This window comes from Streptomyces sp. NPDC005438, from assembly GCF_040606315.1.
Lineage (GTDB): Bacteria > Actinomycetota > Actinomycetes > Streptomycetales > Streptomycetaceae > Streptomyces.
In genome coordinates, this window is sequence record NZ_JBEXEP010000002.1 from 57,672 (window position 1) to 115,342 (window position 57,671).

Below are 57,671 nucleotides of genomic sequence, written 5' to 3' on the forward strand. Positions count from 1 at the left end.
GGGACGGGGCACGCGGAGACGAACAGGTGCCGGGCGACGATCCCGTGCCGCTGTTCGAGCCGACGCGCCACCTCGTAGGCGACCAGTCCCCCCATGCTGTGGCCGAACAACGCCAGCGGCAGGGGTTCGAGTTCCAGCAACACGTCGGTCAACAGGTCCGCCATCGCGTCCATCGACTCGACGGGGTCGTCGGCGAGGCGGTCCTGGCGTCCGGGGTACTGGACCGACAACTGCTCCACGGAGTCCGGCAGGTGCCGCGACCACCCCTGGTACGAGCCCGCCGTACCCCCGGCGTGCGGCAGGCAGACCAGGCGTACGTGGGGGAGCGGCCCGTCGGCCCGGCCGACGGGCGGACGCAGCCAGCGCGCGGCGGCGTTCCTCACGGATGGCCCCCGGGGATGGCCGCCGCCTCGCGCTCGACGCAGAACTCGTTGCCCGCGGGGTCGGCGAGCACGATCCAGCCGCCGCCGTCGGGACGGATGTGGTCACCGAGGTGCCGCGCCCCCAGGTCGAGCGCCCGCTCGACCTCCTCCGCCCGGGTACGTCCCTCGGCCGGGCCGAGGTCGAGGTGCAGTCGGTTCTTGATCGCCTTGGCCTCGGGCACCTGGACGAACAGCAGCACCGGACCGCCGTCCGGGTCGATGACCGAGGCGTGAGGGTCACCCGGCTTGTCGTCGTCGGCCAGCGGCCGGCCGAGCAGCCGGCTCCAGAACAGGGCCGTGTCGTACGGGTCCTCGACACAGTCGAAGGTGATGGTGCGAATGGTCGGGTTCATGTGTCGTCCTTCTGGTGTCAAGGCGTCGAGGCGTCGGTGTCGAGGCGTCGAGTCGTTGAGGTGCCGGGTCGTCCAGGGTGGCAACGGGCGTCAGGAGCGTGCCGGGTGACGCGGGCGCACCGCGGTCGCGTGTCCGGCGTACCCGGCGCACCAGGCCGGTGCGTGGGGACGGGAGAGCGGCACAGCTGCCTACGACACACCTGCCAGCGCCGGATCGGGCCTCGCCGCGGCCCTGCGACGGGGGCGTGCGACGACGGTGTTCCGCCCGATCAGGTTAGCGATCTCGGCGCGCGACGACACCTTCAACTTGGTGAATATCCGGCCGAGATGGGTCTCCACGGTCTTGTGGCTGACGCCCAGCAGCCGGGCGATCTGCTGGTTGGTGCGACCCCGGCTCACCAGTGTCGAGATCTCGAACTCCCGCTGGCTCAGCATGATCGCGTGTTCCCCGCCCCCGGTACGTACGGCATCCACCGCCTCCCGGGCCGCGGTGACCTCGGCGGCCAGCCGCGCGCCGTCCGTGGCGGCGGCCAGATCGAGGTGCCGGACCGCCCGGTCCCGCTCACCGAGGTGCGCCAGCGCACGGGCCGCGGCGATCCTCGCCCGCGCCTCGTCCAGCACCTGGCCGCAGGAGGCGGCGTCGACGAGTGCCCGCTCGGCCACGGCCACGGCCGTGGCCGGGTCCTCGCAGAGCAGCGCGGTCGGCAGTGCCGAGGCGACGCGCAGGCTGGCCGGTGCCGTGTCGTCGGCACTCCGTCGCGCCCACGCGGCGACCCGTCGGGCGGCGTCGGTGTGCCCGAGGGCGAGTTCCACGGCGCACACCGTGCCGGCCAGGGCGATCCGCTCCGGCAGTGGCAGGGGAGCCGTGTCCGGGGACAGCAGCCGTGCGACGGCGAGTGCCTCGTGCGCTCCCCGCGCGTCCCCGAGGGCCGACCGGGCGGCGGCCAGGGCGATGTGGGCCCGGGGCCACCAGGGGCTCTCCGCCGGGGCGACGAGGCAGGCGGCGTGGGCGACGGCGGCGGAGGTCGCCGGCTCGTGGATCTGGAGGGCCACGTCCGCGCGCAGGCACAGCGCCATGGCGCGCAGGTCCGTGCCGCGCGAGAGGTCGGCCCGGCGCACCGCCTCCTCCGCCTGCTCGGCCGCCTCGGTGAGCCGCCCCTGACGCAGGTACACCCGCCCCAGTTCGGCGGCGAGTTCGGCGGCGGCGGGCCACTGGTCGCCGCGCCGGGCGATGTCCAGACCCCGGGTCAGGTGCCGTACGGCGGGACCGTGGTGGTCCAGCAGGCTCTCCAGCCGTCCGAGACAGGCCAGGGCGGGGAGGTGGGCGGCGAGCCGCTCGTCCGGCTGTCGGTCGGCGAGGCGTGCCGAGGCGAGGGCCTCACGGAGGGCGTCCTCCGTGGCGCCGTCCGCCAACCGCCGCAGTCCGCGCAGGGCCCGCGCGTGCGCCCGTAGGCCGTCGTCGGTGCCGCCGGTGCCGGCGGTGGCGGCGCGTACGGCCTCGTCGGCCCAGGTACGGGAGGCCTCTCCCGCCTCCCTGCTGGCCGTGGCGGCCAGCAGGACCCACAACGAGGCCGCCGCCCCGGCCGGTGGCGCTGACTCGCCCACGGCGTCCAGGGCGTCCAGGGCGCCGAGCGCGAGGTCGCGGGCGAGGGTGACGTGTCCGTCGCGGGAGGCGAGCAGGGCCCGCTGTTCGGCGGCGACGGCGGCCGTCCCCGGGTCGCGGTCGCCCGTCGTCGCCAGACGGTCGTGGGCGTCGAGAGCCTCCACGGCCCGGGCCGGCCGCCCCGCGAGGACGGCCGCGCGTGCGGCTGCCACCAACAGGTCCAGGCGCCGGTGGTGCCGCGTGGGGGACGGGGGAAGCAGGTCGGCGGCCGTCCGCAGCCAGTGCGCCGCCCGTGCCGGGGAGTTGAGGTGCGTGGTCTCGGCGGCGGCCGTGAGCACCGTGGCGCTCGCCTCGTCCTCGCCGAGGGCCCCGTACGCGAGGTGCGGGGCGTACCGCTCCGGGGGGTGGCCGGCGGCCCGCAGGGCTTCGGCGGCGTGTCGGTGCGCCACCATCCGCCAGCCGATGGGCAGGTGGGCGTACACGACCTGACGTACCACCGGGTGACGGAACCGCAGCGACCCGGCGTCGCCGGTCGGCCGCAGCAGGTCGGCGGCGACGAGTTCGTCCACGGCCGCCAGCACGCTGTCGGGGTCCAGCCGCGCCACGGGCGCGAGCAGGGCGGGCCCGCTCTCCTCGCCGAGCACCGCCGCCGCGTGGGCGACGGTACGCGCGTGGGCGCCGAGCGCGTCCACCTCGGCGAGCAGGGGCGCCGACCACCGGGCGGGCAGCCGGCGCGGGGACAGTTCGTCCCCCTCGCACCGCTCGGGGCCTCCGCAGGCGGCGACCAGCACTTCGAGGTAGCGCGGGTTGCCGCCGGCCACCGGGTACAGCTCGTCCCCGTGCCGTCGGCACAGACCGGTGCCGGCGAACTCCTCGCTGGTGGTGGCGTCGAAGTCCTCCAGCGTGAGGGCGTACGACCGTTCGTCCCGCCGTGCCCCGGCCAGCGCCGCGAGCAGGGTGGGCGGACTCTGCCGGGGGCGGTGCGCCACGACCAGCAGGGGGCTTCGGCGGGCGGCCGGTGCCGCCCGCAACAGTGCGGTGAGCCGGCGCAGTTCCCCGGGGCCCAGCGCGTGGGCGTCGTCGACCAGCAGTACGTGTCCGGGGGTGTCCGTCGTCAGGTCGCCCAGTGTGGCGCCGGTCTCCGCGACCCGCCTGGCGATCTCGGTCAGCAGCCGTGTCTTGCCGCTGCCCGGGTCACCGGCCAGCTCCAGGACGGCCGGCCCGGCGGCCGGCCCGCCGAGGACGCGGTCGACGGTCGCCAGCTGCTCCCCCCGTCCGACCAGCGGGCGGTCCTCACTGCTCATGGCCGCTCCGCACCGTGGTGCCCTCGCCCTCCGCCATGGCGCGGCGCAGGCTCGCGGGTCGCATGTCCGTCCAGACCTCGTCGATGTGCGTGACGCAGGCGTCCTTGGTGCCGTTGAACCCGGTCCTGCGCCACCCCGAGGGGATCTCGCGGATCTCGGGCCAGATCGAGTACTGCTCCTCGTCGTTGATGACCACGGCGTACTGACCCTTGTCGTCGTCCTGGAACACGAACTCGCCTCCTGTGAAACCCGGGAAAGAACCGGTCCCAGGTTTTCGGGTGGGGAACGCTCCCGACAATGTCCGCCCGATGGACGGTGCCGAACGTGCCTATCGGGAGAATTGATCGACCCTCTTCGGCAGGCCGCTGGATAGGCCCCATCGAAGAAAGTGATGCGGCCTATCGAATGCGTTCGCCCCACTCCTGTGGACGGCGCGCCGAATCCGTTCCTACGGTCGGCCCGCACGGGGGAGCAGGCGAGGAGGAACGGGGCCCGCTCAGGGGGACCGCTCCGCCGGGGGCTCCCGCGACCGGGCGTGGAGCCCGGCGGGAGACCGCGTGATCAGGAGGTCGCCGTCCTTTGGGGCGCCGCTGGCCTCGTCGCTGCTCCCGCCGTCCCCGAGGAGTCGGCCGCCGCCGGAGTCGCGCGGCACGGGGCGCTCCCCGCCAACTCCCCTGACACGTTCCCGACTTCACCGGCCGTGAGTGCCACGGGGCGGAGGCCGAGCGGTGTCCGACGGCTGCCGGGACGGACTCGCATTCACCTCGCGGAAACCCCCGGGTTCGCCCGGGTTCCCGAAATCAGCGGCGGGGAAAGCGGCGGGGAAGGGGAATCGGCGCTTTGTCGTTCCCGTCGCGCACCGGAGGGTCGGGGAATTCCCCGACGGTCAGCGGTATGTCGACCGCACGGGAGAAAGGCGCGGGGCGCGTCCTTTCCCGTACGCATCCGATTTCCGTGGGCACGGGGTGTGACGGCGCCGGACGTTCCCGAGGACCCCGACGAGTGGCACGTGGGGTACCGGTGCCTCGTCGCGGGACGCCGGCTCTCGTGCTCGACGAGTCCCCGGGGGCAGCCCTCGTACGGGAGTTGCTGCCGGCCGGACACCATGGCGCGGTGCTGGTCAGCAGCCGTGCACGTCGCGCGGCCGAGGGTCCTCGCCACCTGGCTGACCCCCGCGTACGAGGGGGTCGAGGAGTCGAAGCCGCGACCGTGGCGGGACCGGGTGGCGGCGGCCCTGGTCCCGCTCTGAGCCACCGCCCGGACTCGGCCGTCGCGCCCTACCCGGCCAGCATCGTCTCCACTTCCTCCTCGCTGAGTTCACCGATCTCCTGCGCGATCCGCGCCACGGCGGCCACGTCCACCCGCTGGGCCTCGCCCGCCTCCACGACCAGGGCCGCCTGTTCCGCCACGGTCACCGTCTCGAAGACGGCGCGCAGGGGGATCTCGACGCCGAAGAGTTCGTTGACGAGTGCGGCGATCCGGGTCGCCGCGAGCGAGTAGCCGCCGAGTTCGAAGAACTCGTCGTGCACCCCCACGCGTTCGAGGTTGAGGACGCTGCCCCACACGTCGCACAGGAGCGCCTCCACCGGAGTACGAGCGGCGACGAAGCGGGCGGCCGGGGACGGCCGCGCGGTGCTGACGGGCGGCAGTGCCGAACGGTCGGCCTTGCCGCTGACGGCGAGCGGGATCTCGTCCAGGGCCGTGAAGTACGTGGGCACCATGTAGTCCGGCAGGGTGCCGCGCAGATGGGCGCGGAGTTCCGCGGGCGAGGGCGCCGCCGTGGTGGTGGGCACGTAGTAGGCGGCCAGTGTGGTGTCCCCGGACACGGTCGTGGTGTGGACGGTGGCCTCCGCCACCCCGGGGCAGGTCACCAGGGCCGCCTCGATCTCGCCGAGTTCGATACGGAAGCCGCGCACCTTCACCTGGTCGTCGACGCGTCCGAGGTAGCCGAGGACGCCGTCCCCGTTCCACCGGGCCAGGTCGCCGGTGCGGTACATGCGGCTGCCGGGCGGGCCGTACGGGTCGGGCGGGAACTTCTCGGCGGTGAGCGCCGGCCGGCCGTGGTAGCCCCGGGCCAGTCCCACTCCGGCCACGTACAGCTCGCCGGGGATGCCGACCGGCACCGGCCGCAGCCGCGAGTCCAGTACGTAGGCACGGGTGTTGCCCATGGGGCGACCGATCGGGACGGCGCCGGACCGCAGGGGCGCGCCGGGCTCGACGCGGTGGGCGACACAGCCGACGGTCGCCTCGGTCGGACCGTACTCGTTGGTGACGGTGGCCGTGGGCGAGGAGGCCCGCCACCGGTCGAGCACCTCCGTGAGAAGGGCCTCGCCGCCGATCACCAGGTCGACGGTGGGGGAGTACCGCGGGGGCAGCCCCCGCACGATCGGCAGGTGGCTCGGTGTGATCTTGAGGAAGGAGAGCGGGGACCGTCTGCCGGCCGGCAACGTGTCCACCCGGCCGTCGAGTTGGCCGAGGAGGAGGTGGCCGCCGACGACCAGTGGTCCGAGCAGTGTGGTGACCGAGAGGTCGACCGACGAGGGGGAGTGCAGGAGCGAGGCGCCGGCGAGCCCGGGGTAGTCGCGCGCGCATGTGGCGAGGTAGTCGGCCAGGGCCCGGTGGCTGATGAGGACGCCCTTCGGCCTTCCGGTCGAGCCGGAGGTGTAGATCACGTACGCGAGGTTCTCCGGCCGCAGCGGGGCGCGGCGTTCGGCGTCCGTCGGGTCCTCCGCGCCGTGTCCGGCGAGTGCCTGGTGGGTTTCCGGCGCGTCCAGTTCGACCCGTCGTACCGGGCCGGTGAGGTCCGTGGGGATCCCACCGACCGTCACCACGACCGAGGGCGCGGCGTCGTCCAGCATGTACGCGACGCGGTCCGCCGGCAGCTCCGGGTCGATCGGCACGTACGCCGCCCCGCTCTTGAGGACGGCGAGGACCGCCACCACGACGTCGACGCCGCGCGGCAGCATCAGGGCCACCGTGCCCTCGGGCTCCGCGCCCTCGGCGATCAGCAGCCGTGCCAGACGGTTGGCCCGTACGTTCAGCTCCCGGTAGGTCAGGCCGCCGTCGTCGGCGACGACCGCGAGGTCGTCGGGGGTGCGGGCCGCCTGTTCCTCCACCCGTCGCGGGGTGAGGGCGGGGGACGGGTCGGCCTCGGTCGGGTTCCCCGGGTGGACCAGGGCCCGTTCGTCCTCGGCGCTGAGCAGCGGAAGGTGGGAGACGGGCTCGTCGGGCCGGGCCACCGCCGCCGTCAGGAGCGTCTCGTACTGGGCCCACATGCGGTGCACGGTCGCCTCGTCGAAGAGGTCGGTGCTGTAGTCGATGACGCCCTCGAAGTGGCTTCCCGCGTCCCACAGTTGGACGTTCAGGTCCAGGTGGGTGGACCGCCTGCGTACGGGGACGGAGGACAGCCGCAGCTCGCCCGCCGTCGCGTGGGGCAATGGCGCGTTCTGCACCAGGAACATGACCTGGGCGAGCGGCTGGTGGCTCAGGTCCCGGTGCGGAGCGAGTTCCTCCACGAGCCGGTCGAAGGGCAGGTCCTGGTGCTCGACGCCGTCGAGGACGGTCCGGCTCACCCGCGTGGTCAGCTCGGCGAAGCTCGGGTCGTCCGCCAGGGACGTACGGAACAGCAGGACGTTGATGAAGCAGCCGATCAGGGACTCGACCTGGGGGGTGCGGTTCGCGACGCCACTGCTGACCGTGATGTCCTCGCCGCCGGTCCACCGGCCCAGGGTGGCCTGGAAGGCGCTGAGCAGGGTGCTGAACGCGGTCACACCGAGCGTCCGCGCGGTCCTCTTCACGGCGTCGGAGGTCTCGGCCGACAGCCGGACCACGGCTGTCGCACCGCGCAGCGACTGTACGGGCGGGCGCGGCCGGTCACCGGGCAGTTCGAGCGCCGGCGGCATTCCGCTGAGCCGCTCGCGCCAGTAGTCGAGGAGTTCCCGCGCACGGTCACCCTCCAACTGGTCGCGCTGCCAGACCGTGTAGTCCACGTACTGGACGGGAAGCGGGGGCGGTTCCAGGTCCTGGCCGGCCCGCAGCGCGGGGTAGGCCGAGGTCAGCTCGCCGACGAAGACGCCGCAGGACCACATGTCCGAGATCAGGTGGTGCATGGTCACGGACAGGACGTGCTCGTCGTCGGCGAGGCGCAGCAGGACGACCCGCAGCAGCCGGCCGGTCAGGTCGAACGGCTCGGCCGCCACGTCCCCGACCAGGCTGATCAGCGCCTCCTCGTCGTCGGAGGCGGGCGAGCCCGCGACATCGCGGACCTCGACCGGCACGTGGGGATCGTCCTCGACGACCTGGCCGAGTACGCCGTCCACGCTGGTGAAGACCGTACGCAGCGACTCGTGGCGGGCGACGACCTCCCGCACGGCGCGCGTGAGCACCCCCACGTCGAGGCTGCCGCGCAGGCGCACGGCGAACGGCACGTGGTAGGCCGAGCCACCCGGGAAGAGCTGCTCGACCAGCATGATCCGCTGCTGGGCGGGGGTCGTGGGGAAGACGGCCGGTGCGTTCATCGGGTACTCCAGTGAGCCGGTGCGGAAGACGTCATGAGCCGTTCCTCCGGCTCAGCTCGCGTGCGGCGCGGAGCGCGCGCAGGGGATCGCGACCGCCGGGGGAGGAGAGCGTCGCCCGTGGGCCGTCGCGGTCGACGCGTTCGATCCGCCGGCTCCGCGTGTCGGCGGTGTCGGTCTCGGCGGAAGCGCGGTCGTCCACGGCCGCCGCGAGGTGCTCCAGGGTCGGGTTCTCGAAGACGGTGCGCAGCGGCAGCTGTACGCCGAACGACTCCCGTACCCTCGCCGCGAAGCGGGACATGAGCAGCGAGTGCGCGCCGTGGTCGAACAGGTTGTCGGTGCGCCCGATGTCCGCCGTGCCCAGCAACTCGCCGATGATGACGGCCAGTTCGCCCTCCGTCGCCGTGGCGGGCCGCTGCCGGGGGCCGGACGGGAGCGTCTCGGGGGCCCGCAGCGCCCCCCGGTCCACCTTGCCGCTCGTGTTCAGGGGGAACGTGTCGACCCACACGAAGCGGGTGGGCACCATGTAGCCGGGCAGCTTGCCGGCGAGTTCCTCGCGCAGCGCGCGGGTCGCCCCCTGTTCGTCGAAGGCGCCCACCCCGGTGCGGTGCCGGGCCTGGACGTGCGCCACCAGGGAGGCGGTGCCGGTCGTGGCGTGCCGGTGCACGGTGGCCACGCCCTGGCGCAGTGCGGGAACGGTGCTGAGCGCGGCGTCGATCTCACCGAGTTCGACGCGGTGCCCGTTGACCTTCACCTGGTGGTCGACGCGGCCGAGCAGTTCGATGTCGCCGTCCGGGGTGACGCGGGCGAGGTCGCCGGTCCGGTACAGGCGGGCCCCCGGCCGGTTCCCGTGCGGGTCGGGCACGAAGGCCGTCGCCGTCAGACCGGGGCGCCCCAGGTAGCCCCGGGCCAGGCCGTCGCCGCCGATCATCACCTCACCGGACACTCCGGCCGGCACCGGTTCGAGGTGCTCGTCCAGGACGTGGATCCGTGTGTTGGCGAGGGGCGCGCCCAGTCGGGTCGCCGTACCGGGGACGTTCTCGACGCGGGCGGCGGTCGACCAGATCGTCGTCTCGGTCGGCCCGTACAGGTCCCACAGCGGACCGCTGTCCAGGGCCAGCAGCCGTTGCGCGAGGCCCGGCGACAGGGCCTCGCCGCCACTGAGCATCGTGGTGGCCGGATGCCCGCGCCAGCCGCAGTCCAGCAGCAGTCGCCAGGTCGCGGGCGTCGCCTGCGTCATGGCGAACGCGCCCGAGTCCAGGCGGTACCTGAGCTGGTCACCGCTGGCCGCGACGGACCTCGGCACGATGTGCGCGGTGCCGCCGGTGACCAGCGGCAGGTACACCTCCAGGGCGGAGATGTCGAACGAGAAGGTCGTCACCGCGAGGAGCCGGTCCCCCTCGGCGGGGCGCAGCGAGTCCGCCATGCTGGTGAGGAAGTTGACCAGCGATCCGTGCGGGATCTGCACGCCCTTGGGCCGGCCCGTCGAACCGGAGGTGTACAGCACGTACGCCCGGTGGTCGGCGCGTACCGTGACCTGCGGGTCGGTGGCCGGCTCCGCCGCGAGGAGCGGGCCGAGCCCGTCGAGGCAGAGCTGCTCGACCGGCGCGGGCCCGCCGTGCTCACGGGCGAGGGCCTCCGTGGTGAGCAGCAGGCTCGCGCCGCTGTCCGCCAGCAGGAACCGTTGCCGTTCGGCGGGCAGGTGCGGGTCCACGGGCAGGTACGTGCCGCCCGCGCGCAGTACCGCGAGCATGGCGAGGACCGTGTCGTCGGTGTGCGGCAGCCGTACGCCGACGATCTGCTCGGGGAGCAGTCCGCGTCGTAGCAGCAGCCGCGCCAGCCGGCTGACCTCCTCGTCGAGCTGACGGTAGGTCCGGGTCGGTACGGCGCGTACCCGGGCGGCGTCGGGGCTCCGCCCGGACGCGTACTCGACGTCGTCGAACGAGAGGGCCGGCGCGTCGGGGGTGCGGGCCGCCTGTTCCGCGAACAGGGCGTGCACCGGGGTCCCGGCGCGGTAGTCGCGTGCGGTGTCGTTGCCGTGGAGCAGCGTGGACCGGCGCTCCGACGCGGTCAGCAGGGGGAGCAGTCCGGTGGGCGCTTCCGGGTTCTCGGCGATCGCGCCGAGCAGGACGCGCAGATGCCCGACCATGCGGTCGGCCGTGTCCGGGGTGAACAGGTCGCTGTCGAACTGGAGCAGCCCGGACAGGTCCCCGTTGATCTCGGCGAAGGTCAGTTGGAGGTCGAGCTGGCCGTGCGGCTGCTCCAGCGGTACGGGCCGCAGCGTGACGTCCCCGAGCGGCAGTCGGACCCGGTCGTCGCCCAGGGCGAACCCCGCCAGCGCCTCGCCCCGAGGTCCCGCCGAGGGTTGCAGGGTGAACAGGGTCTGCACCAGCGGGGCCCGGCTGGTGTCGCGCGGCACTCGTAGCTTCTCGACGAGGTCGGACAACGGCAGGTCCGCGTGGCGCAGCGCTTGCGGTACGGAGCGGGCCGCCCGGTCCAGGAGCGTGGTGAAGGGCTCTTGCGGGTCGACGCGACCTCGCAGCACGGCCGTGTTGATGAACGAGCCGACACTGTCGGCCAGTTCGGCGTACGGGCGGCCGTGCGCGGGCGAGCCGACCAGCAGGTCACGTTGGCCGGTGTAGCGCGCCAGCAGGACCTGGTAGGCGCTGAGCAGCACGGTGTACAGGGTGGTGTCCCGCTGTCGCGCCAGCTCGGCGAGCCGGGCGGACACCCGGCCGTCGACGCGGAAGCGGCGCTGTCCGGCGCGCAGCCGTTGCCTCGGCGGACGTCCCTGGGCGGTGGGAAGTTCCAGGACCGTCGGGGCGCCGGCGAGTTCCCGCTGCCAGAACGTCCACAACTCGTCCCCGGCGGTGCCCGTGACCCGGTCCGCCAGACGGGGCGCGGCCCCGGTGAGGCCGATCGTGGCGGGTAGTTCCGGGAGGGCCTCGCCGTTCCGGTAGCACCGGTAGAACTGGTCGAGTTCGCGGAGCAGGATCTCCATCGACCACAGGTCGGCCACCAGGTGGTGCACCGCGAGCACCAGGTGGTGCGTTCCGTCCGTGCCGCCGTGGAACAGGGTGAGCCGCAGCAGTGGCCCCTCGGCCAGGTCGAAGGTCCGGTACGTGGCCTCCGTGAGCGCGTCCCGAAGCCGCTGTGCGGACCAGTCCGTGACCTCGAACTCGGTGAGGTCGGGCGGCAGTTCGGCGTGTACCCGTTGCACCGGGCCGTCACCGACGGCCGGGAAGGTGGTGCGCAGCGCGGGATGCCGGTCCGTGAGCGCGCGCAGCGCGCGCCGCAGGGCCTCCGCGTCGAGGTCGCCGGTGAACTCCGCCGCGCCGCCGAGGTGGTAGGCGGTGGTGTCCGGGTCGATCTGGTGCAGGAACCACATGGCGCGCTGCCCGGGGGAGAGGGCGAAGTCCCCCGGGGCGTCCGACCGGGCGGCGCGGGGCCGGTCGGGCCCCCCGGCGGTGTGGGGCCGGTCGCCGACGAGGTCGACGAGCTGCTCGATGGTGGCCGTGAGGGCGTCCTCCAGGGTCAGCTCGACATGGAGCGTGCTCTGCACCCGGTGCTGGAGCCGTACCGTGTCGATCGAGTCCAGTCCGAGCGCGGCCAACGGCCGGTCGAGCGGCACCTGTTCGGGGCTGACGCGCAGCAGCTCCGCGGTGGCGGCCCGGAGGAACGACGCGACGTCACGGGTCTCCCCGGTGTCCCGGGCGGTGTCGGTGGTCCCGGTGCCGGTCGCGGTGGCGCCGTCCGGGGTGGCGTCCGGGGTGGAGCACTCTCCGACCACCAGCAGTTCGCCGTCGAGATAGGCGGCGCGGCACGCGTGCCGGGCCACCTTGCCGCTGGAGGTGCGGGGCAGCGACGAGGTGCGTATCAGCACGACCGCGTGCGGGCGCACCTCGTGGCGTTCGGCGACGAGGGTCTGGACGTCACGGGCGAGGGCGTCCGGGTCGTCGACGTCATGGCCGTGGATCAACTCGTGTACGACGACCAGCTGTTCCTCCCCGTCGCCGCGCCGCACGGAGAACGCGGCCCCGCCGTTCGAGCGCAGCGCGGGGGACCCCTCCTCCGCCGTCAGCTCGATGTCCTGGGGGTAGTGGTTGCGCCCACGGACGATGACGAGGTCCTTGCGCCGGCCGGTGACGTACAGCTGTCCGTCCCGGACGAAGCCGAGGTCGCCGGTGCGCAGGAAGTCGGTGTCGTCGTCCGCGCGGTCCAGGCGGGCGCCGAAGGTGTCCGCGACGGCGTCGGCGCGGTGGAAGTAGCCGCGCGCCACGCTCGGTCCCGCCACCCAGATCTCCCCGATGGCGCCGGCGGGCGTGACCTGGCGGGTGTCGGGGTCGACGATCTCCAGGCGCTGTTCGGGCAACAGCGCGCCGGAGCCGACCAGTTCGGGCGAGGCGGCCCCGGACCCTTCCGGCGGGGGCGTCGTGACGTACCCGCCGTGGGCCGGGCCGCCGGCGACGAGCAGGGAGGACTCGGCGAGCCCGTAGCAGGGCAGGAAGGCGGAGGAGCGGAAGCCGCTCGGGGCGAAGGCCTCGGTGAACCGCTCCAGGGTGCGGCGGCGGATCGGCTCGGCACCGTTGTAGGCGACGCGCCAGCTCGACAGGTCGAGGGGGGCGCGCTCCGCCTCCGGGACGCGGTCGACCGCGAGGTCGTAGGCGAAGTTCGGGCCGCCGGTGACGGTGGCGCGCTCCTCGCTGACCACGGTGAGCCAGCGCAGCGGGTCACGGGCGAAGGTGCTCGGCGCCATCAGGGACATCGAGCCCCCGGCCCGTACCGTGGCCAGCACGGACCCGATCAGCCCCATGTCGTGGTACATGGGCAGCCAGGAGACCCCGCGCATCTCCTCGTCGAGCCGGAAGACCCGGCCGATCATCGCGGTGTTGGCCAGGAGGTTCTCGTGGCTGAGGACGACGCCGCGCGGTGTGGACGTCGAACCGGAGGTGTACTGGAGGAAGGCGATGTCGTCGGGGGCGAGGGCGGGTGCGCGCCAGGTGGGGGAGTTCTCCGGCCCGAACTCGTCGGTCGCCACCAGCCGCAGTGGCGGGAGGTGCTCGTGCGAGGCCAGCCAGGGACCGAGTCGGTCGCGTAGGACGGAGGTGGTCAGCGCGGTGTCCGCGCCACTGTCCCGTACCAGCGCGACCAGTCGCGCCACGGACCGGGGGTGCCGGCTCGGCGGGTACGCCGGGACCGCCACGACTCCCGCGTACAGGCAGCCGAAGAACGTGACGACGTAGTCGAGTCCGGCCGGGAACAGCAGCAGCGCGGTGCGCCCGGAGAGCCCCTTCTCCACGAGGTGGGCCGCGACCGCCCTGGCCCGCTGGTCGAGATCGCCGTAGCTGACCCCGGCCGCTTCACCCGGTGTGTCGGTGTGAAACCGGAAGGCCGTCGCGTCCGGCCGCTTCTGCGCCGCGCCGGAAAGCGCATCTCGCCAGTCCATGGATTACGACCTCACCTCAATCGCCGCGTGTCTTCGGGGTTCACCATGACCCGGCACGGGCGGGTGGCGAGATCGGTACTTTCCCCGACTGCCTGTGCCGCCGACGCGTTGAGAGAGTCCCGCAGGAGCCGAACACGCCCTTTGGAGAGTGAGCATGACGACGACCGTCCCCAGCGCGAAGAACGGCGCCCGGCCGGACGACCAGGGGCCGCCCGGACGGCCCCCGGTGCGTCATCCGCTGCGTACGAACGGCAGTTACCGGGCGCTGTGGGTGGGGGACCTGGTCTCCCAGTTCGGTTCGAAGATCACCGAGTTCGTCCTCCCCCTGCTCCTGGTGACGACGCTGCACGCCAGCGCGCTCCAGGTCGGCGTGGTCCAGACGGCGTACATGGCCCCGTTCTTCCTGCTCCCGCTGATCGCCGGGGTGTGGCTCGACCACCGTTCCAAGCGTCCGGTCATGATCTTCGCCGACCTGATCAGGTTCGCCCTGGTGCTGTGTGTACCGGTGATGACGCTCCTGGGCGCGCTCGACCTGTGGCACGTGTACCTGATCGCGTTCGCCGTGGGGTCCTTCACGGTCCTCTACGACATCGCCGCCGCGGCCTACCTGCCCGAACTCCTGCCGGCCCCGCAACTCCCGGCCGCCAACAGCCTGGTGACGTCCAACCAGGCCGTCGGGGGTACCGCCGGCCCCGGCCTGAGCGGCTGGCTGGTCGGCCTGTTCGGCCCCGCGGCCACCCTGGTCGTCGACGCGCTCTCCTACCTGACCTCCGCCACCGCCCTGATGCTGATGAACCACCGCGAACAGCCCAGGGCGCGGACGGCGGAACGCGACCTGCGCCGCGAACTGGTCGACGGCGTCCACGCGGTCGTCCGCAACCCGCCCATCCGGGCGGTGTCCCTGCACGCGTGCGTCTACAACGCGGGCGTGGCCATGATGAACCTCGCCTTCCTGATCTTCTTCGTGCGTGAACTCCAGCACAGCAGCGGCCAGTTCGGCCTGATCATGGTCGCCGGAGGTGTCGGCGCGGTCACCGGGGCACTGGTCGCGCCCCGCCTGATCCGCCGCTTCGGCCTCGGTCGCGCCTTCCCGTACGTGCTGGTCTTCTCCACCACGGCGTACTTCCTGCTCCTGACGGCCGACGGCGGCTCCCGCGACGTCCTGTGGTGCTCCCTCGCCTACTTCCTCGGCACGGCGGGGTCCTCCGGCGGCAGCGTCATCGCGGTGACCATGCGCCAGCGGCTCACCCCCGCCGCCCTCTACGCGCGCATGACGGCGACCTACCGCCTGTTCAGCTTCGGCGCCCTGTGCGTCGGCTCCCTCACGGCCGGCGTCCTCGCCGACACCGTCGGGGCACGGGCCACCCTGTGGGTCGTGCCGTTCGTGCTCATGGCGTCGGCGGTCCCGGTGCTGGGCCGGGCGGTGCTGAGCCTGCCGCGAACCGACTGACACCCCTCCGGCACACCCGCCGTCGAGGGGCCGGCCCCCGTCCGGTCCGCGCCGCGGCCCGTCGGCGTCCGCACCCACGCGGAGGGGTGGGCGTCCCCTCCTCCGGTGCCGTACTCCGAGGGGGGAGCGCCGCCGTCCGGGGCTACCGCAGGCCGTGGGCGCGGGCCACCAGGGTCTCGGTCACCCGGCGGGGGGTGAGCCGACGCAGGGCGAAGACCAGCGGGGCCCGGCTGCCCACCGCGTACAGCTGCCGGGGGCGGGGCGCCTCGATGGCCCGCAGCACGGTGGCGGCGACCCGTTCGGCGCTCACCCCCCGTGCCTCGTTGCCGTCCAGGGCGCTGAGCATGGTGCGGAAGCGGTCGCGGTGCGGGGAGTCCTCGGCCAGGTACTTGGTGCGGCGTTCGCTGATGCCGGTGTTGATCGAGCCGGGCTCCACGGTGGTCAACCACACGCCGTACGGGGCCAGTTCACCCCGGGCGGCGTTGGCGAAGCCCTTCACGGCGGCCTTGGAGGCCACGTACGAGGAGCGGTACGCGAGCGGGAAGCTGGCCAGCATGGAGCCGACCATGACCACCCGCCCGTAGCCCCGGGACCGCATCCCGGGGATCAGCAGCTGGCTCAGCCGCACCGGGCCGAGCACGTTGACACGGAACAGCCGCTCCACCGCCTCCGGGGGCAGCTCCTCCAGGGGGCCCGACTGGCTCTCGCCGGCGTTGTTGACCAGTACGTCCACCTCGCCCACCGCCGAGGCGCAGGCCTCGACGCTGCCCGGGTCGGCGAGGTCCAGGGCGGTGAACTCCACCCCGTCCGGGCGGCTTTCGGGCGCCAGGGCCTCGGGGTCGCGGCTGGTCCCCCACACCCGGTAGCCCCGCGCGGCCAGGTCCCGCGCCACCGCCCGGCCGATACCGGAGGACGCTCCCGTCACCAGTGCCGTACGCCGCCCCATGCGCGTTCTCCCTTCACGCCCCGTGCCACCGCGACACGGGCTGGGACCCTACCGCCCCGACCGGGCGTACGGGGGGCGCCGGCCGAGGGTCGCTCGGTGGGTGACAAGGGAGTCCGTACCCGGTGCCAGTGGGCCACGTGCCCATCCAGGGCGCGGCGCGCGCACGCGAACCGGGCGGCGAACTCGTGCACGACGGCAGGCGGGATCGCTGTCCCGCGCCCGCCACGGACGTCGAGGGTTCGTGACGGCACCGGCGCCAGCGGGGGCGTCGGACGGGCCGGTTCAGCCCCGGTAGGCCGCCAGCTGTTCCAGCAGCAGCAGGTTGATCCGCTCGGGGACCTCCTCCGGCAGCCAGTGGCTGGCGCCCTCCAGCGGGTGGAAGCGGTACGGGGCGTCCACGTGGTCGCCGGTGGCCTCGGCCATCTCCCGGCTGAAGGCCACGTCCTCGCTGCCCCACACGTAGAGGGTGGGCACCGTGGTCCGGCGGGCCTGGAGGTTCGGGCCGCCCTCCATGGCCCGGTACCAGTTGAGGCTGGCGGTCAGGGCGCCCGGCTCCGACAGCCGCCGCACATAGCGCTCCGCCAGCTCGGGCGGCACCCTGCCCTCGTACACCTCCGACAGCGCCTTGCCCTCCTCGGCCAACAGGGCCTTCTCGGCGGCCTGTTCGGGCTCGCGGAAGAAGCGGATGTAGGCGAAGCGGCGCCGCTGCTCGGGGTCCTCGGCCATCGCCTGGCTCACCGCCAGGGGGTGGGCGGTGGACAGCACCGACAGCGACCGCAGCCGCTCGGGGTACTCGCCCGCCAGGTACCAGCCGATGATCCCGCCCCAGTCGTGGCCGACCAGGTGGAAGGTGTCGGCGCCCTGGCTGTCGGCGAAGGCCAGGGCGTCGGCCGTGGTCTCGGCCAGCGCGTACGCCTCGGGGTCCTCGGGGCGGGCGCCGGGGGAGTAGCCCCGCTGGTTGACGGCCAGCGCCCGGTAGCCGGCCGTGGCCAGCTCCTCCAGGGCCGGCGCCCAGGAGTCCGCGAACTCCGGCCAACCGTGGAGCAACAGCACCAGCGGGCCGGTCTCCGGTCCGGCCACCAGGGCGTCGAACTCCAGGCCGCGCACGCGGAGGGTCAGGGTCTCTGGACGGCTGGACAAGGGGGACCTCCCAGGAAGACGGCTGCCCCACCGAGGCTACGGGACCCCCAGGGCGCGGGCCCGCCCTTCGCGCCCCCGCCGACCCGTCCGGTGGAGGGCCGCCGCCCCGGGGGGCACCGGTGACCGCCGGTGGCCGCACGGCGACAGGGGGTCCGGGGGCGGTCGCGGGGGGTGACCGTACGACTGTTGAACACATCGCGGGGCTCCCCGACATCGAAACGTTAACTTCACGGAGGGTGATCGGTCGTGGTGCGCCCAATGGCGGCTGGACCGCTCCCGCACTTCACCAAGGGTTCGGAAAACTCGCTGGTCAAAGGGGCATCTCTGGCGGGCCAGCGTCAGATCACCACAACGGGAATACACTGGTTGAACTCTGCTGGGTGCGTGGTTTGACCGTGAGTAGCCCCACGTATCGCTGCTTCATCGACATGCCCCGCTCCGGTTGGGGCAGGGGTTCCTCGGCTCGCGCGCCCGCGCGCAGAGCCGGAGGAGCATCCGAGGAAGGCAGAGAACCCGTGGCGGCCACAGTCGAAAACCCCCCACCCGACCAGGATGTGGCGAGCATCCACATCGACGGGCGCTGGCGGCCCTCCAGCAGTGGAGGAACCCGCCAGGTGCTCGACCCCGCCGACGCCAGCGTCCTGGCGACCGTCGCCGAAGGCGACCGGGCCGACACCGACAGCGCCGTGGCCGCCGCGCGCCGCGCCTTCGACGAGGGCCCCTGGCCCCACACCCCCGCCACCGAACGCGCCGAACTGCTGCGCCGGGTCGCCGACCTCCTCCAGCGCGACCGGGAGGCCCTGGCCCTCATCGAGTCCCGCGACACCGGCAAGACCCTGGAGGAGGGCCGCGTCGACATCGACGACGTGACCGCCGCCTTCCGCTACTTCGCCGAACTGGTCGCCGCCGAGTCCCCGGGCCGGGTGGTCGACGCCGGCACCCCCGACGTCCACAGCGTGGTCGTCCACGAACCGGTGGGCGTCTGCGCCCTGATCACCCCCTGGAACTACCCGCTGCTCCAGGCCAGTTGGAAGGCCGCCCCCGCCCTGGGCGCCGGCAACACCCTGGTGCTCAAGCCCAGCGAGGTCACCCCGCTGTCCTCGGTACGCCTGGTCCGGCTGCTCACCGAGGCCGGACTGCCCCACGGTGTCGCCAACCTCGTCACCGGGGCCGGCGACCCGGTCGGCGCCCGGCTGTCCGAACACCCCGACGTCGACCTGGTGTCCTTCACCGGGGGACTGGCCAGCGGGGTCAAGGTGGCCCAGGCGGCGGCCCCCACCGTCAAGAAGGTCGCGCTGGAACTGGGCGGCAAGAACCCCAACGTGGTGTTCGCCGACGCCTGCGCCACCGAGGAGGGCTTCGACACCGCCGTCGACCAGGCCCTCAACGCCGCGTTCATCCACAGCGGCCAGGTCTGCTCGGCCGGCGCCCGCCTCATCATCGAGGAGTCGGTACGCGACCGGTTCGTCACCGAACTCGCCTCCCGGGCCGAGCGCATCCGCCTCGGCCGGGGCACCGAGGAGGGCGTCGAGTGCGGGCCGCTGGTGTCCGCGCCGCAACTCGCCAAGGTCGAGGAGTACGTGGCCAGCGCCCTGAGTGAGGGGGCCGTACTGCGCTGCGGCGGCGAGCGGCCCAAGCCCTCCGAGATCCGCCCGGCCGACGGCTACTTCTATCTCCCCACCATCCTCGACCACTGCCACCGGCAGATGCGCGTCGTCCGCGAGGAGACCTTCGGGCCCCTCCTCACCGTGGAGACCTTCCGCACCGAAGAGGAGGCCGTCACCCTCGCCAACGACACCGAGTACGGGCTCGCCGGCGCCGTCTTCTCCGCCGACACCGCCCGCGCCCGCCGGGTCGCCGCCCGACTGCGCCACGGCACCGTGTGGATCAACGACTTCCACCCCTACCTCCCCCAGGCCGAGTGGGGTGGCTTCGGCAGGTCGGGGGTGGGCCGCGAACTCGGCCCGCACGGCCTGGCCGAGTACCGCGAGACCAAGCACGTCTACGAGAACCTCAACCCCGCCCCGGTGCGCTGGTTCACCGGCTGACCACCCACCCGGGGCCCCCGCCCCCACCGCACAACAACAGCAAAACGTCGCACACAAGGAGCACCACTCCCACCATGTCCACCTATGACTACGTCGTGGTCGGGGGCGGCACCGCCGGATCGGTGATCGCCTCCCGACTCACCGAGGACCCCGAGGTCACCGTCGCGGTGATCGAGGGCGGCCCCTCGGACGTCGACCGCCCCGAGGTCCTCACCCTCCGGCGCTGGCTCGGTCTCCTGGGCGGTGAACTGGACTACGACTACCCCACCACCGAACAGCCGCGCGGCAACTCCCACATCCGCCACAGCCGCGCCAGGGTGCTCGGGGGATGCTCCTCCCACAACACGCTGATCTCCTTCAAGCCCCTGCCGTCCGACTGGGACGAGTGGGAGGCGGCCGGAGCCACCGGCTGGGGCGCGCGGGAGATGGACCCCTACTTCCAGCGGCTGCGCAACCACATCGTCCCGGTCGACGAGAAGGACCGTAACCCCATCGCCCGGGACTGGGTCACCGCCGCCCGACAGGCCCTGGACGTACCCCTGGTGGAGGGCTTCAACAAGCGGCCCTTCACCGAGGGCGTCGGCTTCTTCGACCTCGCCTACCACCCCGAGGACAACAAGCGCTCCTCCGCCTCGGTCGCCTACCTCCACCCCCACCTCGCCGCCGGCGACCGCCCCAACCTCACGCTGCTGCTGGAGAGTTGGGCGCACGGCCTGGTGCGGGAGGGCAACCGGGTCACCGGCGTACGGATGCGGGACGCCGAGGGCGGGGAACACACCGTCACCGCCCGCCGCGAGGTACTGCTGTGCGCCGGGGCCGTCGACACCCCCCGACTGCTGCTGCTCAACGGCATCGGCCCCCGCGACCAGTTGGAACCGCTGGGGGTGACCGTCACCCACGAACTGCCCGGAGTGGGAGAGAACCTCCTCGACCACCCCGAGTCGGTGATCGTCTGGGAGACCGAGGGGCCCCTGCCGGAGAACTCCGCGATGGACTCCGACGCCGGCCTCTTCCTCCGCCGTGACCCCGCGTCACCCGGACCCGACCTGATGTTCCACTTCTACCAGATCCCGTTCACCGACAACCCCGAGCGGCTGGGCTACCGACGGCCCCCGCACGGGGTGTCGATGACCCCCAACATCCCCAAGCCCCGCAGCCGGGGCCGGCTCTACCTCACCAGCGCCGACCCCGAGGTCAAACCCGCGCTGGACTTCCGGTACTTCACCGACGAGGACGACTACGACGCCCGCACCCTGGTCGACGGCATCCGTGCCGCCCGCCAGGTCGCCGCCACCGAGCCCTTCGCCAGCTGGCTCCGGCGCGAGGTGTGCCCCGGGCCCGAGATCCGCTCCGACGAGGAGATCAGCGCCTACGCCCGCCGGGTCGCGCACACCGTCTACCACCCCGCCGGCACCTGCCGGATGGGCGCCACGGACGACCCCCTGGCCGTCGTCGACCCCGAACTGCGGGTCCGAGGACTGGACGGCCTGCGGATCGCGGACGCCTCCGTCTTCCCCACCATGACCACCGTCAACCCGATGATCGGCGTCCTGATGCTCGGCGAGAAGGCAGCCGACCTGGTACGCCGCGACAACCCACCCACCCGTCCGACGTCACCGGAAGGTGCACACTGATGTCCGAACAGACCGACACCCAACCGGTGATCTCCGTCCAACAGTTGTGGAAGGTCTTCGGCAAGGGAGCCGACCGCATACCCGGCGACCCCGCCCTCACCCAGCTCGACGCCGACGAACTGCGCGAACGCACCGGCTGCACCGCCGCCGTGCGCGACGTCAGCTTCGACGTCCGCAAGGGCGAGGTGTTCGTGGTCATGGGCCTCTCCGGCTCCGGCAAGTCCACCCTCGTACGCTGCCTGACCCGGCTGATCGAACCCACCAGCGGCCAACTCCACGTGGACGGCGAGGACGTGCTCGCCATGGACAAGAACCGGCTGCGCGAACTGCGCCGCCACCGCGCCGCCATGGTGTTCCAGAACTTCGGACTGCTGCCGCACCGCAGCGTCCTGGACAACGTCGCCTACGGCCTGGAGATCCAGGGCCTTCCCAAGGCCGAACGCCGCGCCCGCGCCGAGGAGATGGTGGAGAAGGTCGGCCTCACCGGCCTCGGCGGACGCCGCCCCCGCCAGCTCTCCGGCGGCCAGCAGCAGCGCGTCGGCCTCGCCAGGGCACTGGCCGTGGACCCCGAGGTGCTGCTGTTCGACGAGCCGTTCAGCGCCCTGGACCCGCTGATCCGCCGGGACATGCAGGAGGAGGTCATCCGCCTGCACCACGAAGAGGGCCGCACCATGGTCTTCATCACCCACGACCTGTCCGAGGCCCTCCGCCTCGGCGACCGCATCGCCCTGATGCGCGGCGGGGAGATCGTCCAACTCGGCACCCCCGAGGAGATCGTGGCCACCCCCGCCAACGACTACGTACGCGACTTCGTCCGCGACGTGCCCCGCGAACAGGTCATCTCCCTACGCCGCGCCATGCGCGCCACCAAGAAGGGCGAGGAACGCGACGGCACCGCCCTCGGCCCCAACACCGTGGTCGCCGAGGCCATCGAGACCGTCGCCCGTACCGGCCAGCGCATCCGGGTCGTCGAGGGCGGACGCACCCTCGGGGTCGTCGACCACGAGCGGTTGCTGTCCGTCATCGCCGGCACCGAGGGCAACGGGCACTCCCGCCACCAGGACCCCGAGGGCGGCACCGAGGAGAAGGTGGTCGCCCGATGAGCACGCCCACCGCGGAACGGCGCGCCAGCACCCCGAAGCCCGCCCCGCCACCCCCGGACCGGCGACCCACCCCCGCCGGCCTCCTCACCCAGCACCCCCGGCTCGCCGTGCTGGTGGCGGTGGTGCTGCTGGTCGTCGTCTCGGCCGCCGTGACCGGGGCCTCGGCCTGGCCCGGCTGGCTGACCGCCGACGTCAAGACCCCGCTGGACGACGTCGGTGACTGGCTCACCGACAACCGCGACCAGCACTGGCTGTTCCTCTACGTACTGCTGCACATCAGCAACGCCGCCGAGGGCACCATCGACCAGATCTTCGTGGTGCTGTCCACCATCGGCTGGCTCGGGGTGACCCTGCTGGCCACCCTGGTCTCCTGGTACGTCGCCGGCGCGGACTTCGGCCGACGGGCACTGACCGTCGCCGGGATCACCGTCGGCACCTTCGCCGTGTGCGGTGTCCTCAACCTGTGGGACTACGCCATGGAGACCCTCGCCCTGATGATGCTGGCGGTCCTGGTGGCCGCCGTCGTCGGGGTGCTGCTGGGCCTGGTGGCCGGACTCTCCGACACCGGCGACCGGATGCTGCGTCCGGTGTTCGACACCATGCAGGTGCTGCCCGCCTTCGCCTACCTGCTGCCGCTGGTGCTGCTGTTCGGCATCGGCTCCCCGGCCGCCCTGGTGTCCACCGTGGTCTACGCGGCGCCCCCGATGGCCCGGCTCACCGCCCTCGGGCTGCGCACCGCCGACCCGGCCGCCCTGGAGGCCTCCACCTCCCTGGGCGCCAGCCCCGTACAGCGGCTGTGGACCGCCCGACTGCCGCTGGCCCGCAAGGAGATGCTGCTGGGCCTGAACCAGACCATCATGATGGCGCTGTCCATGGTGGTGCTGGCCTCCACCATCGGCGCCGGCGGACTCGGCGACAAGATCTACCAGGCACTGTCCAAGGACGCCTTCGGCAGCGCCCTCATCGCCGGTACCTGCATCGTGCTGATCGCCATCTGGCTGGACCGCACCACGGCGGCGGCCGGCGAACGGCTGGAGGGCACCGAGGATCCCAGCGGCCCGCTGGCCCGCTTCCCCGGCCGCTTCGCCTGGGGCGGACTGGTGGTGCTCGGCGCCCTGGCGTACGCCTTCGGCCCGGTCGCCGGACAGCGCCACTGGCCCCCGGAGTGGACGGTGCGGATCTCCGCCCCGATCACCGAGGCGGTGGAGTCCTTCACCCGCGAGATCCGCTCCGGCGTCCCCGTACTGGGTGGCACCGACGTGTGGTCCAACAACTTCACCGAGTGGATTCTCAACCCGGTACGCGACGGCCTCCAGGCCACCCCCTGGTGGGCCATGCTGCTGCTGGTCGTCGCCCTGGCCTACCTGGCCGGCTCCTGGCGGACCGGGCTCACCGCGGTGGCCTCCCTGTCGGTGATCGGCCTCATGGGCCTGTGGCCCAAGTCCATGGACACCCTCGCCCAGGTCCTGGTGGCCCTGGTCGTCACCCTCATCCTGGGGGTGGCCGTGGGCATCCTGGCGGCCCGGGTCGACGCGGTGCGCTCCGGGATACGGCCCCTGCTGGACGTGATGCAGACCATGCCCCAGTTCGTCTACCTGGTGCCGGTGGTGGCCCTGGTCGGGGTCGGTCGGCCCGCCGCCATCGCCGCCGCCGTGGTGTACGCCCTGCCGGCGGTCATCCGCATCACCACCGAGGGCCTGCGCAACGTCGACCCCTCCGCCCTGGAGGCGTCCCGTTCCCTGGGGTCGACCACCTGGCAACAACTGCTCCAGGTACAGCTGCCGTTGGCCCGCCGTTCCCTGCTGCTGGCCGTCAACCAGGGCGTGGTCCTGGTACTGGCCATCGTGGTCATCGGCGGTCTGGTCGGCGGTGGCGCGCTGGGCTACGACGTGGTCTACGGACTCCAGAAGAGCGAACTGGGCGTGGGCCTGAGCGCGGGCATCGCCATCGTCTGCCTGGGGCTGCTGCTGGACCGCCTCACCCAGTCCGCCGGCAGCCGTGCCCGTGGGCGCTGAGGCAAGGAGCAGCGCATGACCCCCTCGACTCCCGCCCACCCCGGGCCCCTCGGACGAAGGACACGAACCATGAAAGGTGCCCCCCGTGTACGCCGGGCGCGGATCGCGGCCCTGACGGCCGGCGCCCTGGCGCTGACCGTCGCGCTCAGCGGCTGCGGCAAGGCCGACCCGTACTACAGCGGCAGCTCCAAGACCGTCACCCTCCCCGTGGCCTCCTGGGCCGGGGCGGAGGCCAACGTGGCGGTGGTCAAGCAGCTGCTGGAGAAGGAGCTGGGCTACCGGGTCAAGGCCATGCAGATGGACGAACCGGTCGCCTTCGACGCCCTCAACAGCGGCAAGGCCCAGGCCCTGCTGGAGGACTGGCGGGGCGTGCCGAAGAAGGAGGAGAAGTACGTCAAGGAGAAGAAGACCGTCACCTACGAGGGCCCCATGGGCGTCACCGGCCACATCGGCTGGTACGTGCCCAAGTACTACGCCGACAAGCACCCCGAGGTGCGCACCTGGCAGGGGCTGAAGAAGCGGTACAAGGACTTCCGCACTCCCGAGAGCGGCGACAAGGGACAGATGCTGGAGGGCTCGCCCTCCTACGTCACCTATGACGCCGCGATCATCAAGAACCTCGGGATGAACTTCAAGACGGTCTACGCCGGCAGCGAGGCGGCGCAGATCAAGGAGATGCAGAAGAACTACGCGGCCCGCAAGCCCTTCGTCACCTACTGGTGGACGCCCCAGTGGCTCAACTCCCAACTCGACCTGGTCGAGGTGAAGTTGCCGCCGTACAAGAAGGGCTGCGACGCCGACCCGGACAAGGTCAAGTGCGCCTATCCGCACACCGCGCTGGCGAAGTTCTTCAACGCCGACTTCGCCCGCGACGGCGGCAAGGCCGCCGAGATGCTCAGGAAGTTCCGCTGGACCACCGCCGACCAGACCAAGGTCGTGAAGTGGATGACCATCGACAAGATGGACACCGACGAGGCGGCGGCCCGCTGGGTGGAGGAGAACAAGGACATCTGGAGCAAGTGGATGCCCTGACCGACCGGTGAGTCCCGACCCCGGCCGGGTCACCTCTTCCGAGGGTCCCGCCCGCGCATCTCTCGCGGGCGGGACCCTCGCGCGGTAACGGCCCCCCACCTGCCGTCGGGGCCGAAGCCCGTCCCGCCAGCGCCACCACAGCGCCCCCGCCGCCTACCCGCCCCCAACAGGGGCCCGGCTGGGGCGAGTTGCTCTGGTGCGGGACTCGGGTCGTGTCGGCTTCCGTACGGTCGGCGCGGGGGATGCCCCGTGACGCTCCACGTCCCGCCCGGTGCGCGCCCGTTCGGCCCTGTCCTCGTCACGGCGCCGCTCCACCCGTAGAGGGCCGCGAGGTCGCGAGGTCGGGCCCACGCCTCGGTGTGAACCGTACGGCGGGTGGATCACTGAGCCCCCTGGTCTGATGCGCCGACGACAGGGTCACCCCAAGCCCCCAGCCCTGCCAGCGCCCCGACTCGTTCCCACATGCCGCCCCCTGGCGGACCTCGGCTCGGGCTCGGGTGGTGCGGGCTGTGGGTGTCCGGTGGCCCCTCAGGGGGTGGACGGCATACCCGGGGTCGGCCCCGGAAGCAGGGCGGCCAGCCGCTCTCCCCGTACCCCTCGGGCCAGCGCCAGCCGGTACAGGCCCTCGCCGAAGGTGACCCGGGCGGCCCCGAGCCGGCCCAGCTCCCGGGGGCTGGCACCGTCGGGGTGGCTGAGCCCGTTCACCGGGGCGCCGATCCGGGCGACCAGTTCCGGCAGCGACTCGGGTGGAGCCCCGAGGGGGTAGACACAGTCGACGCCGGCCGCCGCGTACGCCCGTCCCCGGCGTACCGCGTCCTCCACCATCCCTCGCGCCGAAGCCCCGGGCACCGCGCGCAGGAAGCTGTCCACCCGGGCGTTGAGCACCAGCCGGTCGCCGGCCGCGCTCCGCACCCGGGCCCACCAGGCGGCCTGCTCCGCCACGTCCACCAGCTCGCCGGTGGCCGGGTCGGTGTCCTCCAGGTTGCAGCCCACCACTCCGGTGGCCAGCAGCCGTTCCACCAACTCCTCGGGTTCCAGGCCGTATCCGCGCTCCATGTCGGCGGTCACCGGCACCCGTACGGCCCGCGCGATCTCCTCCACGGCCGCCAACATCCGGTCCGCCGGGGTGTGTTCCCCGTCCCGGTGGCCCAGTACCTCGGCCACCGCCGCGCTGCTGGTGGCCAGCGCGGTCCAGCCGGCCCCCGCGAAGGCCCGGGCGCTGGAGGCGTCCCACACGTTGGGCAGTACCAGGGGCCGGTGCGGAACGTGGGCGGCGCGGAAGGCGGCCACGGTGGGCCGCTGGGCGCTGTCCGGCGGGTTCACCGCGGGCTCACCGCCCACCGACGCGCCCTCGACCCGACGGGCCCGGAGCCGGGACCCGATGAACGGGCCTCCGGGGTACGGCCGTTCACGAGGTGGGGTCCATCGGCTTCCGGGCGGCGACGTTGAGCCGGTTCCAACTGTTGATCGCGCAGATCAGGGCGATCAGCTGGGCCAGTTCCGCCTCGTCGAAGTGGGCGGCGGCCCGGGCGTACACCGCGTCCGGTACGAACCCGTCGGTGAGCAGGGTGACGGCCTCGGTCAGGGCCAGCGCCGCCTTCTCCCGCTCGGTGTGGACCCCGGCCTCCTCCCAGGCGTTCAGCAGATGGATCCGCTCCTCGGTCTCCCCGTTCTCGCGGGCCGTGCGGAGGTGCATGTCCAGGCAGAACGCGCAGTGGTTGATCTGGGAGGCGCGGATCCGCACCAGCTCGGCCAGGGTGAGGTCCAGACCCCGGCCGGCGGCCTGGGAGAAGGCCAGCATGGTCCGGTGGATGTCGGGGTTGTGGCGGTAGACGTCCAGGCGCGGGGCCGGGGTGGTGTCGGTGCTCATGGGCTCGACCCTAGGGCGGAACCGGCCCAGGAGTATGGTCCACTTCCATGGCGGAAACCCGGGCCACTTCACCCTCCGAGGGCACCCCGGTCAGCGGCGGCGACCTCCATCTGGAGCTGGGCGGCAGCCGGCGTCGGGGCCAGCTGACCGAGGCGCTGCGCGCCGCGATCCGCTCCGGCCGGCTCACCCCGGGCACCCGGCTGCCCTCCTCCCGCGCGCTCGCCGCCGACCTGGGGCTGGCCCGCAACACCGTGGCCGACGCCTACGGGGAACTGGTCGCCGAGGGCTGGCTGGTGGCCCGACAGGGCTCCGGCACCCGGGTGGCGCCCCGGGCCGCGCCTCCGCCCGCACCCCGAGGGCGGGCGCCCCGCGCCGACCGTCCCGCTCCCGTGCCCCTCAGCCTGGTACCGGGCCGGCCCGACCCCTCCGCGTTCCCCCGTACCGCCTGGGCCAGCTCGGTGCGGCGCGCCCTGGCCACCGCCCCGGCCGAGGCGTTCGGGTTCCCGGACCCCCGGGGGCGCCCCGAACTGCGCCGCGCCCTGGCGGACTACCTGGCCCGGGCCCGGGGCGTACGGGCCCACCCCGACCGGCTACTGGTCTGCTCCGGCAACGCGCAGGCCCTGGCGGTACTGGGCCGGGCGCTGCGCGGGACGGTGGCCGTGGAGGAGTACGTACTCCCCGCGCAGCTGGGGGTGCTCCAACGGGCCGGCCTGTCGACCCGCTGGCTCCCGGTGGACCAACACGGCGCCCGCGTGGGGGAGTTGGGGCTCTACGGGGGCCGAGAGGTGGCGGCCGTACTGCTGACGGCGGCGCACCAGCACCCCACCGGGGGACCGCTGTCCCCGGACCGTCGGGCCGCGGTGGTGGAGTGGGCCGCCCGTACCGGAGGACTGGTGCTGGAGGACGACTACGACGGGGAGTTCCGCTTCGACGGCCAGCAGGTGGGCGCGCTCCAGGGCTTGGACCCGGAGCGGGTGGTCTACCTCGGCACCGCGAGCAAGGCCCTGTCCCCGGCGCTGCGCCTGGGCTGGATGGTGCTGCCCGAGCGCTGGGTCGAGCCGGTGGCCCGGGTACGCCAGGGCGTCGAGTGGCAGCTGTCGGTGGTGGACCAGCTGACCCTGGCCGACTTCCTGGAACGCGGTGCCTACGACCGCCAGGTGCGCACCACCCGGCAGCGGTACCGGACACGACGCGACCGCCTGGTGTCCGTACTCGCCGAACGGGCCCCGGGGGTCCGGGTGACCGGACTGGCGGCCGGACTGCACTCGCTGGTCGAACTGCCCCACGCCGGCGAGGAGTTGACCCCGCCGGCGGTCCGCGAACGGGCCGTGGTCCGACGGGCCGCCCGGATCGGCCTGGACGTGCGGGGGCTGGCTTCCTACCGTCACCCCTCGGCCCCCGACCGGGGCAGAGCCGCCCTGGTGGTCGGGTACGGGGGCATCGGGGAACACGACTACCCGGCCGCCCTCGACCTGCTGTGCCGGGCCCTCGCCGAGGCGGGGGAGTGCGGGGCGCGCCACGGCGGCTGAGCGGGTTCAGCGGTCCGGTGGGTTGAGCGGGTTCAGCGGTCCGGGGGAGTGGCGTACAGCGCCTCGATCTCGTCCCGGTACCGCTCGGTCACGGCCTGCCGCCGCACCTTCAACGAGGGGGTGAGCATCCCGTTGTCCTCGGTGAACTCGCCCTCGACCAGGGTGAACCGGCGGATGGACTCGGCGCGGGAGACGGCCTCGTTGGCGTAGTCCACCGCCTTCTGCACGGCCGCCCGCATCCGGGGGTCCCGCACCACCTGGGACATCGGGGTGTCCACCGGCATCCTCCGTACCGACAGCCAGTGCGCGACCGCCTCCGGCTCCAGGGTGACCAGGGCGGCCACATAGGGACGGTTGTCGCCGACCACCACACACTGGCCCACCGGGGGACGGCTGCGGAGCCGGTCCTCCAGAGGGGCGGGGGAGACGTTCTTGCCCCCGGCGGTGACCAGGATGTCCTTCTTGCGGCCGGTGATGGTCAGATAGCCGTCCTCGTCCAGGGCGCCCAGGTCACCGGTGGCGAACCAGCCGTCGTGCAGGGCCTGTTCGGTGGCCTCGGGGTTGTTCCAGTACCGGTCGAAGACGATGCCGCCCCGGATCAGCACCTCCCCGTCCTCGGCCACCCGCAGCGCGGTGCCCGGCAGGGGCTGCCCCACCGCTCCGGGCCGGGGCCCCAGCGGCGGGGTGACGGTGGCCGCCGCGGTGGTCTCGGTGAGGCCGTACCCCTCGTAGACGACGATGCCGGCGGCGGCGAAGAACAGGTTGAGCCGCCGGTCCAGGGGCGAGCCCCCGGAGATGGCGTAGCGCAGCCTGCCGCCGACCTCCTTGCGGATGCGGCGGTAGACCAGCAGGTCGTACAGCGCCCAGGCCAGCGTGAGCCGCACTCCGGGGCCCTTGCCGGTGCCGAGGAAACGGTGCAGGTACGCCTCGCCGAAGCGGGTACCGATCCGGTCGGCCCGGTCGAAGGAGGCGCCGCGCCCCAGCTTCTCGGCGGTGGCCCGTCCGGTGTCGTGGATGCGCTCGAACAGGTACGGCACCCCCACCACGAACGTCGGCCGGAAGGACCGCAGTTCGGGCCGCAACTCGTCGGGCCGGATGCCGGGACAGTGCCCCACCTCGATACGGGCGTACATGCAGGCGACCTGGATCACCCGGCCCAGGATGTGGGCCAGCGGAAGGAACAGCAGGGTGGCGGCGGTCTGCCCGGTGACCTCCCGGAAGATCGGATGCAGCAACTCCACCGTGTTGGCGGCCTCGGCGTACAGGTTGCCGTGGGCGAGCACACAGCCCTTGGGCCGGCCGGTGGTGCCGGAGGTGTAGCAGAGGGTGGCGACGCTGTCGGGCGTCAGCGCCTCCCGCCGCCGGCCCACCTCCTCCTCGGGCACCCGCTCGCCCTCGGCCACCAACCGGGCCAGCCCACCGTCGTCCAGCTCCCACACCCGGGGCGGTTCGGCCAGCCGCTCGGTGGCGGACCGGGCGGCGGCGCTGTGTTCGGCGGTCTCGGTGACCAGGAGTCCGGCCCCGGAGTCCTCCAGGATCCAGTGGATCTGGTCGGCCGAGGAGGTCGGGTACACCGGTACGGTCACCCCACCGGCGGCCCAGATGGCGAAGTCCAGCACCGTCCACTCGTAGCGGGTACGGGACATCAGGGCGACCCGGCCCCCGGGCTCCAGCCCCGCCGCCACCAGGCCCCGGGCGGCGGCGGTGACCTCCCGGGCGAAGGCGGCGGCGGTCACCGGACGCCAGGAACCGTTCACCTTGCGGCGCAGCACCACCGCCTCGGGTTCCTCGGCGGCGTTGGTGAACGGTATGTCGGCGGGGGTCGAGGAGTCGGGGACGACCAGCGGCTCCGCCCGGGCCTCGCGGACGACGCCGTTCTCGCGGGTGAGGTGGACGGTGACCCGGGAGGCGAGGTCGCTCTGCTTCCTGGCCCGCTTCATGTCCCTGAAAACGCCCATGCCCACTCCTCGCGGCTCGCTGTGCGCTCTGGCGCCCCGAGGGCGTTGGTCCGGCCGGGGACGCTGACCCGTCGGTCAACTTACTCGCGCGTCAGGAGAAAGCCAACGGGGCCGGAGCCACCTCGCCGGCAAGCCTTCCCGACCGTGCGACAGGGCACGTCGGGCCCCCACCCCGCCCCCTCCAGGCCGGTGACCGCCGGGCGGGACGCCCCTTCGGACCGCACGTCAGGGGCCACCTCCGCCGTACGGTCACGGGTCGTGCGGCGTACGCCCCGGTCGGTCAGCGGGTGGTGCGGGGAGGGTGTGGGGCGGGCTCGCTCCGGGGAGGGGCGCGGTGGGGCAGTGGGCCCGTATCGGGGGCGTTGGCACTCGGTGCGGTGGGTGGCCGGCCCTGGTGGGTGTGGTGGGAGTGCGCTGGGCTTGTCTCGGGCGCTCTGGGGTGGGGTGCCGAGAGGCGGTGCGGTCTCCCCGCGCTCTGGAGGAGGTCGAGTGGTGGGCGTTGACGGGCTGAGGCTGCGTGAGCGTCCGTACCGAGGGGCTTGGCGCTCGGGGTGGTGGGGGTCGTGCTTTTCGCCTGTGCCGTGGGTGTGGGGCGGGTTCGGGGCTGGCGTGGTGGGCGTGGAGGGGGCGGGGACGGTGGGGTCCGTATCGGGGAGTGCCGGCGCTCGGGGTGGGCGCCGGGGTACTGGCCCTCGGCGGGGGAGACCGGTGGCGCCGTGACGGTGGCCCCTTGCCGGGGCGCCCCCGGGTCACGTCCCCGGCAAGGTCGCGGGGTGCGCCCGCCAGCCGGGTTGGCGCCTCACGTACGGCCCCCTCGCGTACGGGGGCAGGCCCGACCGCTGTCCGTGACCGAGGCGGACGCCGAGGGCTGGTGACGGCGGCGCGGTGGGGTCGCCTGCCCACCCGCCAAGGTCGCGGCCACGCCTCGCGAAGGTTGCCCAGTGGGGTACGTCGAGCGTCGCCGTACCCCGGCGGTCGGCTGGCGATCGGGCCGACGCCCCCTGAACGGGGAATGGTCGGAGTACGGCACCGTTCGCTGGCGAACGGTGCCGAGCGCACCTTGGGGACCTCGGGCCAGGCCCGAGGTCCCCAAGGTGAGAAGCCGTCAACTCCCGGTGTCAGCCGGCCAGTTCGTCCTTGAGCTGCTCCAGCCCCCAGCGGAGGTCCTCCTCGCTGATGCACAGCGGGGGAGCGATACGGATGGTCGAACCGTGGGTGTCCTTGACCAGCACCCCACGGCGCATCAGCCGCTCGGAGATCTCCCGGCCGGTGCCGTGCGCGGGGTTGATGTCCACGCCGGCCCACAGGCCGCGACCGCGAACCGCGTCCACGGCGCCGCCGCCCACCAGCTGCCCCAGCTCCTCGTGGAGTACCACGCCCAGTTCCTTGGCGCGCTGCTGCCACTCGCCGCTGCGCAGCATGGCGACGACCTCCAGGGCGACGGCGCAGGCCAGCGGGTTGCCGCCGAAGGTGGAGCCGTGCTCACCGGGCTTGAACAGGCCGAGCACCTCGCGGGAGGAGACCACGGCGGAGACCGGTACGACCCCGCCGCCCAGGGCCTTGCCCAGCAGGTACATGTCGGGCACCACGCCCTCGTGCTCGCAGGCGAAGGTGGCGCCGGTGCGGCCGAGCCCGGACTGGATCTCGTCCGCGATGAACAGCACCCGCTCCCGCTGGGTCAGTTCGCGCACTCCCTGGAGGTAGCCGGACTCCGGCACCAGTACGCCGGCCTCGCCCTGGATCGGCTCCAGCAGTACGGCCACGGTGTTCTCGTCGATGGCCGCCTCCAGGGCCGCCAGGTCGCCGTAGGGCACCACCTCGAAGCCGGGGGTGTACGGGGCGTAGTCGGCCCGGGCCTCGGGGTCGGTGGAGAAGCTGATGATGGTCGTCGTACGGCCGTGGAAGTTGCCGTCCGCGACGATGATCTTCGCCTGGCCGTCGGGCACCCCCTTGACCTGGTAGCCCCACTTGCGGGCGGTCTTCACCGCCGTCTCCACGGCCTCCGCCCCGGTGTTCATCGGCAGGACCATCTCCATGCCGCACAGTTCGGCGAGCTGGGTGGCGAACTCCGCGAAGCGCTCGTGGTGGAAGGCGCGGGAGGTGAGGGTGACCCGGTCCAGCTGGGTCTTGGCGGCGTCGATCAACCGCTGGTTGCCGTGGCCGAAGTTGAGCGCGGAGTAACCCGCCAGCAGGTCGAGGTAGCGGCGGCCCTCGACATCCGTCATCCAGGCGCCTTCGGCGGAGGCGACCACCACCGGCAGCGGGTGGTAGTTGTGCGCGCTGTGCCTCTCGGCGGAGGAGATCAGGTCAGCGGTCTTCATCGAGGCTTCTCCGTTCACAACAGTGGGACCGGCGATCATGCGGCGTTGGGGCCGTCATGGTCTACGTCTATCGTCGGGCAGCGGCTTCGCGAAGAAAAGTTTGCGTGCCGCCCCCTCTGGGCGGGACGGGCGGCCGAAGTGGCGGTCCGGTGGCCCTCGGCCGTACGCCCGATCCAGCCCCACCCTCCCCAACTCCCCTGTTCGCCAAGCGGATCGGGCTTCTCGAAAAGCGGAGCACCCACCCGGTGGTGGACGTCCGACCGCTGCCGGGCGGAGTGTGACGATGCTCTCTTCGGCGCTCTCTTCGGTGGCGCCCGGCACGGTGTCGCAGGTCCGGGCGAGGGGAGACGCACCCCACCGGGAACGTGGGGCGGGGTGGCCCCGGACCTCTGCGAGAATGGGCCCTATGACCACTGCTCTTCCTCGTGTGCTGTCCGGTATCCAGCCCACCGCGGGCTCCTTCCACCTTGGTAACTACCTGGGTGCCGTGCGGCAGTGGGTGGGTATGCAGGAGGACCACGAGGCGTACTACCTGGTGGTCGACCTCCACGCGATCACCGTCCCCCAGGACCCGGAGCAGTTGAGGGCGTCGACCCGGCTGGCGGCGGCCCAGATCCTGGCCGCCGGGGTGGACCCGGAGCGCAGCACCCTGGCGGTGCAGAGCCATGTGCCCGAGCACGCCCAGCTGGCCTGGGTGATCAACTGCCTCACCGGTTTCGGCGAGGCCTCCCGGATGACCCAGTTCAAGGACAAGTCGGCCCGGCACGGGGCGGACCGCACCACCGTCGGGCTGTTCACCTATCCGATGCTCCAGGTCGCCGACATCCTGCTGTACCAGGCCGACCAGGTGCCGGTGGGCGAGGACCAGCGGCAGCACGTCGAGCTGACCCGGGACGTGGCCGAGCGCTTCAACCACCGCTACGGCGACCTGTTCACGGTCCCCGAGCCGTTCATCCCCCAGGAGACGGCGAAGATCTACGACCTGCAGGACCCGTCGATCAAGATGAGCAAGTCGGCGTCCACCCCCAAGGGCATCGTCAACCTGCTCGACGACCCCAAGGTCACGGCCAAGAAGATCAAGAGCGCCGTCACCGACACCGACACCGTGATCCGCTACGACGAGGACAAGAAGCCCGGGATCAGCAACCTGCTGGGCATCTACTCCAGCCTCACCGGGACCGAGGTCTCGCAGTTGGAGCGCCAGTTCGAGGGGAAGGGCTACGGGGCCCTGAAGACCGAACTCGCTGACGTGGTCGCCGAGTGGGTGACACCATTCCGTCAGCGGACGCAGGAATATCTGGACGATCCCGCGATGCTGGACTCCATCCTGGCCAAGGGTGCGGGCAAGGCGCGTGAGGTGGCCGCCCAGACCCTCGCCCAGGTCTACGACAGGGTGGGCATGTTGCCCTCGGCGCGCTAGCCCCCCTCCCGGCCGTGCGTGGTCGGACAACTGGACATCGGACAACTGGACAACGGCACGACGGCCCGCCCGGTCGTCCACCGGGGCTGACCTCCCCGGAGAGACGGGCGGGCGGCAACCACGGTGCGAGCAGTACGCACACCAGCACGTAACGGAAAGCGCAGAAGGGAGTACGACGTGGGGACCGTCACACTCGGTGTATCGATCGCGGTCCCGGAGCCTTACGGCAGCCTCCTCCAGGAGCGCCGTGCCGGCTTCGGGGACTTCGCCGCCTACGGCATCCCCACCCATGTCACCCTGCTGCCGCCGACCGAGGTGGACGGTGCCGCCAGGCCGGAGATCGAGGAGCACCTGGCCTCGGTCGCGGCTTCCGGTCTCCCCTTCTCCATGAGGCTGTCCGGCACCGACACCTTCCGGCCGCTGTCCCCGGTGGTCTTCGTCCGGGTGGTGGAGGGTGGCACGGCCTGTGCCCGGCTCCAGGAGCGGGTGCGGGGCGCGGAGGGTCCGTTGAACCGGGAGCTGAGCTTCCCGTACCACCCCCACGTGACCATCGCCCACGGCATCGCCGAGGAGGCGATGGACGAGGCGTACGAACAGCTCGCGGAGTTCGAGGCCGCTTGGACGGTCGAGGGGTTCGCCCTGTACGAGCAGGGAGAGGACCGGGTCTGGCGTCTCCAGCGTGAGTTCACCTTCGGCGGGGACACCACCACCCCTACCTTCACCGTCCCTCACCAGGGGGATCTCAGTCGGCCCACGGCTAGCCCCCTGTAGCGTCCCGCGGCTTCCCCGGAGGCGCTGCCGGGCCCAGCGGTCCTGGTGAGAGCCCTCCCCGGGCGCTTTGCCGGGTTCCGGCAATGTCGAGTGGTTTCCCCCGAGTGGCTGCCTTTGCCGTACGGGAGCGATACGAACCCCGGTATGGGGGTAGGCGGCGCTCCATGGACTGGCTCACTCGACTTCCGGTGGTCGGCCCGCTGATCCGGTGGTTCATGGACTCCCGGATCTGGCGGGTCTACCAGCACCTGGACACCAACCACTGGTCCCGGCTCGCCGCCGCGATCACCTTCACCAGCTTCCTCGCGCTGTTTCCCATGCTCGCGGTGGGCGTCGCCGTCGGTGCGGCGCTGCTGCCCGAGGAACGCATGAAGGAGGCCCAGGACACCCTGGCCGACCAGGTGCCGGGTATCGCCGACCAGATCGACCTCCAGCAACTGGTCGACAACGCCGGCGCCGTTGGTCTGATCGGTGGTGTGCTGTTCCTGTTCACCGGGGTGGGCTGGGTCAGTTCGCTGCGGGAGAGCCTGCGCGCGCTGTGGGGCCTGGAGGAGGATCCCGGCAACTTCGTCCTGCTGAAGCTGCGGGACCTGGGCATCCTGATCGGGCTCGGTCTGGTGGGCGTGCTGTCCTTCGCCGGGTCGACCTTCGCCGTCATGGCCGTGGAGTGGGTCGCCGAGCAGTTGGGGATGGTGCGTGGGGGAGTCGGCACCGTACTGCTGACCCTCGCCGGCTACGCGGCTGGTGTGCTCGCCGACTTCCTGCTGCTGTGCTACGTGCTCACCGCCCTGCCCCAGGTCCACCCCCCACGCCGTTCGGTGGTGGTGGCCGGCCTGATCGGCGCCGTCGGTTTCGAGGTGTTGAAGTTCGCGCTGGGCGGCTACCTGCGGGACGTGGCGGCGAAGAGTGTGTACGGCGCCTTCGGAGTGCCGATCGCACTGCTGCTGTGGATCAGCTTCATGACCAAGCTGCTGTTGTTCTGCGCGGCCTGGACCGCCACCGCCGTGTCCGACCCGGAGGAGGCGGACATACTGGCCGACTCCGGCGACGAGGAGGACTCCGACGAGCAGAAGGGCGCCTCGGACACCGAGGGCGCCCAGGGTGTTGAGGGCGCAACGGAGTCCGGTGACGACGCCAAGCGCTCTCCCGAGACCACCGGAGCCGGGGGAGCCCCTCCACCCGGGGCCGCCGTCGACGGGGACGGAGACGGTGACCATGGCGGGGGCAGGCGGGCCGAGGTGGGGTCCCCCTCGGCCCCCTCGGTGGGGAAACCCGACGCCAGCCCCTCGGCCGGGGGCGAGCCACGGCCGGCGGAGCAGGGCGGTGGCCGAACGGGCGCGTGACGGGGACCTGTCGGAGCGGCACCCCGCCCCGACAGGCGCCGTGGTGGGTGCCCCTCGGGTGGTCGGTCGGGGCGGTCGAGGCCTCCTCGGGGGCCAGCCCCGGGCGTCGGTCCCCGAGAGGTGACCCCGACCCGGAACCCCGGCGGGCGGCACATCCGGGCCGGGGCCCAGGTCGTGGGCCGGTCGGCGAGGGTGCCGTTCCGGCGGACGCCCTCCTCGGCGGGCCGGGCGCGGGCACCCGGGGTGGCGCGCGGTGCGGAGGCCGTCGGTGATCGGACCCCTCATGGCGGGGCCTGTTCTCCTCTGCGGGCGCCTCGGACTCCTCGCGTCCTCCCACCACTTCCCGTACGGGGTGGGCCGCCCCACGTTGGGGTGGAGGTCTTGGAGGCCGCCGGGGTGGTCGGCCCGAGGGGTGACAGGCGTGGAGGCGCACTCGGCGCGGTGCTGTGCGGAGGGGTGGCCGGTGGCCGGGCGGGTCAGTTCCCGCCGCGCTGCCGGCGCCGCGCCAACTCCGGTACCGGCCAGCGGCGGTGCACCGCGTAGCCCACGATCGCCAGTATCAGCAGGGTCACCGCCGTGACCCCGAGGGCCGTCCCGACACCGCCGCCGGGCTTCTCGTGGCTCGCCCGCTGGGAGTCCCCGCCCTTGCCGTCGGAGTCGCCCTTGCCCCCGCCGGGGGCCTGGGCGCTTTCCGGGGCCACCAGGCGGCCCACCGGCTCGACCTTGTCGGAGGCCTCGAATCCCCAGTCCAGGAGCTTGGCGGTCTCCTTGTAGACCTCGTTGGGACCGTCCTTGGAGGGGTTCATCACCGTCACCAGCAGGACCCGCTTGCCCCGCTGGGCGACCCCGGTGAAGGTGCTGCCGGCGTGGGTGGTGTTGCCGTTCTTCACCCCGGCCAGGCCCTTGTAGGCCGGCAGGCCGAAGTCCCCGGTGAGCAGCCGGTTGGTGTTCTGGATCTCGAAGGTGCCGCGCTTGCCCTTCTTGCCTTTCTTGCCCTTCTTCCGTTCCCCGGGGAACTTGGCGCGGGCGGTGGCGGCGTAGTCCCGGAAGTCCTTGTTCTGCATCCCGGCCCGGGCGAACAGGGTCAGGTCGTACGCCGAGGAGAGCTGGCCCTTCTCGTCGTAACCGTCCGGGCTGACCACCTGGGTGTCCTTGGCCCGCAGCTCCTTGGCGCGCTCGTTCATCTCCCGCACGGTCTTGTCCACGCCGCCGTTCATCGCCGACAGCACGTGCACCGCGTCGTTCCCGGAGCGCAGGAAGACCCCCCGCCACAGGTCCTGGACCGTGTAGCTCTCGTTCTCCTTGACCCCGACCAGGCTGCTGCCCTCGCCCATGCCCTGGAGTTCCTCGGGCTTCACGGTGTGCTTGCGCTCCTTGGGGAACTTGGGCAGCACGGTGTCGGCGAACAACATCTTGAGGGTGCTGGCGGGGGCCAGGCGCCAGTGCGCGTTGTGGGCGGCCAGCACGTCCCCGCTCTCGGCGTCGGCCACCAGCCAGGAGCGGGCGGACAGGGAGCGGGGCAGCTTGGGGGCGCCCGCCTGGCTGTTCATCTGCGTTCCCGGGCGGCCGAGTTGGGAGCCGCCCACCGTGGACATTCTGGCCGGGGGCTTGGGGCTCTTGCTCTTCTCCCCGTCCTTGTCCAGCCCCGGCAGTGCCTGGGCTGTGGGGGCCATGGAGAGCAGCGAGGTCACGGCGAGCACCGTCACGGTCGTCAGGGCGGTCCGTCGACGGAGGAAAGCGGGAACAGTGTGTGTGGTCGGCACGGGGTGAAAGTACAGGGCGCCCACGGAGATGGGGACAGGCCGGGGGGCCTAACTCGCGGACCCTCGCTCCTCCTGACGACCCCATTGACCCGATAGGCATATATTTGCGGCATACGGCTGGCGGAAGGGGCGGGGCGCTCGCGTCCTCGTCCGGCAGCCGGGAGAAGCACGGGGGCATCGAGCCTCCCCAGCGCCCCGGCCACCGGCTCGTCGATCCGCCCGCCGTCGGGCCGGACGCCCCGGGGGCGTCAGCCACCCCCCGGAGGCCGGGGCGCGAGGGGGCCCCGCGCATACTGGACTGACCGTCGCCAACCCGGCGATCCACGCGACCACCGTTGCAAGGGCATCGATCGATGAGACTCAGCCGCCGCGCCTCCTGGTTTCTTCTCGCCTTCGGAGCGTGGTCGTGGTTCGTGTGGATCACCTTCGTGCGGAACCTCTGGAAGGACAGCAGCGGGCTGGCCTTCGAGGACGGTGACCCCACCGCGTACTTCTGGGTGCACCTGCTGCTGGCTGTCACCTCCTTCGCGCTGGGCACGGCGATCGGGCTACTGGGACTTCGGGGACTGCGCGCCAACCAGCGCCAGGACCCGCTGAGTTGAGTGGGGGAGTCATGGGTGTGGTGATCGGGGTCGCGGTGGCCGTGGTGGTGGTCACCCTGATGGTGGGGGCGCATCTGTACCTCTGGCGCCGCCTGGTCCGGGATGTCAGCTCGCCCGGGCACTGGTGGCGCAGGGTGGGCACCGCGCTGTTCTTCCTGCTGCCGCTGCTGACCGTCGTCACCTTCGTGGGGGGCCGGGGTGGGTTGCCGTTCGGCCTGGTGAAGGTGATCGGCTGGCCCGGCTACCTGTGGATGCCCACCCTGCTCTACCTGTTCCTCGCCCTGCTGGTGGGCGAACTGCTGCGGGCACTGGCCCACCGGATGTGGCGGTCCCGCAACGCCCCGACCGCCACCCATGCCGAACTGGCGGTGGGCGCCTCGACCGCCTCCGGGCAGGCGTCCCCCTCCGGCCCGGAGAAGGCCTCGGAGGGCGGCGACCCACCGGAGGAGCGGGAGGGCACCGAGGCGCGTACCGGGTCCACCGTCCCGGACCGTCGCCGCTTCCTGGCCGGCACGCTGGCCCTGGGCGCCACGGCCGTGGCCGGGGGAACCGTCGCCTACGGCACGGTGGACGTGCTGGACGGGCCGACGCTCAAGCGGCAGACCGTACGGCTGGCGAAGTTGCCCGCGTCCGCTGACGGTTACCGGTTGATGGTGGTCAGCGACCTGCATCTGAGCCCGGTGCTGGGGAGGGGGCTGAGCGAGCGGATCGTGGAGACCGTCAACCGGGCCCGGCCGGACGCCATCGTGATCGTCGGCGACCTGGTGGACGGTACGGTGGACGACCTCGGGCCGGCCGCCGCCCCGTTGGCGCGGCTGCGGGCGCGGGAGGGGGTGTACTTCGTCACCGGCAACCACGAGTACTACTCCGGGGACCGCCCCTGGATCGACCACGTACGGACCCTGGGCATCGAGCCACTGGTCAACAGCCACAAGAAGCTGAGCGCCTTCGACCTGGCGGGGGTCAACGACCTCGCCGGTGAGGAGGAGTCCCGGGGCCCGGACTTCGAGCGCGCGCTGCGCGGGCGGGACCGCTCGCGGGCGCTGGTGCTGCTGGCGCACCAGCCGTCGCAGATTCACGAGGCGGTGAAGCACGGCGTCGACCTCCAGATCTCCGGTCACACCCACGGTGGGCAGGTGTGGCCCGGGAAGTACCTCGCGCGGCTGGCCAACCCCACGGTCTCCGGCCTGGACCGCTACGAGGACAGCCAGCTGTTCGTCACCCGGGGAGCGGGCGCCTGGGGGCCGCCGGTGCGGGTGGACGCCGAATCCGACGTCACCCTGCTAACGCTGCGGCACGGCCGAATGTGAGGTCCGACCTGCCGCACACGCCGCGCGGCGTGCGGTACGGCGCCCCGGGCACCCCGTACGCCCCCGGTTCCCGCCCCCTGGTCGGTGGTGGGAAAACCGCTGGTGCCCGACCGGTCCGGCGGACAGGATGAGGGCATGAGCACACCCCGGCCCGAGTCCTCGCTGGTCCACCTCCCCGAGCCGGAGGGGGTGACCCCCGGCGTCGGCTACACCCACGTGGTGACCGGCCGGGGCCGTCTGGTGGCGGTCTCGGGGCAGATCGCCCAGGACGAGAACGGCGCGATCGTGGGGGAGGGTGACCCGCTCGCGCAGGCCCGGCAGGTGTTCGAGAACCTCCGCCGCTGTCTGGCCTCGGCCGGTGCCACCTTCGACCAGCTCGTCAAGCTCACCTACTTCGTCACCGACGTGGCCCACCTGCCCTCGGTACGGCGGGCGCGGGACGAGGTGCTCGACACCGACCGACTGCCGGCCAGCTCCGCGGTGCAGGTCAGCGCCCTGGTGCGGCCCGAACTGCTGCTGGAGGTCGAGGCGTTGGCCCTGGTGGACGACCAGCCTCCGTCCCCGTAACCGGCCGGAGCGGCCGGAAGGGCGGCCTCCGTCCCGGTCGCGGGACGGAGGCCGGGACCGGGGACGCGCCGGCTCACGCCGACCGGGGCGCGGCCCGGCCGGCTCGCCACCGGTTCAGCGGTTCAGCAGCTTCAGCACCTTCGGCCAGCCGTCGGTCTTGGCGGCCTCGTTGGCGGCGGTGACCCGGGCCGGGTCACCTCGGCGGGAGCGTTCCTGCCCGGGCGCGTAGGGGAAGCCGGACAGATGATGGCCGGCGCCCGGGTAGATCAGGGCCTGGTGGCGCTGCCCGGAGGCGCCCCGTTGGCGGGCGATCCGTCGGGCCGAGTCGGCCGAACCCCACATCTCGTCGGCCTCCCCGGCCAGGGCCAGCACCCGGCCGCGTACCCGGTCCAGGGAGATCGGCCCCCGGGGGACGGGCTTGCCGTTCTCCTCCCAGGCGGCGTCACCGTACGGGTAGGGGCCGATGACCTGGTACGAGGGGGCGTAGACGATCACGTCCCGGAACAGTTCGGGGTGCCGCTGCCCCAGCAGTTGGGCCACCTCGCTGCCCCGGGAGGTGCCCATCACCGCCATCTTCGTCCGGTCGGAGGCGGGCTGACGGCCCAGCAGCCGGGCGGCGCGGGTGAAGTACTCCAGCGGAATGCGGTTGATGGCCTGGGGGCGGCCGGTGCACCGGAAGTAGCACAGAGCCAGGGCGGGGTGGCCGTGCGAGGCCAGCAGCGCGGCGCTGTACCGGGCGCTGTTGCCGCCCTCCGAACCGCCGAACACCAGGACCGGGGCCTTGCGGGCCGACCCCCTGGGCGGGGTGTAGAGCTGGCCGTTGAGCTTGTCGCGCCGCACGGTCAGTTCCCGGCCGCGCGCCTTCTTCTCCAGCCAGCGGCGGTTCAGGGTGCGTTGGGTGAGGGTGTTGCCGCCCTGGCTGACCGTGACCCGTACCGGATAGCCGGCCTGCCGACTGGGGGAGTCGGTGGCGAAGAACCGGCCGGGGGCGGCGCCCTTCTCGGGGGTCATGGACCACAACAGCCGCATACCGTCCGGGCGTTGGCCCTGGGTCTTGGCCTGGGCGCCGGCGGTGGTCGAACCGCCCGACTCCCGTCGCGGCCGGTCCCGGGAGAGGTCCACCACCCCGTGGCGGTCGGCCTGGTAGTCGCCCTCGGCGCTCCAGCCGTCGCCCCGGTAGTCCTTGGCGTGGGTGGTGATCCGTACCCGCGCCCCGGCCGGAAGCCCGGTCACCCGGGTCCGTACCGCCTGGTCGGCGAGGGCCGTGGGGTGGTCCACCTCGATACGGGGGCCGTCGGGCCTCTCCCCGCCGCCGTCACCGTCGGACCCCTGCGAGCAGCCGCCCGCCCCCAGCGCCATCACCAGGGCGAGGACGGCGGCCCGTGCTGTGCGCGTCGCTGCCATGGCTCGCACTGTACGGTCTGGGCCGCCGTGGCCGGCGCGCTCCCCCGTGGGCACGCCGGCCGGCCGGGCGGAACGGCGTACCGCCCGGCCGGTGGGTGGGTCAGCTGGTGGAGGCCCGGTCGTACAGCTCCTCGGCCTCGGCGCCGAAGTACGGCCCGAACATGGTGTCCGGCAGGAACACGTAGCCGAAGCTGTTCACCGACGCCTGCACGCCCTCACCGGTGGACTCGTCGAAGTCCAGGAACCAGGGGCCACCGCTGGAGCCGCCGGTCATGTTGCAGGCGAGGCTGTGGTCCTGGGTCAGCAGGAAGTCCTTGCCGCTGGTGGCGCTGCAGTAGGTGAGGCTCTCCCCGTCGTAGGGGTCGGCCGCCGGGTACCCGAACGAGTACATGTCCTGCTCGTACTCACCGTTGAAGGCCACACCCTGGCCGCCCACCACGTCGGTGAGTTTCTTGCCGTCCAGCGGGTCCACCACGGCCGCGCCCACGTCGTAGTCCATGGCGTTCTGGTCGGCGTCCCACTGCGGGGTGGTCAGCGTCTCGGAGGCCGACCACTTGCCGTGCGGGGCCTCGCCGTCGTGGTAGCCGGGCACGAAGATCCAGTCGGTGTGCCAGGCGCCGTCCATCTTCACGCAGTGCCCGGCGGTCAACACGGTGCTGCCGTTGTCGCTGGTGACGGCGTTGCCGGAGCAGGAGGCCTGCCGTCCGTCGTAGGTGAAGAACACCCGGCCCACGGTGGTGGTGACCTTGCCGCCGCCGTCCCAGGGGCCGCCGACCTGTGGGAAGGAGGTGGGGGAGGTGTCCTTGGCGCCGGTGGACGGCACGGTGCGCTCGGCGCCGCGCTTGACCGAGTCGCTCAGCTCGCTGGGGTCGGCGGTGATGTCCAGAGGCGTGGCGTTCCGCATCCGCTCGGCGGTCCAGAACGAGCGCAGGTCCTTGTCGGTCCGCTGCTGGTGGACCGAGGGCGCCTCGGAGGTGGCGGCGCCGGAGGGGCTGGCCTGCACGCCGGTGATCAGCAGGGCTGCGGTGGACACGAGGGCGCCTAGGGCGAGCTGGCGTCTGGTACGTCTCACACGTGCTCCTTCTGCTACGGCCCCCGGGCAGGGGGCGGCGAGGGGGCGCCGTACGGCGCCGGGTGGAGGGTGGTGACGAGTGCAACGGAAGAGTGCCCCCGTTTCCGTCAGACGTCAGCCAGCCGGTAACGAAGATGACTCAAAACCGCCTCAGTGAGGGGGAGTTGGCATCCTTGACGATCCGCGTACCGGACGATTTCCCCTCCCCGAGGGCGGCCCGCGCCCGCGCCCGACTCCGTCACCCCGCGCCCGCGCCCGACGCCGCGTTCCCCGCCTCCGTCACAACCCGTGCCGCGCCAGGAAGCCCGACACCGCCTCCCACCACTCGGCCGGCCGCTCGGCCAGCACCAGATGCCCCGCGTCCAGCACCGTGTACGCGGCACCCGGTATCCCCTCGGCCAGCTCCCGCGAGGCGTCCGGGGGAACCAACCCGTCCCGCCCGGCCGCCACCACCAGCGTCGGCACCCCCACCCCGGCCAACTCCCCCCGCACGTCCAACTCCCGCACCAGCCGGGCCTGGGCCACCGCACCCGGGGGCACCGTCGCGGCGACCTCCCGCAGCGCCCCGGCCACCTCCTCCCCTGACATCGCCGCCAACTGCCGGTCACTGAGGGCCGTGAGCAGGTTGAGCCGGGCGAAGCCCGCCAGGTCACCCCGCTCCAGCAACCCGTCCCACAGCTCGGTCACCAGCCGGGGCCGGGTGGCCGCCCTGGCCAGTCCCGCGCCCAGCACCAGACCCCGCACCCGGCCCGGATGCCGGTGCGCGACGCGCAGGGCCACGGCCGTACCCAGCGAGTAGCCGAGGACGGTGAACCGCTCCAGACCAGCCTCCGCCGCCTCGCCCACCAGGGAGTCGGCCAGCCGGTCCAGGTCCAACCGGTCCACCACGGGGGAGTCACCCGAACCGGGGTAGTCGGAGCCGACCACCGTGTGGTCGGCGGCCAGAAGGGGCAGCAGCGGGCCGAAGTTGGCGTCCACACCGCCGCCCGCCCCGTGGGCGAGCAACAGCCCGGGGCCGGAGCCGGTGACCAGGGTGTCGAGGGAGTAGCGCGACTCGCGCGGAATGGTGTCCATGCCGGGGACGTTGCCACCTGACACCAGTGTCAGGGTCAAGCCGTACGCGCGTCCGCCGGTGACCGGACCAGGCCCGAGGCCGCGCCGGCAGGCGCCCGCGAGCGTCGGAGAGCGGAGGTCACGGCGGGATGCGTATCGGTGAGTTGTCCACCCGTACCGGGGTGAGCGTACGGATGCTGCGCCACTACGAACGGCGGGGCCTGCTCCACCCCGAACGGGACCCCGGTGGCTACCGCCGCTACGCCCCCGGCGCGGTGGCACGGGTCGCCCGGATACGGGAACTGCTGGACGCCGGGCTCACCACCCGGCAGATCGCCGAGCTGCTCCCCTGTGTACGGAACAGCGGGCCGGGCCTGAGCCACTGCGAACGCTCCGCCCGTGCCCTCGACGCCCAACGGGACCGTCTGGAGGGCGAGTTGGCCGACCTCAACCGTCGCCGTTCGGCACTGGCCGAGCTGACCCGGGCCACCGAGGAGGGGGCCGAGGTACCGCCCGGGACCAAGGGCGTGTTTCGGAAGTGACCTTCCGGGTGCAGGCCCTCGCTGATGCCGATGATGATGAAGCGTGGCGGTTCAGCGAGCAACATCTCGGTTGCCCAGGGGCGCGGGTGTTGGATCCAATGACCGGCACGATCACCCGGGCGCGCCTGCCTCGGCGGGACGTGATGATCGCGCACCGTCAGCGGCCGGCGCGCGATCCGGGCGGACCGCGACCGCATCGTCCCAGGGGAGACGCCACCCGATGAACACGCCACCATCGCCGTCCGAAGCGGAGCACACAGACGGGTCATCCATCCGCCTGGGTGCTCTCGTCCCACTGACGCGGCCCGGTTGGGTCGAGGCGGGCCGACACCTGCTCGCGGGACTCGACCTGGCCGTTCGCGAGGTCAACGACGCCGGCGGGATCGACGGCAGACCACTGGAGTTGGTGGTCCGGGACACCGCGGCCGATCCAGAGCGGGCTGCGGCGGCCGTGGACGAACTGGCCCACCTGGGCGTGGCCGCCGTGGCGGGTGAGTATCACAGCGTGGTCGCCCGCGCTGCCGCCGCCCGAGCCGACACCCTCGGCGTGCCGTTTCTCTGCTCGTCCGCGGTGCTCGACGCGCTCACCGAGGAGCCGACGGAGTGGGTCGCGCGTCTGGCCCCGGCCCAGTCCTATGGCTGGCGGATCTACGCGGACTTCCTCCTCCGCGCGGGTCGGCGTCGGATCGCCGTGGTGACCCAGCCGAGCGTCTACTGGGCGTCCGGGACCCACGTCCTGCGGGACCACCTCGCTCCCCGCGGCGGCACCGTCCTCGAACTCGACGCGACGCTCACGCCCGAGGCCCTGTGCGACGCGCTCGTCGACCATGGAGCGACGGCGCTCCTGCTGTTGGTCGGCCATCCCGAGCCGGCGGTGCCGATCGTCCGGGCCGTCCGGGGCGACCGGCGGCTCGCGGAGACCCTTATCGGCGCTCCGGCCGGACAACCGGAGTTCTCCTCATGGGCCGCGGCGCTGGGTGAGGAAGGCGCCGGGATCCCGTTCCTGCGCTACCTGCCCGAGCGCCTCGGTCCGCTCGGTGAACGCGTCGGGAAGGAGCTCCACGAGCGACTTGGTGAAGCGCCCTCCTTCGTCGCCTTCGAGGGCTGGGACACCGTCGCCGTCCTCGCTGCGGTGCTGCGTTCCCACGGCACGGACCGGGCGGCCATCGCCGGGTCATGGCCGCGCGTGGCGGTCGAGGGCACCCGCAGGCCGATCCAGTTCTCCCGCACGCCGGGCATCAGCGTGTGGCAATGGGCTTGGGCACCCATCCAAGTCGTGGATCGGGACCCGGCGGAACCCGATCGCTTTCGGATCCTCCACGCCGGCTGAGTGAGCGTGGAAGTCCCACCGCCCGGATCTGCCGAACTTCGAAAGTGCTGGTCACCGCCACTCGTTGACGGCGGCGACGAGGACGGTCGCCTCGTAGCGGACAGCGAGCTTGGTCGTACCTCGTGGCGACGGCGCGGTGTCTTCTTGAGGCGGTTGACGCCGCACTCCACCGCGTGCCGCTCCTTAGAGCCGGCCAGTACCGAGGCCGGTGACCGGGCGCTGGTGCTGCTGATGCTCCAAGGCGGCCTGCGTCCCGGCGAAGCCCTCGGCCTGCACCTGGAGGACATCGCCTACGGCTGCCGCCGCGTCGTGGTCCGCCATCGCGACGACCATCCACCTGGCCCCACCGGGCGGCATCGCGGGCTGCGAACGTGCCGTTCACCAGCCTGGACTGCGGCGCGGAGGTTGTCGACGGTGATGAAGTGCCGGCGCACGTGCCGCAGGGCCGTGTTCGGTCTGCTGACCCTGGCTGGACTTGTCGGGGCCCGCGGGTTATCCGGCCAGATAGACCATCTGTCTCAGGCCCCTGATGCGTCCATGACGGCGTGGCCCGCGGCACCTCCTCGGAGGGGGTGCCGCGGGCCACGCACTGGCGTTGTCTCGTCATCGTCGGCGTGCGAGGAATCAACGAGGCTCCGAGAAGTGGTGGCGCATATGCTGATCACGGTGGTGTGTCGCCGTGAGAGGAGGAGGGCGCCCGCTTCAGATTTACTTCTAGTTCATGCATCAAGAGGTGATGGCTGAACCCAAGAAGTTCTGCCATTGCTGTTCGCTGATGTGGAGTTGCGGCCCATTTGGATGCTTCGAGTCACGCACCGCCACTCCGTGTTCGATAGCACAGACTTCTACGCACTGAGCATCGTAGGTTCCGCTGTAGGTGCTCTTGAACCAGACACCAGAAGGGGAGCTAGACAACGACATACGGGGGAATCTCCTTCATTGACCGCGTTCGCCAGTTGTTCTCAATATAGCACCTCAGCACCTGGCATGAATCTGCAACAGAAAAGGGGAATCAGATGAAATCTGAGAAGCAGTGGAGCGAGGAAGACGCCAACCGGTATGAACAAACACGTGATCTACTCAACGCTCTCATCGGAACCTATTCCGCCCAGCTAGTCAACGAACATCGGCCCGAGCGGCTGGAATATTTACGGAGCGAGCGCCTTCCTTGGATCCGACAGCGAGACCCTCTGTTGGTGACTGACAGAGAAGCAGTGCGACAGGCCTTCAGCGCGGCGAGCGCTGCCCTGCGGAACCGTCCGGGGAGCTGCACGTGGCTGAGGAACGTCTCTACAGTCCCGCATTTCTAACGGACAATGAGGTCCTTGCTATGCACAAGGATGACATCGAACCTACCGTAACCGGTGCACGCAATAATGTGCGCCGAGTGTTGTTTTCCGCTGGTCCAACCGGTTCCGGGAAGAGTACAGTCCTTCCGGTTTTTGCCCGCCAGATCGGCCTCGATGGCGCATTCCTACTTGACGGAGATGCGCTCTTGGAGAATTTTCACCCGAGATACGTAGAACTGAACCAGAGGGCCGACGTAAACGGAACGAGCGAGGTTTCTGAAGTAATCCAAGACCAGTGGTGGCGCTGGACGGCCGAAGCCGTCCGGCGCAAAGGGATAGACTGAATTGTCAGCTCTCCCCTTGCTCAGGTTGAGTGGACTAGAGGGGTAATTCTCGATTTCAGGGCGTCTGCTTACTCGCCAGAAGTCATGTTTGTCCCTACCGGCACAGCACGGGCTCGGCAGGGAATCCTCAATCGCTACTACGAGGGCCTCAAGTCTCAGGCCGGGTATGGGCGATGGATCGACACCAAGTATCACCGCAATCAATACATCGGAATTCTCGCGGTGGCTGATTACCTGGACGAGAGCAAGGCAGTTGATGCCGTGCGTGTGGTGACTCGCTCAGGTGAAGTGCTGCTCAGCAAGCGCCTGAGGCCTGACGGGGAGTGGGGCCAGAGCGAACAGATACGCGATGTTATGCAGGCTTATCGCACGAGGCCGTGGGACTCGGCGGAGTCAGAGAGTTTCTTACGAACTCAGCAGAAACTCCGTCAAGGACTGCCTGCTGGCTGGGGGTATATCTGGATGAGATTGAGGAGATGGCTCGCCCCTTGCTGAACGGATCGCCCCAAGACCAGCAGAGCAAAGTCCCATCCACTACAGCAGCCAGGTCACGGTCGGTGGGAGCGCACCGTCCTCCGGAGGCTCTTGGCCAGAGCACCAACCCTCGCGGTTTCCAGGGCCCCGGCGCCAGCCCGCGCCATGGCCGAACTCGCTGAACGGCGCCGACAGGAGCAAATGCCCCCGCAGGCGGACGGTAGACGATCACGGTCAGGACATGAGTGTGCTGGCCTGGTTCTCGTACTCGCGCTGAGCCGTGCCGTACGGTCACCCCCTGGTCGAGGGTGACGAGCAGCTCTGGGGGGCCGGGGGCAGCTTCGTCGGCGACGTGTTCTGGAAGGAGGTCGCCCATGGTGCGGTGCACACGGCGCCGCGGCTGACGCTGTGCTCGCGGGCCCAGGTATGCGGGCGCGTACATCGGCGACCGTCTCGCCCACGAGGGCGGGGCGGCGTCCGCCCCGGTTGCCCTTGACTTCGGCGGCCCGCAGTCGGTTCGACGGGGGCTGCCCTCGGAAATAGCCCCCCCAAGCATTTATCGGACCGCCCTCTGACTGCCTAGGAGTTTCTGATGTCGCTGTCTGCTGTGCATGTTGTTGTCCCGGCCTCGGTCGATGATCCGGAGCGGCCGAGCGGCGGGAATGTCTTCGATCTTGAACTGGCCGCCGGGCTAGCGGAGTTGGGCTGGCAGGTCGAGGTGCACCGGGTCCCAGGGGCCTGGCCCAGGGCGGACGACGGCGCGTGTCGTGAGCTGTCCCGCCTGCTCTGTGAGCGGATCCGCGAGGACGACATCGTCCTGGTCGACGGGCTCGTCGGCTGCGGCTAGCCGGAGATCATGGAACAGGCGGGACGGCGGCTGCGCCTGGCCGTCATCGTCCACATGCCGCTCGCCATGGAACAGGGCCTGGACGCCGAGGAGGCGCTCCGCCGCGAACTCGACGAGGCGTGGGCCCTGCGGCATGCCCACAAGATCGTCACTCCCAGCACCGCGGTGTCGCTGTACACGGTCCTCAAGTACGGTCTGGCCCCCGGACGGGTGCAGACCGTACGGCCGGGTGTGCGCCCGGGTGGTGTACTTCGGGAGCTGGCACCGGGCACGGACGGGACCTCGTTGCTGTGCGTCGCCAACATCACTCCGGTGAAAGGCCACACCGACCTCGTGTATGCCCTGCGCCAGGTCGCCGACCTGCCCTGGACCTGTGATCTGGTCGGCGGCACCGTCCAGGCGCCGCAGTACGTCACGGAACTGCGTGAACTGATCCGCGAACAGGGCCTCGCCGGCCGGATCACCCTGCGCGGTCCCCTGGCTGGAGCCGACCTGGCCCGTGCGTACCAGACGGCGGACGTGCTCCTGCTGCCCTCCCGGTGGGAGTCGTTCGGCCTCGTCACGCAGGAGGCCATCGCCTCCGGTGTCCCCGTGATCGCGTCCCGCGTCGGCGGCATTCCCCAGGCCGTGGGCGGCGACATCCGGCACGGCGAGCACCCGGCCCTGCTCCTCCCGCCAGGTGACGTCCACGCGTGGACCGAAGGTATACGCCTGTGGCTCACGGCACCGGCACTTCGTGACCGGATGCGCACAGCAGCCCGTGACCGACGCAGGCAGCTGCCTGACTGGCGAGACACAGCGGCTGCCGTCGCGCCCGCATTCCCGGCGTCCCCTTTCCCGCCCGAGGCCCAGCTCGGTACGGCCGGAAGGAAACCCTGAGCTGCTGGATAGAGATCACCTTGGTGCCGCTCAGTGCAGTCGAAGGTGCTCAGCCTGGCGCCGTTCTCTCCGCCCCCGCGTCCGGCCGGTGAACCAGACGAGACCGGCGGAACGTGGAGCCGATACGCCGCTGGAGATCACACACGGTCACCGGCAGGCTGGGTTCCACGGAGAACTGGTGACAGTTGAATACGAGAGCCCACCAGTATCGACCCCCAGCCCGTGATCGTCCGGCTCCACGGCGACGCTTCCGGGCGGCTCCTTCTGGAGACCCCCCTTTCCGGGCACCCACGGCGTGCTGGTGCGCCCGGGCCACGGTGGAGTCCACGTCAACGTCCCAGGTGATCAGATCGTTGTCATCCGCGCGGGCCTGCGGTGCGGTGAAGATCCTCTGCCAGGTGCCGTCCCGCTGCCAGCGGCGGAAGAGGTCGTACGAGCGCATCCATGGCCCGTATGCCGTCGATCAGCCGCCGGCGTGACCACACAGGTGGCCGCGCCGGCTTCTTCCCCTTCGGCGACAGCGGCTCCAGCACCGCCCCTTGCTCGTCCGTCAGACCTCCACACAACACGAACCAGGATCACGGCATGACCAGGACCCACTTTCGAAGCACGCCCCAGGCGCGACGTTCGGATCACCGCGAGGCTCTCGGGCCCTGGCGGCGCCCTGGCCGCCTGTCGCCGTGGCGGTCGGGGTCGCCCGACGCGTTCACTGACCTGCGAGGGCCAGCGACAGGGCCCGGGGCCACCGCACGAGGGGTGGGAGGTCCCGGGCGTACCCCGGAACCTCCCACCCCTCGCTGGGCCGTCGGCGCGGCTACCAGCGATACCAGCGACCCTTGCGGCCTCCCGTGGCGGGCCGGATCACAAAGCCCAGCAACCACACGGCCAGTACGATCACGGCCAATATCCACAGTGCCTTCATCGCGAATCCGGCACCGAAAAGGAGAAGGGCCAGCAGAAGAACGACCAGCAACGGAACCATTGTTGACCTCCGAACAACTAGGTAGCCCCCACAGAAACATCACAGGACTGAACCTCGCTGTGTACTTCCTGTTTCCCGCCTCCATGAGAAGGAGGCCGGAAAACCCCGGAGGCCGCGAACTCACCCGGCAATCCACACGATTTCGCCGGGTGAATCCACACGACCCGCTCTCGGGATACGGGAGAGGATTTCCCTACGTACACCACCAGCACCCCGAAGGGATCACACCAGGTCAGCGGTGTTACTCCGCTCCTGTGCGCCCTGTTCACGAAAACTGTTCACGAAAAGGGGGAGGGGTGCGGTGGAAAGATCACCTCTTGAAAGCGTCCTTGGCCTTCTCGCCGGCCTGACGCATATCGCCCTTGGAGCGCTCCGCGCGACCCTCGGCGGTCATTCGCTCGTTCCCCACCGAACGCCCGACGGTCTCCTTGACGGCGCCCTTGACCTGCTCCATCTTCGCGGTGGTCTTCTTGCGCTCAGTCATTGTCACGACCTCCCGGCGTAGTGTTTTCCTCTGACGGTCAGCCGTCTTCCCGTGGCACCTCCACGCAAACACGCGACCGAAAAACCAACCGGCCGTGAGCTTGCCCAAGACCCCCTCCACACCCGGGAGTTGCCAGCTCACCGGCGGTGCCGCGGGACGCCGAGCCGCGCCGAACAGCGCCGAACCGCACTGAGAACACCGGAGGAACGCCGGGGACGCCGGGGATGCCGTCGGAGAGAACCGGGGACGCCGGGGACGCCCCACCCCCGTAACGGGCCGGAGGGCCGCGCCCCTTCGGCGGGTGGCCGCGCGCGCCGCCGCAGCGGGTGTCGTCACCCACCCTCGGCGTCCGGCCGGTCGGTCGCGCGGTCGGCGGTCCCGCTGGCCCGTGTGCGCCAGCCGGTCGCCCGGCTCGCTCGCGTACGAAGCGCCCTGGAGGGGGAGGTGGCCGGCCCCGGACACACCTCGGCTCCACCACCCCCGTGCGGGGGAGGCGGAGCCGAGAGGGGAACGCCGGTCGGGGGAGGTCAGAAGCGCCGGGTGATCAGCGCCCGCTTGACCTCCTGGATGGCCTTGGTGACCTCGATGCCGCGCGGGCAGGCGTCCGTGCAGTTGAACGTGGTGCGGCAACGCCACACCCCGTCCTTGTCGTTGAGGATCTCCAGCCGCTGTTCACCGGCCTCGTCCCGGGAGTCGAAGATGAAACGGTGGGCGTTGACGATCGCCGCCGGGCCGAAGTACTGCCCGTCGTTCCAGAACACCGGGCAGGAGGTGGTGCAGGCCGCGCACAGGATGCACTTGGTGGTGTCGTCGAAGCGCTCCCGGTCCGCCGCCGACTGCCGGCGTTCCCGGGTGGGTTCGTTCCCGGTGGTCACCAGGAACGGCATCACGTCCCGGTAGGCCTGGAAGAACGGCTCCATGTCGACCACCAGGTCCTTCAGGACGGTGAGGCCCTTGATGGCCTCCACGGTGATCGGCTTCTGCGGGTTGATGTCCTTGATCAGCGTCTTGCAGGCCAGCCGGTTGCGCCCGTTGATCCGCATGGCGTCCGAGCCGCAGATGCCGTGCGCGCAGGAGCGACGGAACGTCAGGGTGCCGTCCTGCTCCCACTTGATCCGGTGCAGGGCGTCCAGCACCCGCTCCTTGGCGTCGATCTCCAACTCGAAGTCCTGCCAGTGGGACTCGTCCGACACCTCCGAGTTGAAACGGCGGATACGGAAGGTCACCGTGATCATCTGGCTGGCGCCCACCTCGCTGTCGGCGGCGGGCTTCTCCACGGTCGCTGTGCTCATCAGTACTTACGCTCCATCGGCTGGTAGCGGGTCGTGACGACCGGCTTGTAGTCGAGGCGGATGCTCTCCCTGCCGGTGGAGTCCGTCTCTCGGTAGGCCATGGTGTGGCGCATGAAGTTGACGTCGTCCCGGTTGGGGTAGTCCTCGCGGTAGTGGCCACCGCGCGACTCCTTGCGGGCCAGCGCCGACACCGCCGTCACCTCGGCCAGCTCCAGCAGGTTGCCCAGCTCGATGGCCTCCAGCAGGTCGGTGTTGAACCGGCGCCCCTTGTCCTGGACGGACACGTTCAGATACCGCTTGCGGAGCTGGCCGATCTCCTCGACCGCCTCCTTCAGCGTCTGCTCGGTACGGAAGACCATCACGTTCTTGTCCATGGTCTCCTGCAGGGCGGTGCGGATGGCCGTCACCCGCTCGTTGCCGGAGGCGTCGCGGAGGTTCTCCACCATCTCGACCACCTTCGACTCCGGCTCCTCCGGCAGCTCCACGAAGTCGTGCTGCGCGGAGTACTCGGCGGCGGCGATGCCCGCCCGGCGCCCGAACACGTTGATGTCCAGCAGGGAGTTGGTGCCCAGCCGGTTGGCGCCGTGCACCGACACGCAGGCCACCTCGCCGGCCGCGTACAGGCCCGGCACCACCGTGGTGTTGTCGGCCAGCACCTCGCCGCGCACGTTGGTGGGCATCCCGCCCATCGCGTAGTGGGCGGTGGGCTGGATCGGCACCGGGTCGGTGTACGGCTCGATGCCCAGGTACGTACGGGCGAACTCGGTGATGTCCGGCAGCTTGGCGTCCAGCTGCTCCGGCGGCAGGTGGGTCAGGTCCAGGTAGACGTGGTCCTTGTCCGGCCCACACCCCCGACCCTCGCGGATCTCGGTGTAGATCGCCCGCGACACCACGTCCCGGGAGGCCAGGTCCTTCATCACCGGGGCGTACTTCTCCATGAAGCGTTCGCCGTCCCGGTTCCGCAGGATGCCGCCCTCACCACGGGCGCCCTCGGTCAGCAGGATGCCCATCTTCCAGATGCCGGTGGGGTGGAACTGGAAGAACTCCATGTCCTCCAGCGGCAGTCCACGGCGGAACGCGGCGGCCTGCCCGTCACCGGTGAGGGTGTGGGCGTTGGAGGAGACCTTGAAGAACTTGCCGTTGCCGCCGGAGGCGAAGACCACGGCCTTCGCCTGGAAGACGTGGATCTCGCCGGTGGCCAGCTCGTAGGCGACCACACCGGCGGTCTTGCGGACCCCGTCCTCCTCGCCCATCAGCAGGTCCAGCACGTAGAACTCGTTGAAGAACTCCACGCCCTCCTTCACGCAGTTCTGGTACAGCGTCTGGAGGATCATGTGGCCGGTACGGTCCGCCGCGTAGCAGGAGCGGCGCACCGGAGCCTCACCGTGGTTGCGGGAGTGGCCGCCGAACCGCCGCTGGTCGATGGTGCCGTCCGGGGTCCGGTTGAACGGCAGGCCCATCTTCTCCAGGTCCAGGACCGAGTCGATGGCCTCCTTCGCCAGGATCTCCGCGGCGTCCTGGTCGACCAGGTAGTCGCCGCCCTTGATGGTGTCGAAGGTGTGCCACTCCCAGTTGTCCTCCTCGACGTTGGCGAGGGCGGCGGCCATTCCGCCCTGCGCGGCGCCGGTGTGGGAGCGGGTCGGGTACAGCTTGGTCAGCACGGCGGTGCGGCTGCGCTTGGTGGCCTCGATGGCCGCGCGCATCCCCGCGCCGCCGGCGCCGACGATGACGGTGTCGTACTTGTGGATCTTCATGAGTGCGAGTCCTCAGCCCTCAGCGGATGTTCGGGTCGAAGGTGAAGATCACCAGCGTGCCCAGCAGGACGGTGAACACCGTCGCGGTGTACAGCAGCATCTTCAGCCAGAAGCGGGTGTTGTCCCGCTCGGCGTAGTCGTTGATGACGGTGCGCAGCCCGTTGGCGCCGTGCAGCATGGCCAGCCACAGCATCACCAGGTCCCAGGTCTGCCAGAACGGTGAGGCCCAGCGGCCCGCCACGAAGGCGAAGCCGATCTTGCTGACGCCGCCGTCCAGCACCAGCTGGATCAGCAGGTGCCCGAGCACCAGCACCACCAGCACGATCCCCGACAGCCGCATGAACAGCCAGCCGTACAGCTCGAAGTTGGTGCGGGTGGACTTCGGGGTCCTCCCGGTGCGCGCCCGGGGCGGCTCGATGACCGGGGCCGGGTTGTCGACGCCGTACCCCTGGGGTTCGGTGATCTCAGTCGCCATCGCTCATCACTTCCCGAACAGCGTGTGCAGGGTGTGCTGCAGTACGGGGTAGAACGCCCCGGCCATCAGCACAGCCCACACACCGATCACGGACCACAGCAGCTGCTTTTGGTAGCGGGGCCCCTTCGACCAGAAGTCCACGGCGATGACCCGCAACCCGTTCAGCGCGTGGAAGAGAATCGCCGCCACCAGGCCGTACTCCATCAGGTTGACCAGGGGCGTCTTGTACGTCGCGATCGCGGTGTCGTACGCCTCGGGGGAGACGCGCACCAGCGCGGTGTCCAGCACATGCACGAGCAGGAAGAAGAAGATGAGGACGCCCGTGACTCGATGAGCCACCCAGGACCACATGCCTTCCCGGCCGCGATACAGCGTTCCAGCCGGCACGGATTCAACCCTTCCGAAAAGTGGGGGATCAGGGGCCAGCCGGCTTCGTGTCGGTCGGGCCCGGCCGGCTACCGTCCACCGGCCGCGGCCATCGTATCGACACCGTGTCGGCACTCCGCCCCGGGGAGGGGCGGTGTGATCGATCAGGCACCCCCACGCTAGCCGTTTGTCCCTACTCGCCGGTCTTCGGCCGCGCCGAACAAGCGCACCGTAGGCCCGCCTGCGCGTTCCGCTACCCCTCGGTCACCAGCGCCCGCAGCCGCCCCAGGGCGATCCGCCGCAACTCCTCCTCCGTCACCAGCCACTCCGACTCCGCGTCCAGAGCCAACCGCTCCCGGATACCCGCCAGCACCTGGTCCAGCCGCTCGCTGGGCCCGAACCCGTCCAGACAGATCACGAACCCGTGCCCGAACCGCCGCTCGTACGCCGCGTGCGCCGCCCGCAACGCCGTGTGCGCCGCCAGGGTGCTGGGCCCGCCCGGGGCGTCCAGGGTCCACGCCCCCGGCCCACCCACCAGGTGCGCCGCGCCCGCCGACCCCGGCAGCAGCCGGTCCGCCGACTCCCGGGCCAGCGCCCGCTTCAGCTCCGCCGGCCCCAGGTCCTCGCTGGCCTCCCGCCCGGCCGCCCACAGCACCTCCGTACTCGGGTACGGCCGGTGTCCGGCGACCAGCCGGGCCCACCGCTCGCTGCCCAGGCACCCCATCAGCCACTCCTCGGCCTCGCGCGCCGGCGCGAGGTTGAACCGGGACAGGTCGACGGCTCCCGTGAGGGGCGCGCACCCCTCCTCGGGCGGCGGGGGGTGCGGGGACTGGAGAGTCATGACGTAACGGGGCTCCTGCTGCTGACGGTTCCTGCGTCCGGTGCCGGTCCGGGGCGCTGTCGGACGTCCACCGGGGCGGCACCCCACGCGGTCCGGCGCCGCCCCGCTGGGCGAAGCCGGCGGCAAAGGTGCGCTCACGGTAGTGACCTCCTGGGCGAAAACCGTGCAGGTCGCCCGGTTTTTCATCCGTTAGGGAGCGGTGACCCGCACCCCGTCGACGACACGGGTACGTGACCGGGCGTCATACGAGTGCTCCGGGCGACCTACCGTGGCTCCCATGGGACGCTTCTGGACCCGAAAGACGGTCCTTCTCGCCGTGGGGGTTGTCGCCGCCCTCACCATCGTGCTCGTTGTCACACTCGACCTCGGCGGCGGTACGGACGACGGCCCCGCCGGCAGCGGGGGCTCGCCCACCAGCTCCACCCCCAGCCACACGCCCCGCCCGGCGGGCCCCGACGAGGCCGGGCCGGCCCCGTCCACCATCCCGGCCGTACAGAAGTGGCGCCCCGAGATCGGCAAGGGCTGGAAGCCCGACCGCGACCGCTCCCGCGTCGTCGCCGACTCCCAGGGCCCCGCCGTCGACGAGGCCCGGCTCCTCGCCCGCGAACTGGGCCTCAAGGCCTCCTCGGGGCCCGCCCGTGACGGGGACGTCGAACTGGTCGTCGACCCCGAGGCCTCCGGCATGAGGGAGAGCTACCAACTGGCCAGCCGCGCCGGACGCGTCACCATCACCGCCCCCGACGACGCCGGCGTCTTCTACGGCACCCGCACCCTGCTCCAGAGCGTCCGCGCCCAGGGCCGTGTCTCCGAGGGCCTCGTACGGGACCGGCCCGACCGGCCGCAGCGCGGTTTCATGCTGGACATCGCCCGCAAGCACTTCAGCGCCGACTGGATCGCCGACCGCATCCGCGAGATGGGCGACCTCAAGCTCAACCAGCTGCAACTGCACCTCTCCGACGACCAGGCGTTCCGCGTCCAGAGCACCCGCCACCCCGAGGTCGTCTCCGACCCCCACCTCACCAAGAAGCAGGTCCGCGACCTGATCCGGCTCGCCTCGTCCCGCCACATCACGGTGGTCCCCGAGATCGACAGCCCCGGCCACCTCGGCGCCGTACTCAAGGCCCACCCCGACCTCCAGCTGCGGGACACCGCCGGGCGGGCCACCCCCGGCGCCATCGACATCGCCAACCCCAAGGCCGCCCGGCTGGTGGACTCCCTGCTCGACGAGTACGCCGACCTGTTCCCCGGCCCCTACTGGCACCTGGGCGGCGACGAGTACCAGGCACTCACCCGCTCCAACCCCGGCGCCTCCTACCCCGGGCTCGCCCAGGCCGCCCGCCAACGGCACGGAGCCGGGGCCACCGTCCAGGACCTGGCCACCGCCTGGCTCAACGACCGCGCCAAGACGGTCCGCGCCCACGACAAGACACCCCAGGTGTGGAACGACGGAATGCACCGGGGCGGCGTGGTCAAACCCCAACGCGACCGCCAGGTCACCTACTGGACCGGCACCGAGTACGGCGCCCGCCAGCCCGAGGAGTACCTCCGCGAGGGCTGGAAGGTGGTCAACCTCAACGACAAGTACCTGTACTACGTCCTCGGCGAACCCAACCAGTTCACCTATCCCACCGGCGAGGCCATCTACCGCGAGTGGACCCCCGCCGTGCTGCGCGGCAGCAAGGCCGTACCGAAGAGCCTGTCCGGCCCCGACCGCGTCCTGGGCGGACGCTTCGCCGTCTGGTGCGACCTCAAGGACGCCCAGACCCCCGAGCAGGTCGC

General features: G+C 71.8%; 42 protein-coding genes and 2 pseudogenes (2 of these 44 cut by a window edge). 19 read left to right on the forward strand and 25 right to left on the reverse strand.

Annotation, left to right across the window (positions count from 1 at the left end):
- The 6 genes from ABZT14_RS05070 to ABZT14_RS05095 all read right to left on the reverse strand — a co-directional run.
- Window positions 1-383 carry the beginning of an alpha/beta fold hydrolase gene (locus ABZT14_RS05070; RefSeq protein ID WP_356297228.1) on the reverse strand. The gene continues 394 nt to the left of window position 1, outside the view, so only the first 383 of its 777 coding nucleotides appear in the window; the start codon lies at window positions 381-383; the stop codon falls past the left edge of the window.
- Window positions 380-775: a VOC family protein gene (locus tag ABZT14_RS05075; RefSeq protein WP_356297231.1), complete on the reverse strand. Its 396-nt coding sequence runs from the start codon at window positions 773-775 to the stop codon at window positions 380-382. Before ABZT14_RS05075 ends, ABZT14_RS05070 begins: the two co-directional genes overlap by 4 nt.
- A 189-nt stretch (window positions 776-964) precedes the next feature.
- The gene (locus ABZT14_RS05080; protein ID WP_356297233.1) at window positions 965-3,682 is read right to left on the reverse strand and encodes a LuxR C-terminal-related transcriptional regulator; all 2,718 of its coding nucleotides are present in this window, start codon (window positions 3,680-3,682) and stop codon (window positions 965-967) included.
- Window positions 3,672-3,911: an MbtH family NRPS accessory protein gene (locus tag ABZT14_RS05085; protein WP_356297236.1), complete on the reverse strand. Its 240-nt coding sequence runs from the start codon at window positions 3,909-3,911 to the stop codon at window positions 3,672-3,674. Before ABZT14_RS05085 ends, ABZT14_RS05080 begins: the two co-directional genes overlap by 11 nt.
- A gap of 1,048 nt (window positions 3,912-4,959) precedes the next feature.
- Window positions 4,960-8,199 (reverse strand): amino acid adenylation domain-containing protein, encoded by a 3,240-nt coding sequence (locus ABZT14_RS05090; protein WP_356297239.1) that lies wholly within the window; start codon window positions 8,197-8,199, stop codon window positions 4,960-4,962.
- Window positions 8,200-8,230: 31 nt separating this feature from the next.
- A complete protein-coding gene (locus ABZT14_RS05095) occupies window positions 8,231-13,642 on the reverse strand; it encodes an amino acid adenylation domain-containing protein (RefSeq protein WP_356297242.1) in 5,412 nt (1,803 codons plus the stop codon).
- Between the two features lie 154 nt (window positions 13,643-13,796).
- Between ABZT14_RS05095 and ABZT14_RS05100 the strand changes: the two genes are divergently transcribed.
- A complete protein-coding gene (locus ABZT14_RS05100) occupies window positions 13,797-15,092 on the forward strand; it encodes an MFS transporter (protein ID WP_356297246.1) in 1,296 nt (431 codons plus the stop codon).
- 142 nt (window positions 15,093-15,234) lie between these two features.
- On the opposite strand, the gene ABZT14_RS05105 is transcribed toward ABZT14_RS05100, so the two are convergent.
- Together ABZT14_RS05105 and ABZT14_RS05110 are read right to left on the reverse strand one after the other, a co-directional pair.
- Window positions 15,235-16,038, reverse strand: a complete 804-nt coding sequence (locus ABZT14_RS05105; protein WP_356297250.1) for an SDR family oxidoreductase — start codon at window positions 16,036-16,038, stop codon at window positions 15,235-15,237.
- 282 nt (window positions 16,039-16,320) lie between these two features.
- The gene (locus ABZT14_RS05110; protein ID WP_356297253.1) at window positions 16,321-17,178 is read right to left on the reverse strand and encodes an alpha/beta hydrolase; all 858 of its coding nucleotides are present in this window, start codon (window positions 17,176-17,178) and stop codon (window positions 16,321-16,323) included.
- Between the two features lie 515 nt (window positions 17,179-17,693).
- Here ABZT14_RS05110 and ABZT14_RS05115 point away from each other — a divergent pair.
- The 5 genes from ABZT14_RS05115 (at window position 17,694) to ABZT14_RS05135 (ending at window position 25,010) form a co-directional block, all read left to right on the forward strand.
- Entirely contained in the window at window positions 17,694-19,226 is a 1,533-nt protein-coding gene (locus ABZT14_RS05115) for an aldehyde dehydrogenase family protein (RefSeq protein WP_356297256.1), read from the forward strand.
- A 74-nt stretch (window positions 19,227-19,300) separates the two neighbouring features.
- Window positions 19,301-20,860, forward strand: coding sequence for a GMC oxidoreductase (locus tag ABZT14_RS05120; RefSeq protein ID WP_356297258.1), 1,560 nt, complete (start codon window positions 19,301-19,303; stop codon window positions 20,858-20,860).
- The gene (locus tag ABZT14_RS05125) at window positions 20,860-21,963 is read left to right on the forward strand and encodes a glycine betaine/L-proline ABC transporter ATP-binding protein (protein WP_356297261.1); all 1,104 of its coding nucleotides are present in this window, start codon (window positions 20,860-20,862) and stop codon (window positions 21,961-21,963) included. The genes ABZT14_RS05120 and ABZT14_RS05125 overlap by 1 nt, the downstream gene beginning before the upstream one ends.
- Entirely contained in the window at window positions 21,960-23,978 is a 2,019-nt protein-coding gene (locus ABZT14_RS05130; protein ID WP_356297264.1) for an ABC transporter permease subunit, read from the forward strand. The genes ABZT14_RS05125 and ABZT14_RS05130 overlap by 4 nt, the downstream gene beginning before the upstream one ends.
- 69 nt (window positions 23,979-24,047) lie before the next feature.
- Window positions 24,048-25,010 (forward strand): glycine betaine ABC transporter substrate-binding protein, encoded by a 963-nt coding sequence (locus tag ABZT14_RS05135; protein WP_356297267.1) that lies wholly within the window; start codon window positions 24,048-24,050, stop codon window positions 25,008-25,010.
- Between the two features lie 528 nt (window positions 25,011-25,538).
- On the opposite strand, the gene ABZT14_RS05140 is transcribed toward ABZT14_RS05135, so the two are convergent.
- Both ABZT14_RS05140 and ABZT14_RS05145 read right to left on the reverse strand, forming a co-directional pair.
- Window positions 25,539-26,300, reverse strand: coding sequence for an isocitrate lyase/phosphoenolpyruvate mutase family protein (locus ABZT14_RS05140; protein WP_356298515.1), 762 nt, complete (start codon window positions 26,298-26,300; stop codon window positions 25,539-25,541).
- Between the two features lie 118 nt (window positions 26,301-26,418).
- A complete protein-coding gene (locus ABZT14_RS05145; RefSeq protein WP_356297270.1) occupies window positions 26,419-26,880 on the reverse strand; it encodes a carboxymuconolactone decarboxylase family protein in 462 nt (153 codons plus the stop codon).
- Between the two features lie 47 nt (window positions 26,881-26,927).
- Between ABZT14_RS05145 and ABZT14_RS05150 the strand changes: the two genes are divergently transcribed.
- Window positions 26,928-28,409, forward strand: a complete 1,482-nt coding sequence (locus tag ABZT14_RS05150) for a PLP-dependent aminotransferase family protein (protein WP_356297273.1) — start codon at window positions 26,928-26,930, stop codon at window positions 28,407-28,409.
- A 32-nt stretch (window positions 28,410-28,441) separates the two neighbouring features.
- Here the strand turns inward: ABZT14_RS05150 and ABZT14_RS05155 are convergent, their stop codons facing one another.
- Together ABZT14_RS05155 and rocD are read right to left on the reverse strand one after the other, a co-directional pair.
- Window positions 28,442-30,367 carry an AMP-dependent synthetase/ligase gene (locus tag ABZT14_RS05155; RefSeq protein ID WP_356297276.1) on the reverse strand — a complete coding sequence of 642 codons (1,926 nt, stop codon included), beginning with the start codon at window positions 30,365-30,367 and terminating at the stop codon, window positions 28,442-28,444.
- Window positions 30,368-31,485: 1,118 nt separating this feature from the next.
- Window positions 31,486-32,688 (reverse strand): ornithine--oxo-acid transaminase, encoded by a 1,203-nt coding sequence (gene rocD / locus ABZT14_RS05160; protein WP_356297278.1) that lies wholly within the window; start codon window positions 32,686-32,688, stop codon window positions 31,486-31,488.
- A 406-nt stretch (window positions 32,689-33,094) separates the two neighbouring features.
- Here rocD and trpS point away from each other — a divergent pair, with 406 nt between their 5' ends.
- The 3 genes from trpS (at window position 33,095) to ABZT14_RS05175 (ending at window position 36,222) form a co-directional block, all read left to right on the forward strand.
- On the forward strand, window positions 33,095-34,108 hold the full coding sequence (gene trpS, locus ABZT14_RS05165; protein WP_356297281.1) for a tryptophan--tRNA ligase: 1,014 nt from the start codon (window positions 33,095-33,097) through the stop codon (window positions 34,106-34,108).
- Window positions 34,109-34,285: 177 nt separating this feature from the next.
- Entirely contained in the window at window positions 34,286-34,879 is a 594-nt protein-coding gene (locus tag ABZT14_RS05170; protein WP_356297284.1) for a 2'-5' RNA ligase family protein, read from the forward strand.
- A 164-nt stretch (window positions 34,880-35,043) separates the two neighbouring features.
- Window positions 35,044-36,222, forward strand: coding sequence for a YihY/virulence factor BrkB family protein (locus tag ABZT14_RS05175; protein ID WP_356297287.1), 1,179 nt, complete (start codon window positions 35,044-35,046; stop codon window positions 36,220-36,222).
- A gap of 476 nt (window positions 36,223-36,698) precedes the next feature.
- Here ABZT14_RS05175 and ABZT14_RS05180 read toward each other — a convergent pair whose 3' ends face one another.
- Window positions 36,699-37,985: a D-alanyl-D-alanine carboxypeptidase gene (locus ABZT14_RS05180; protein WP_356297289.1), complete on the reverse strand. Its 1,287-nt coding sequence runs from the start codon at window positions 37,983-37,985 to the stop codon at window positions 36,699-36,701.
- Between the two features lie 353 nt (window positions 37,986-38,338).
- On the opposite strand from ABZT14_RS05180, the gene ABZT14_RS05185 reads away from it, so the two are divergent.
- From ABZT14_RS05185 to ABZT14_RS05195, 3 genes are all read left to right on the forward strand, one after another.
- Window positions 38,339-38,587: a hypothetical protein gene (locus ABZT14_RS05185; RefSeq protein ID WP_356297292.1), complete on the forward strand. Its 249-nt coding sequence runs from the start codon at window positions 38,339-38,341 to the stop codon at window positions 38,585-38,587.
- An 11-nt stretch (window positions 38,588-38,598) separates the two neighbouring features.
- Window positions 38,599-39,897, forward strand: coding sequence for a metallophosphoesterase (locus ABZT14_RS05190; protein WP_356297295.1), 1,299 nt, complete (start codon window positions 38,599-38,601; stop codon window positions 39,895-39,897).
- Window positions 39,898-40,032: 135 nt separating this feature from the next.
- The gene (locus tag ABZT14_RS05195; RefSeq protein WP_356297297.1) at window positions 40,033-40,464 is read left to right on the forward strand and encodes a RidA family protein; all 432 of its coding nucleotides are present in this window, start codon (window positions 40,033-40,035) and stop codon (window positions 40,462-40,464) included.
- Between the two features lie 114 nt (window positions 40,465-40,578).
- Here the strand turns inward: ABZT14_RS05195 and ABZT14_RS05200 are convergent, their stop codons facing one another.
- The 3 genes from ABZT14_RS05200 to ABZT14_RS05210 form a co-directional block, all read right to left on the reverse strand.
- The gene (locus tag ABZT14_RS05200) at window positions 40,579-41,868 is read right to left on the reverse strand and encodes an acyl-CoA thioesterase/bile acid-CoA:amino acid N-acyltransferase family protein (protein WP_356297300.1); all 1,290 of its coding nucleotides are present in this window, start codon (window positions 41,866-41,868) and stop codon (window positions 40,579-40,581) included.
- Between the two features lie 100 nt (window positions 41,869-41,968).
- Window positions 41,969-42,940, reverse strand: a complete 972-nt coding sequence (locus ABZT14_RS05205) for a peptidase (protein ID WP_356297303.1) — start codon at window positions 42,938-42,940, stop codon at window positions 41,969-41,971.
- Window positions 42,941-43,219: 279 nt separating this feature from the next.
- Complete coding sequence (locus ABZT14_RS05210; protein ID WP_356297306.1) at window positions 43,220-44,014, reverse strand: alpha/beta fold hydrolase; 795 nt, start codon at window positions 44,012-44,014, stop codon at window positions 43,220-43,222.
- 128 nt (window positions 44,015-44,142) lie between these two features.
- Here ABZT14_RS05210 and ABZT14_RS05215 point away from each other — a divergent pair, with 128 nt between their 5' ends.
- Window positions 44,143-44,535: a MerR family transcriptional regulator gene (locus ABZT14_RS05215; protein ID WP_356297309.1), complete on the forward strand. Its 393-nt coding sequence runs from the start codon at window positions 44,143-44,145 to the stop codon at window positions 44,533-44,535.
- Window positions 44,536-44,755: 220 nt separating this feature from the next.
- On the forward strand, window positions 44,756-45,865 hold the full coding sequence (locus ABZT14_RS05220) for an ABC transporter substrate-binding protein (RefSeq protein ID WP_356297312.1): 1,110 nt from the start codon (window positions 44,756-44,758) through the stop codon (window positions 45,863-45,865).
- Window positions 45,866-46,591: 726 nt separating this feature from the next.
- On the opposite strand, the gene ABZT14_RS05225 is transcribed toward ABZT14_RS05220, so the two are convergent.
- Entirely contained in the window at window positions 46,592-46,786 is a 195-nt protein-coding gene (locus ABZT14_RS05225; RefSeq protein WP_356297315.1) for a DUF397 domain-containing protein, read from the reverse strand.
- 409 nt (window positions 46,787-47,195) lie between these two features.
- Here ABZT14_RS05225 and ABZT14_RS05230 point away from each other — a divergent pair.
- The 3 genes and pseudogenes from ABZT14_RS05230 to ABZT14_RS05240 all read left to right on the forward strand — a co-directional run bounded on the left by ABZT14_RS05230 (window position 47,196) and on the right by ABZT14_RS05240 (window position 49,698).
- Window positions 47,196-47,993: pseudogene (locus ABZT14_RS05230) on the forward strand (zeta toxin family protein).
- Between the two features lie 571 nt (window positions 47,994-48,564).
- The gene (locus tag ABZT14_RS05235) at window positions 48,565-48,819 is read left to right on the forward strand and encodes a hypothetical protein (protein ID WP_356297318.1); all 255 of its coding nucleotides are present in this window, start codon (window positions 48,565-48,567) and stop codon (window positions 48,817-48,819) included.
- 9 nt (window positions 48,820-48,828) lie between these two features.
- Complete coding sequence (locus tag ABZT14_RS05240; protein WP_356297321.1) at window positions 48,829-49,698, forward strand: glycosyltransferase family 4 protein; 870 nt, start codon at window positions 48,829-48,831, stop codon at window positions 49,696-49,698.
- A gap of 274 nt (window positions 49,699-49,972) precedes the next feature.
- Here the strand turns inward: ABZT14_RS05240 and ABZT14_RS05245 are convergent.
- The 8 genes and pseudogenes from ABZT14_RS05245 to ABZT14_RS05280 all read right to left on the reverse strand — a co-directional run.
- A pseudogene (locus ABZT14_RS05245) lies at window positions 49,973-50,122 on the reverse strand (IS5/IS1182 family transposase); the annotation flags it as partial.
- Window positions 50,123-50,512: 390 nt separating this feature from the next.
- On the reverse strand, window positions 50,513-50,680 hold the full coding sequence (locus ABZT14_RS05250; protein ID WP_356297324.1) for a hydrophobic protein: 168 nt from the start codon (window positions 50,678-50,680) through the stop codon (window positions 50,513-50,515).
- 310 nt (window positions 50,681-50,990) lie between these two features.
- Window positions 50,991-51,164 (reverse strand): CsbD family protein, encoded by a 174-nt coding sequence (locus tag ABZT14_RS05255; protein ID WP_356297327.1) that lies wholly within the window; start codon window positions 51,162-51,164, stop codon window positions 50,991-50,993.
- Window positions 51,165-51,691: 527 nt separating this feature from the next.
- Window positions 51,692-52,456 carry a succinate dehydrogenase iron-sulfur subunit gene (locus ABZT14_RS05260; RefSeq protein WP_356297330.1) on the reverse strand — a complete coding sequence of 255 codons (765 nt, stop codon included), beginning with the start codon at window positions 52,454-52,456 and terminating at the stop codon, window positions 51,692-51,694.
- Window positions 52,456-54,210 (reverse strand): succinate dehydrogenase flavoprotein subunit, encoded by a 1,755-nt coding sequence (gene sdhA, locus ABZT14_RS05265; protein WP_356297333.1) that lies wholly within the window; start codon window positions 54,208-54,210, stop codon window positions 52,456-52,458. The genes ABZT14_RS05260 and sdhA overlap by 1 nt, the downstream gene beginning before the upstream one ends.
- A 19-nt stretch (window positions 54,211-54,229) precedes the next feature.
- Complete coding sequence (locus ABZT14_RS05270) at window positions 54,230-54,685, reverse strand: succinate dehydrogenase hydrophobic membrane anchor subunit (protein WP_356297335.1); 456 nt, start codon at window positions 54,683-54,685, stop codon at window positions 54,230-54,232.
- A gap of 6 nt (window positions 54,686-54,691) precedes the next feature.
- Window positions 54,692-55,072 (reverse strand): succinate dehydrogenase, cytochrome b556 subunit, encoded by a 381-nt coding sequence (gene sdhC / locus ABZT14_RS05275; RefSeq protein WP_356297338.1) that lies wholly within the window; start codon window positions 55,070-55,072, stop codon window positions 54,692-54,694.
- A 232-nt stretch (window positions 55,073-55,304) separates the two neighbouring features.
- Complete coding sequence (locus ABZT14_RS05280; RefSeq protein WP_356297340.1) at window positions 55,305-55,892, reverse strand: 2-oxo-4-hydroxy-4-carboxy-5-ureidoimidazoline decarboxylase; 588 nt, start codon at window positions 55,890-55,892, stop codon at window positions 55,305-55,307.
- A 277-nt stretch (window positions 55,893-56,169) separates the two neighbouring features.
- Between ABZT14_RS05280 and ABZT14_RS05285 the strand changes: the two genes are divergently transcribed.
- Window positions 56,170-57,671 carry the 5' portion of a glycoside hydrolase family 20 protein gene (locus ABZT14_RS05285; protein ID WP_356297343.1) on the forward strand. Its footprint extends 109 nt past the window's final position, so 1,502 of the gene's 1,611 nt are visible here — the first part of the coding sequence; it begins with the start codon at window positions 56,170-56,172; its stop codon lies off the right edge, out of view.

Excerpts from the sequence above, each read along its gene's own strand:
- ABZT14_RS05075 (WP_356297231.1), bottom strand. The coding sequence starts at position 775 with ATGAACCCGACCATTCGCACCATCACCTTCGACTGTGTCGAGGACCCG.
- ABZT14_RS05080 (WP_356297233.1), bottom strand. The coding sequence starts at position 3,682 with ATGAGCAGTGAGGACCGCCCGCTGGTCGGACGGGGGGAGCAGCTGGCG.
- ABZT14_RS05090 (WP_356297239.1), bottom strand. The coding sequence starts at position 8,199 with ATGAACGCACCGGCCGTCTTCCCCACGACCCCCGCCCAGCAGCGGATC.
- ABZT14_RS05095 (WP_356297242.1), bottom strand. The coding sequence starts at position 13,642 with ATGGACTGGCGAGATGCGCTTTCCGGCGCGGCGCAGAAGCGGCCGGAC.
- ABZT14_RS05100 (WP_356297246.1), top strand. The coding sequence starts at position 13,797 with ATGACGACGACCGTCCCCAGCGCGAAGAACGGCGCCCGGCCGGACGAC.
- ABZT14_RS05105 (WP_356297250.1), bottom strand. The coding sequence starts at position 16,038 with ATGGGGCGGCGTACGGCACTGGTGACGGGAGCGTCCTCCGGTATCGGC.
- ABZT14_RS05120 (WP_356297258.1), top strand. The coding sequence starts at position 19,301 with ATGTCCACCTATGACTACGTCGTGGTCGGGGGCGGCACCGCCGGATCG.
- ABZT14_RS05125 (WP_356297261.1), top strand. The coding sequence starts at position 20,860 with ATGTCCGAACAGACCGACACCCAACCGGTGATCTCCGTCCAACAGTTG.
- ABZT14_RS05130 (WP_356297264.1), top strand. The coding sequence starts at position 21,960 with ATGAGCACGCCCACCGCGGAACGGCGCGCCAGCACCCCGAAGCCCGCC.
- ABZT14_RS05135 (WP_356297267.1), top strand. The coding sequence starts at position 24,048 with ATGAAAGGTGCCCCCCGTGTACGCCGGGCGCGGATCGCGGCCCTGACG.
- ABZT14_RS05145 (WP_356297270.1), bottom strand. The coding sequence starts at position 26,880 with ATGAGCACCGACACCACCCCGGCCCCGCGCCTGGACGTCTACCGCCAC.
- ABZT14_RS05150 (WP_356297273.1), top strand. The coding sequence starts at position 26,928 with ATGGCGGAAACCCGGGCCACTTCACCCTCCGAGGGCACCCCGGTCAGC.
- ABZT14_RS05155 (WP_356297276.1), bottom strand. The coding sequence starts at position 30,367 with ATGGGCGTTTTCAGGGACATGAAGCGGGCCAGGAAGCAGAGCGACCTC.
- rocD (WP_356297278.1), bottom strand. The coding sequence starts at position 32,688 with ATGAAGACCGCTGACCTGATCTCCTCCGCCGAGAGGCACAGCGCGCAC.
- trpS (WP_356297281.1), top strand. The coding sequence starts at position 33,095 with ATGACCACTGCTCTTCCTCGTGTGCTGTCCGGTATCCAGCCCACCGCG.
- ABZT14_RS05175 (WP_356297287.1), top strand. The coding sequence starts at position 35,044 with ATGGACTGGCTCACTCGACTTCCGGTGGTCGGCCCGCTGATCCGGTGG.
- ABZT14_RS05185 (WP_356297292.1), top strand. The coding sequence starts at position 38,339 with ATGAGACTCAGCCGCCGCGCCTCCTGGTTTCTTCTCGCCTTCGGAGCG.
- ABZT14_RS05190 (WP_356297295.1), top strand. The coding sequence starts at position 38,599 with ATGGGTGTGGTGATCGGGGTCGCGGTGGCCGTGGTGGTGGTCACCCTG.
- ABZT14_RS05195 (WP_356297297.1), top strand. The coding sequence starts at position 40,033 with ATGAGCACACCCCGGCCCGAGTCCTCGCTGGTCCACCTCCCCGAGCCG.
- ABZT14_RS05200 (WP_356297300.1), bottom strand. The coding sequence starts at position 41,868 with ATGGCAGCGACGCGCACAGCACGGGCCGCCGTCCTCGCCCTGGTGATG.
- ABZT14_RS05210 (WP_356297306.1), bottom strand. The coding sequence starts at position 44,014 with ATGGACACCATTCCGCGCGAGTCGCGCTACTCCCTCGACACCCTGGTC.
- ABZT14_RS05215 (WP_356297309.1), top strand. The coding sequence starts at position 44,143 with ATGCGTATCGGTGAGTTGTCCACCCGTACCGGGGTGAGCGTACGGATG.
- ABZT14_RS05220 (WP_356297312.1), top strand. The coding sequence starts at position 44,756 with ATGAACACGCCACCATCGCCGTCCGAAGCGGAGCACACAGACGGGTCA.
- ABZT14_RS05225 (WP_356297315.1), bottom strand. The coding sequence starts at position 46,786 with ATGTCGTTGTCTAGCTCCCCTTCTGGTGTCTGGTTCAAGAGCACCTAC.
- ABZT14_RS05235 (WP_356297318.1), top strand. The coding sequence starts at position 48,565 with ATGTCGCTGTCTGCTGTGCATGTTGTTGTCCCGGCCTCGGTCGATGAT.
- ABZT14_RS05240 (WP_356297321.1), top strand. The coding sequence starts at position 48,829 with ATGGAACAGGCGGGACGGCGGCTGCGCCTGGCCGTCATCGTCCACATG.
- ABZT14_RS05250 (WP_356297324.1), bottom strand. The coding sequence starts at position 50,680 with ATGGTTCCGTTGCTGGTCGTTCTTCTGCTGGCCCTTCTCCTTTTCGGT.
- ABZT14_RS05255 (WP_356297327.1), bottom strand. The coding sequence starts at position 51,164 with ATGACTGAGCGCAAGAAGACCACCGCGAAGATGGAGCAGGTCAAGGGC.
- ABZT14_RS05260 (WP_356297330.1), bottom strand. The coding sequence starts at position 52,456 with ATGAGCACAGCGACCGTGGAGAAGCCCGCCGCCGACAGCGAGGTGGGC.
- sdhA (WP_356297333.1), bottom strand. The coding sequence starts at position 54,210 with ATGAAGATCCACAAGTACGACACCGTCATCGTCGGCGCCGGCGGCGCG.
- ABZT14_RS05270 (WP_356297335.1), bottom strand. The coding sequence starts at position 54,685 with ATGGCGACTGAGATCACCGAACCCCAGGGGTACGGCGTCGACAACCCG.
- ABZT14_RS05280 (WP_356297340.1), bottom strand. The coding sequence starts at position 55,892 with ATGACTCTCCAGTCCCCGCACCCCCCGCCGCCCGAGGAGGGGTGCGCG.